The organism is Treponema sp. SP13, from assembly GCF_050938355.1.
GTDB lineage: Bacteria > Spirochaetota > Spirochaetia > Treponematales > Treponemataceae > Treponema_D > Treponema_D socranskii.
Genome location: NZ_JADOVM010000001.1, coordinates 57672 through 115342 on the forward strand (window position 1 = coordinate 57672; position 57671 = coordinate 115342).

Annotated in this window: 45 protein-coding genes, 1 pseudogene and 1 CRISPR repeat array (2 of these 47 cut by a window edge); of the genes and pseudogenes, 20 read left to right on the forward strand and 26 right to left on the reverse strand. The window is 46.8% G+C overall.

Annotation, left to right across the window (positions count from 1 at the left end):
* The 6 genes from fliN to IZU26_RS00295 form a co-directional block, all read right to left on the reverse strand.
* Positions 1-324: the start of a flagellar motor switch protein FliN gene (gene fliN, locus IZU26_RS00270; RefSeq protein ID WP_433275873.1), read on the reverse strand. Its footprint begins 792 nt before the window's first position; the window shows 324 of its 1116 coding nt (coding positions 1-324); its start codon is at positions 322-324; the stop codon falls past the left edge of the window.
* Positions 317-1354: a flagellar motor switch protein FliM gene (gene fliM, locus IZU26_RS00275; protein WP_021330986.1), complete on the reverse strand. Its 1038-nt coding sequence runs from the start codon at positions 1352-1354 to the stop codon at positions 317-319. The genes fliN and fliM overlap by 8 nt, the downstream gene beginning before the upstream one ends.
* A 23-nt stretch (positions 1355-1377) precedes the next feature.
* Complete coding sequence (locus IZU26_RS00280) at positions 1378-1923, reverse strand: flagellar basal body-associated FliL family protein (RefSeq protein WP_433275875.1); 546 nt, start codon at positions 1921-1923, stop codon at positions 1378-1380.
* A 63-nt stretch (positions 1924-1986) separates the two neighbouring features.
* The gene (gene motB / locus IZU26_RS00285; protein ID WP_021331026.1) at positions 1987-2715 is read right to left on the reverse strand and encodes a flagellar motor protein MotB; all 729 of its coding nucleotides are present in this window, start codon (positions 2713-2715) and stop codon (positions 1987-1989) included.
* A 2-nt stretch (positions 2716-2717) separates the two neighbouring features.
* Complete coding sequence (locus IZU26_RS00290; RefSeq protein WP_021331024.1) at positions 2718-3500, reverse strand: motility protein A; 783 nt, start codon at positions 3498-3500, stop codon at positions 2718-2720.
* Between the two features lie 6 nt (positions 3501-3506).
* Positions 3507-3704, reverse strand: coding sequence for a flagellar FlbD family protein (locus tag IZU26_RS00295; protein ID WP_021331023.1), 198 nt, complete (start codon positions 3702-3704; stop codon positions 3507-3509).
* 277 nt (positions 3705-3981) lie between these two features.
* On the opposite strand from IZU26_RS00295, the gene IZU26_RS00300 reads away from it, so the two are divergent.
* From IZU26_RS00300 to cas2, 5 genes are all read left to right on the forward strand, one after another.
* The gene (locus IZU26_RS00300) at positions 3982-4710 is read left to right on the forward strand and encodes a response regulator transcription factor (RefSeq protein ID WP_038081544.1); all 729 of its coding nucleotides are present in this window, start codon (positions 3982-3984) and stop codon (positions 4708-4710) included.
* Complete coding sequence (locus IZU26_RS00305) at positions 4707-6104, forward strand: HAMP domain-containing sensor histidine kinase (RefSeq protein WP_433275879.1); 1398 nt, start codon at positions 4707-4709, stop codon at positions 6102-6104. The genes IZU26_RS00300 and IZU26_RS00305 overlap by 4 nt, the downstream gene beginning before the upstream one ends.
* A gap of 436 nt (positions 6105-6540) precedes the next feature.
* Positions 6541-10326, forward strand: coding sequence for a type II CRISPR RNA-guided endonuclease Cas9 (cas9, locus tag IZU26_RS00310; RefSeq protein WP_433275881.1), 3786 nt, complete (start codon positions 6541-6543; stop codon positions 10324-10326).
* Between the two features lie 76 nt (positions 10327-10402).
* Positions 10403-11293: a type II CRISPR-associated endonuclease Cas1 gene (cas1, locus tag IZU26_RS00315; RefSeq protein ID WP_433275882.1), complete on the forward strand. Its 891-nt coding sequence runs from the start codon at positions 10403-10405 to the stop codon at positions 11291-11293.
* Between the two features lie 34 nt (positions 11294-11327).
* On the forward strand, positions 11328-11633 hold the full coding sequence (cas2, locus tag IZU26_RS00320) for a CRISPR-associated endonuclease Cas2 (protein WP_433276977.1): 306 nt from the start codon (positions 11328-11330) through the stop codon (positions 11631-11633).
* 146 nt (positions 11634-11779) lie between these two features.
* A CRISPR array of direct repeats spans positions 11780-12669; the repeat unit is 36 nt; unit sequence ATTATTTTACATCAAAAATAGAAATCAAACCACAAC.
* 374 nt (positions 12670-13043) lie between these two features.
* Here the strand turns inward: cas2 and hemW are convergent.
* Positions 13044-14279: a radical SAM family heme chaperone HemW gene (gene hemW / locus IZU26_RS00325; protein WP_433275884.1), complete on the reverse strand. Its 1236-nt coding sequence runs from the start codon at positions 14277-14279 to the stop codon at positions 13044-13046.
* Positions 14280-14289: 10 nt separating this feature from the next.
* Positions 14290-14985, reverse strand: a complete 696-nt coding sequence (lepB, locus tag IZU26_RS00330; protein WP_021330996.1) for a signal peptidase I — start codon at positions 14983-14985, stop codon at positions 14290-14292.
* A gap of 336 nt (positions 14986-15321) precedes the next feature.
* Here lepB and smpB point away from each other — a divergent pair, with 336 nt between their 5' ends.
* Genes smpB through IZU26_RS00345 form a run of 3 tightly spaced genes read left to right on the forward strand, consistent with a single transcriptional unit; the run spans position 15322 to position 16935 of the window.
* Complete coding sequence (gene smpB / locus IZU26_RS00335) at positions 15322-15786, forward strand: SsrA-binding protein SmpB (RefSeq protein ID WP_310823126.1); 465 nt, start codon at positions 15322-15324, stop codon at positions 15784-15786.
* Positions 15786-16655, forward strand: a complete 870-nt coding sequence (locus IZU26_RS00340; RefSeq protein WP_433275886.1) for a TP0183 family DNA metabolism protein — start codon at positions 15786-15788, stop codon at positions 16653-16655. Before smpB ends, IZU26_RS00340 begins: the two co-directional genes overlap by 1 nt.
* 49 nt (positions 16656-16704) lie before the next feature.
* Complete coding sequence (locus IZU26_RS00345) at positions 16705-16935, forward strand: hypothetical protein (RefSeq protein WP_433275888.1); 231 nt, start codon at positions 16705-16707, stop codon at positions 16933-16935.
* A 44-nt stretch (positions 16936-16979) separates the two neighbouring features.
* On the opposite strand, the gene IZU26_RS00350 is transcribed toward IZU26_RS00345, so the two are convergent.
* Both IZU26_RS00350 and IZU26_RS00355 read right to left on the reverse strand, forming a co-directional pair.
* Entirely contained in the window at positions 16980-17192 is a 213-nt protein-coding gene (locus tag IZU26_RS00350; protein ID WP_310823124.1) for a helix-turn-helix domain-containing protein, read from the reverse strand.
* On the reverse strand, positions 17150-21601 hold the full coding sequence (locus tag IZU26_RS00355; protein ID WP_433275889.1) for an NACHT domain-containing protein: 4452 nt from the start codon (positions 21599-21601) through the stop codon (positions 17150-17152). The genes IZU26_RS00350 and IZU26_RS00355 overlap by 43 nt, the downstream gene beginning before the upstream one ends.
* Before the next feature lie 374 nt (positions 21602-21975).
* Here IZU26_RS00355 and IZU26_RS00360 point away from each other — a divergent pair.
* Positions 21976-22194 (forward strand): annotated as a pseudogene (locus IZU26_RS00360) (MptD family putative ECF transporter S component); the annotation flags it as partial.
* Positions 22195-22226: 32 nt separating this feature from the next.
* Here the strand turns inward: IZU26_RS00360 and IZU26_RS00365 are convergent.
* Complete coding sequence (locus tag IZU26_RS00365) at positions 22227-23030, reverse strand: Rpn family recombination-promoting nuclease/putative transposase (RefSeq protein WP_433275891.1); 804 nt, start codon at positions 23028-23030, stop codon at positions 22227-22229.
* A gap of 239 nt (positions 23031-23269) precedes the next feature.
* The gene (locus IZU26_RS00370; protein ID WP_433275893.1) at positions 23270-25246 is read right to left on the reverse strand and encodes an InlB B-repeat-containing protein; all 1977 of its coding nucleotides are present in this window, start codon (positions 25244-25246) and stop codon (positions 23270-23272) included.
* Positions 25247-25642: 396 nt separating this feature from the next.
* On the opposite strand from IZU26_RS00370, the gene IZU26_RS00375 reads away from it, so the two are divergent.
* Both IZU26_RS00375 and IZU26_RS00380 read left to right on the forward strand, forming a co-directional pair.
* On the forward strand, positions 25643-26221 hold the full coding sequence (locus IZU26_RS00375) for a TetR/AcrR family transcriptional regulator (RefSeq protein WP_433275895.1): 579 nt from the start codon (positions 25643-25645) through the stop codon (positions 26219-26221).
* A 15-nt stretch (positions 26222-26236) separates the two neighbouring features.
* Complete coding sequence (locus IZU26_RS00380; protein WP_433275897.1) at positions 26237-27607, forward strand: alpha-amylase family glycosyl hydrolase; 1371 nt, start codon at positions 26237-26239, stop codon at positions 27605-27607.
* 45 nt (positions 27608-27652) lie between these two features.
* Here the strand turns inward: IZU26_RS00380 and IZU26_RS00385 are convergent, their stop codons facing one another.
* Both IZU26_RS00385 and IZU26_RS00390 read right to left on the reverse strand, forming a co-directional pair.
* Positions 27653-28216 (reverse strand): L-threonylcarbamoyladenylate synthase, encoded by a 564-nt coding sequence (locus IZU26_RS00385; protein ID WP_433275899.1) that lies wholly within the window; start codon positions 28214-28216, stop codon positions 27653-27655.
* Positions 28213-28776 (reverse strand): FtsB family cell division protein, encoded by a 564-nt coding sequence (locus tag IZU26_RS00390; protein WP_433275901.1) that lies wholly within the window; start codon positions 28774-28776, stop codon positions 28213-28215. Before IZU26_RS00390 ends, IZU26_RS00385 begins: the two co-directional genes overlap by 4 nt.
* Before the next feature lie 165 nt (positions 28777-28941).
* On the opposite strand from IZU26_RS00390, the gene IZU26_RS00395 reads away from it, so the two are divergent.
* Genes IZU26_RS00395 through IZU26_RS00415 form a run of 5 tightly spaced genes read left to right on the forward strand, consistent with a single transcriptional unit; the run spans position 28942 to position 35900 of the window.
* Positions 28942-30567, forward strand: coding sequence for a hypothetical protein (locus IZU26_RS00395; RefSeq protein ID WP_433275903.1), 1626 nt, complete (start codon positions 28942-28944; stop codon positions 30565-30567).
* A gap of 1 nt (position 30568) precedes the next feature.
* Positions 30569-31447, forward strand: a complete 879-nt coding sequence (locus IZU26_RS00400) for a hypothetical protein (protein WP_433275905.1) — start codon at positions 30569-30571, stop codon at positions 31445-31447.
* Positions 31448-31451: 4 nt separating this feature from the next.
* On the forward strand, positions 31452-32933 hold the full coding sequence (locus IZU26_RS00405; protein ID WP_433275906.1) for a 6-hydroxymethylpterin diphosphokinase MptE-like protein: 1482 nt from the start codon (positions 31452-31454) through the stop codon (positions 32931-32933).
* Complete coding sequence (locus tag IZU26_RS00410; RefSeq protein ID WP_433275908.1) at positions 32930-34504, forward strand: motility associated factor glycosyltransferase family protein; 1575 nt, start codon at positions 32930-32932, stop codon at positions 34502-34504. Before IZU26_RS00405 ends, IZU26_RS00410 begins: the two co-directional genes overlap by 4 nt.
* A complete protein-coding gene (locus tag IZU26_RS00415; RefSeq protein WP_433275910.1) occupies positions 34494-35900 on the forward strand; it encodes a hypothetical protein in 1407 nt (468 codons plus the stop codon). Before IZU26_RS00410 ends, IZU26_RS00415 begins: the two co-directional genes overlap by 11 nt.
* Before the next feature lie 25 nt (positions 35901-35925).
* Here the strand turns inward: IZU26_RS00415 and IZU26_RS00420 are convergent, their stop codons facing one another.
* From IZU26_RS00420 to IZU26_RS00440, 5 genes are all read right to left on the reverse strand, one after another.
* A complete protein-coding gene (locus IZU26_RS00420) occupies positions 35926-36714 on the reverse strand; it encodes a tetratricopeptide repeat protein (RefSeq protein WP_433275911.1) in 789 nt (262 codons plus the stop codon).
* On the reverse strand, positions 36714-37748 hold the full coding sequence (locus IZU26_RS00425; RefSeq protein ID WP_038081520.1) for a uracil phosphoribosyltransferase: 1035 nt from the start codon (positions 37746-37748) through the stop codon (positions 36714-36716). Before IZU26_RS00425 ends, IZU26_RS00420 begins: the two co-directional genes overlap by 1 nt.
* 68 nt (positions 37749-37816) lie before the next feature.
* A complete protein-coding gene (locus tag IZU26_RS00430; protein ID WP_433275912.1) occupies positions 37817-38695 on the reverse strand; it encodes a lipoprotein in 879 nt (292 codons plus the stop codon).
* Positions 38682-41864 carry an isoleucine--tRNA ligase gene (gene ileS / locus IZU26_RS00435; protein ID WP_433275914.1) on the reverse strand — a complete coding sequence of 1061 codons (3183 nt, stop codon included), beginning with the start codon at positions 41862-41864 and terminating at the stop codon, positions 38682-38684. Before ileS ends, IZU26_RS00430 begins: the two co-directional genes overlap by 14 nt.
* Before the next feature lie 476 nt (positions 41865-42340).
* Positions 42341-43159, reverse strand: coding sequence for an Rpn family recombination-promoting nuclease/putative transposase (locus IZU26_RS00440; protein ID WP_433275916.1), 819 nt, complete (start codon positions 43157-43159; stop codon positions 42341-42343).
* A gap of 362 nt (positions 43160-43521) precedes the next feature.
* Between IZU26_RS00440 and IZU26_RS00445 the strand changes: the two genes are divergently transcribed.
* The gene (locus IZU26_RS00445) at positions 43522-44553 is read left to right on the forward strand and encodes a hypothetical protein (protein WP_310822886.1); all 1032 of its coding nucleotides are present in this window, start codon (positions 43522-43524) and stop codon (positions 44551-44553) included.
* A gap of 278 nt (positions 44554-44831) precedes the next feature.
* Positions 44832-46589 (forward strand): threonine--tRNA ligase, encoded by a 1758-nt coding sequence (gene thrS / locus IZU26_RS00450; RefSeq protein WP_433275918.1) that lies wholly within the window; start codon positions 44832-44834, stop codon positions 46587-46589.
* A 61-nt stretch (positions 46590-46650) separates the two neighbouring features.
* Here the strand turns inward: thrS and IZU26_RS00455 are convergent, their stop codons facing one another.
* Positions 46651-47730: a tetratricopeptide repeat protein gene (locus tag IZU26_RS00455; RefSeq protein WP_433275920.1), complete on the reverse strand. Its 1080-nt coding sequence runs from the start codon at positions 47728-47730 to the stop codon at positions 46651-46653.
* Positions 47727-50369 carry a hypothetical protein gene (locus IZU26_RS00460; RefSeq protein WP_433275922.1) on the reverse strand — a complete coding sequence of 881 codons (2643 nt, stop codon included), beginning with the start codon at positions 50367-50369 and terminating at the stop codon, positions 47727-47729. The genes IZU26_RS00455 and IZU26_RS00460 overlap by 4 nt, the downstream gene beginning before the upstream one ends.
* Positions 50370-50666: 297 nt before the next feature.
* Here IZU26_RS00460 and IZU26_RS00465 point away from each other — a divergent pair, with 297 nt between their 5' ends.
* Positions 50667-51152 (forward strand): hypothetical protein, encoded by a 486-nt coding sequence (locus tag IZU26_RS00465; RefSeq protein WP_433275924.1) that lies wholly within the window; start codon positions 50667-50669, stop codon positions 51150-51152.
* 125 nt (positions 51153-51277) lie between these two features.
* On the opposite strand, the gene gap is transcribed toward IZU26_RS00465, so the two are convergent.
* The 5 genes from gap to IZU26_RS00490 form a co-directional block, all read right to left on the reverse strand.
* The gene (gene gap, locus IZU26_RS00470; protein ID WP_433275926.1) at positions 51278-52327 is read right to left on the reverse strand and encodes a type I glyceraldehyde-3-phosphate dehydrogenase; all 1050 of its coding nucleotides are present in this window, start codon (positions 52325-52327) and stop codon (positions 51278-51280) included.
* 85 nt (positions 52328-52412) lie between these two features.
* Positions 52413-53018, reverse strand: a complete 606-nt coding sequence (locus tag IZU26_RS00475) for a hypothetical protein (protein WP_433276979.1) — start codon at positions 53016-53018, stop codon at positions 52413-52415.
* Positions 53019-53051: 33 nt separating this feature from the next.
* On the reverse strand, positions 53052-55817 hold the full coding sequence (locus IZU26_RS00480; RefSeq protein ID WP_433275928.1) for a valine--tRNA ligase: 2766 nt from the start codon (positions 55815-55817) through the stop codon (positions 53052-53054).
* A gap of 182 nt (positions 55818-55999) precedes the next feature.
* A complete protein-coding gene (locus IZU26_RS00485; protein WP_239446894.1) occupies positions 56000-56314 on the reverse strand; it encodes a BrnA antitoxin family protein in 315 nt (104 codons plus the stop codon).
* 274 nt (positions 56315-56588) lie between these two features.
* Positions 56589-57236: a glucosaminidase domain-containing protein gene (locus tag IZU26_RS00490; protein ID WP_433275931.1), complete on the reverse strand. Its 648-nt coding sequence runs from the start codon at positions 57234-57236 to the stop codon at positions 56589-56591.
* Positions 57237-57445: 209 nt separating this feature from the next.
* Between IZU26_RS00490 and radC the strand changes: the two genes are divergently transcribed.
* Positions 57446-57671 carry the beginning of a RadC family protein gene (radC, locus tag IZU26_RS00495; protein ID WP_433275933.1) on the forward strand. The gene runs 443 nt beyond the window's last position, so only the first 226 of its 669 coding nucleotides appear in the window; its start codon is at positions 57446-57448; its stop codon lies beyond the right edge, outside the window.

The window sequence follows — 57671 nt, forward strand, 5'->3', positions numbered from 1 at the left end:
TGCGAGTATGTAAAGGTGATCGCCTGAAAGACCGCTCGAAAAGTCGGCGAGGATATTGACGACGACTTCCGGCAGCTTCGCCAAAAGACGATCGCGGTCGAGCTGCTCGACGACGGGAGTATCGGCGGAAAAATTCGCGCCGGTCATTTTGTTGAGATTTTCGGCGAGCGGCGTTTTGAGTTCATCCGCAAATTTCTGCAGAACGGCGATATCCAGCTGTACGGAAGGAACGCCTCCGACTCTGCCGGATGAATTGAGGCCGTCTACGGATACGCCCGAAAGCAACGCATCAATCTCATCCTGCGATATTGCACCATCACTCATACGAATCATCTCCTTCTACAGAAAGTTCTTCAAAATCATCCGCCGAAATATCTTCCAACTTACCGGTTACCTGCACCGCCATCTTTTTGCCGACGACGCCCGGCTGGCAATAAAATTTCTTTTTGCTTCCTACGCTGAGCGTCAGCGGATCTCCGACGCGGATATTCGACAAGCGCACGACGTCACCGACGCGGAGAGAGAGCACTTCGCGTATCGGCAAATCGATGGAACCGACTTCGGCGACGACATCCATCTCCACCGATGAAAGTTTTTCTTTGAGCGTTCCGAGGTACTGTGTCGTCGAACTTCTGCGCACCGAACTGAACCAAAACTGCGACGACAGCTTTGAAATGATCGGCTCAATCGTCAAATACGGAATGCAGAAATTCATCATACCTTCTTCTTCGCCGACTTTCATTTCAAGGGTAACGAGAACGACCATTTCCGAAGGAGGCACGATCTGCGCAAACTGCGGATTCGTTTCGATCTGTCCGAGCCTCGGGCGCAAATCGATAACCTGCGTCCACGCTTCCCGCATATTCGCGAGAATGCGCACGATGATACCTTCCATAACCGACTGCTCGATATCGGTTAAATCGCGATTTTTATTTCCGGTCGTCGAACCGCGTCCGCCGAACAGACGGTCGATCATGCAAAACGTAATCGTCGGATCGATTTCAAGCACCGCGTTTCCTTTCAGCGGATCCATATTGACGACGGCAAGCGTCGTCGGTGTCGGAATGGATCGGATAAACTCTTCGTACGTGAGCTGATCGACGGAAGCGACGTGAACGTGTACGAGACTCCGCAGCTGAGCGGAAAGACTCGTCGTCGTCAAACGCGCAAAGGTTTCGTGCATGTTCGACACGGTGCGCAGCTGTTCTTTCGAAAATTTATCGGGACGCTTAAAATCGTAAATCTTGATTTTACGCGTATCGCTGACCGGCTTAAAATCGTCGGTATCGGAATCGCCCGAGCTTATCGCGGTGAGCAGCTGATCTATTTCATCCTGTGACAGAACTTCGTTCATGGCCTTTCCCGATACAAACCGTCTTATTGCTCGATGACATCGAGCTGCTGAAACGAAACGTCGCGGATCTTCGAACCGCTTAAAATTTCATCGTTGATCGCGTTGCGCAATTCGATTTTCAATTTCTGTTCGTTTTGCGGCTTCAATTCGTCGATCGTCTTCTGTGTAAAATACCGGCGCAGATAATCGGTGAGCTCGACTCGCCGTTCGGTTATTTCCGTCGCCGCAACCCTGTCGTCTTTTTTATAGCCGAGGAACACGTTGACGACGACGCTTGCGGGAATGTCGTCGCTCGTTCTCGTCCTGATAGCTCCGAGCGATGAGTACCAATCGAGCACTTCCCTCTGCGCATGGTATTCGTCGCTCATCGGGATCGCCGTCTGCGCCGACGTATTGCTCGAAACGATGCGTACCGTAACAAACACGACGACGACGATGAGGATGACGGCGCCGAGCGCGATGAGTATCCATTTTAATAATCCGGGAACAAGCCCGCCGATTCCTTTTCCTTTCGCACCGCTTCCGCCGTCGGATGCGCTTTCATCGAAATTAATATCGTTGTCTGCCATGATCCCCACCTATACAAACGCACGGTCTACATTTTAAGGAATATTTAACGGTATATTGTACCATCAAAAATGTCCTTCGTCTAGGATAATTATGTCAACCCGCCGGTTATACGCCCGGCCTTCCGCCGTATCGTTAGAAAACATCGGACGCGTATCGGCGTAGCCCGCTATCGAAAACCGACTCTCGTTTACACCGAAGTCGGCAAGGTAGTGAAGCACGTTCATGGCGCGGGCGGCCGAAAGCTCCCAGTTGCTTGCATACGGAGAAGACGAAGAAACGGGCGTATCGTCGGTGTGGCCTTCTATGCGGAATCTCCTCGATCGCAGTTCGGGATCCCTGAAAAACTCGGAAAGGCGCAGCAGCGTTTCGCGCGTTTCGTCGATGTCGAGGGCGGCGCTTCCTTCGGCAAAAAAGCTGTCGGATGCAAGCGTTATGACGAGTCCTCGCTCGTCGCTCGTTATAGTTATCCTGTTCGATTTGACATCGGGCGCAAAGAGGCTTACCGCTTTTTTTCGCGCGTTTGCAAGCGAGCGTCCCTTTTCCATAGCCGGAAGCGCATTGATATTGTTTCCCAAATCCGCAAGCCGTCCCGTCGCAAGCGAAAGACCGCCCGCCGTCGTTTCCGTTTCACGCATCTGCAGCGCCTGCGTAATCGTCGCAAGCTGCGTTATATCGACTTCCGTCGGATTGTACAGCATGACGAAAAAACAGAGCATGAGCGTAATCATATCGCCGTACGTGGTTTGCCATGCCGTTGACGGCTTTTCGGGCTGTTTGCTTTTCCGCGCCATACTCAATCCTTCAAAACGTCGGCTTCGATCGCGTGCCGCGCAACGGGGTCGAGATACGTGAGCAGCTTTTGCGCCATGATGCGCGGATTTTCTCCCGCTTGAATCGCAAGCACGCCTTCGATAACCATCTCCTTCGTCCGCATTTCAGCGGCGTTATGGCCGATGAGTTTTTGTGCGATAGGACCGATAATCCAGTTTGCGAGCAAAGAACCGTAGAGCGTCGTGATAAGAGCGACTGCCATGTTCGGACCGATAGCCGATTTGTCTTCCATATTGCGCAACATACCGATAAGACCGACGACGGTTCCCATCATGCCGAAACCCGGCGCAAGACCCGCCCACTGGTTTACAAGTCCTATCCACGTCATGTGGCGCGCTTCACACTGATTCATTTCGTTTTCCATAATCGCGCGGATAACCTGCCCGTCCGTACCGTCGACGACAAGCCGGAGTCCGCTTCTCATAAACGCGTCTTCGATATCGTCAAGTCCGTCTTCAAGTGCGAGGATGCCTTCGCGACGGGCTTTTTCGGAAAGAGCGACCATATTTTGGATGATCTGCTTTTCGCCGAAATCATAAATTCTAAAGGCACGCCCCATAATGCGGAAGAGACCGATACAGCGCGAAATCGGAGCGCAGAGCCACAACGAAAAATACGAACCGCCTATCGTCATAAAAATAGAGGGCACATCGAAAATCCCTCCCAGAGAACCGCCGGAAAAGATAACCGACACCATGATACACGCGCCGCCGCCTACGATTCCGATTATTGTCGCTATATCCATACTTCCTCACACCTCTTGCGTATTGATGCCGATCTTTTTCCGATAGGCTATGATCTTTTCGATGATATCTTCGGGTTTGTCTTTTACGACGATTTTTCTGCCGGACAGCATCGCAAGCGTCAAATCGGGATTTTCTTCCATGCTTTCGATCATGTGCGGATTAATCCAATACTTTTTTCCGTTTAAACGCATCACTTCGATCATCGTTATATAATGCTCCGATTGCTTCGAGCCGTCAAGTATTTCAACGCATCGGCAGACTGCCCCTTCGTCGAATGAAAAAATCGCGTCATTTCATTATCGGTTAAGCCGATATACTTGTTTACGGATAATTTTCCGTTTTTTGAATATAAAAAAACTGTTATTACCGCGCGAGGTCATACGTTTCCGTTGCGCGTTTTTCCGTTTTACATTAAATTATTAAAAGGTCGAATGCCGAGTTGCATCAAACTTGAAATCGAAACCGGAATAAGGAAAGCTTATGGGCGCCCGTATTTTTATTATAGAAGATGTTTCCGAAATTGCCAATCTCATCGCAATGTACCTGTCAAAAGCGGGCATGGATGCGCTTTCTTTCGGGACGGCGGAAGCGGCGCTCGAAAAGCTGCGGTCGGATCCCCCGCCAGATCTCGTCATCCTCGACTTAAACCTTCCGGGCATGAGCGGCTTCGAATTCCTCGAAAAATTCCGCTCCGAATACAAAACGACGATACCCGTAGTCATCGTCTCCGCGCGCGACGCCGATGAAGACATCATCAAAACACTCGGATTCGGAGCCGACGAGTTCGTTACAAAGCCGTTTTCGCCGCGCGTCCTCGTCGCCCGCGTTCAGGCAAACTTGCGGAGACAGGCAGCGACCGAAGCCGCTGCAGAAGAGACGATTTCGTTCGGAACGTACACGCTGCTTTTAAACAGCTGTGTGCTCAAAGAAGGCGCCCAAAAAATCGCCCTGTCGGCAAAAGAGTACGCCGTCCTCGAATACCTCGTCAAACATGCAGGCGAATCTCTTTCACCGGAAAAAATCTACGCGGACGTGTGGAAAGCGCAGTACGGAGACATAACCGCCGTCGCAGTGTACATCCAGCGGCTTCGCAAAAAAATCGAAAAAGATCCGTCGAATCCGGAATTTATTAAAACGGTGTTCGGGCTCGGCTATTGCTTTTCAAAAGAATCGATCGCCTCGCGGCAAGGAGCGAAAAAAGACGCATGACGATCAGGCGCCAATTTCATATCCTTCTCGCAGCGATCATCGTCATTCCGATATGCTGCGCGCTTTTTATTCCGTCGTATCACTATTTTACGTCGCCGGGACGCGCGCTCATCCACGATTATAAAGAGCTGCGCAAAAACGATACGTTTAAACTTTCGGTGCGTGAATGGAATAAGCTCCACGATTATATCCGCCGCCTGCCGCCGGATGTGGAAGTCGCCGTCTTTTCGCTTTCCACTTCGGCCGATATTTTAATTTCATCGATCGCCGAACTCAAAGCGGGCACTTCTCTCTCTCCGCTCGTGCTGTGGGGATTCGCATCTTCGACGAGCGATACGTATTTTTATCAATTTACGAGTTTCCGCTTTGCCGGACGAAACGATACGATCATTATTTTAACGCGCGTCGATAAATTCACCAAGCACGAAAGGCGCGGCATGGACTACGTCAACTATTTGGTCGGCATTTTGCTGTGCTTTGCAGCCCTCGTACTCATCATCATCGCAAAAATTTCGCGTGACATATTTACGTCGATCACGATTCTCGAACAGAGAACGCAAAAGATCGCAGACGGAGATTTGAGCGTTCCGCTCACCGACGATACGAAACAGTCGAAAACAAAGAGCAACGAAATCATTTCGCTGACCGAAAACCTTGAAAAAATGCGGAGCGCCCTCCTCGACGCGCACGAGCGGCGCACGCGATTTATCATGGGAATCAGCCACGACCTCCGCACGCCCGTCGCCGTCATCAAAGGCTACACGGAAGCGATTTCGGACGACGTCATCACCGACAAAAACGAAATCAAAAAATCGCTCGAAATCATTTCGACGAAGACGAATCAGCTCGAAGGCATGATCGACACGCTCATCAACTTTGTAAAGCTCGACAGCGCGGATTGGCGGCAAAAGCTCGTCCCTGAAAGCGTCCTTTCCGTCGTTTCCGAATTCGCAAAAAGCGCCGAAATGACGGGTGCGGTTTTTAAACGCAAAATCACGTCGTCGATCGCCCTCTCTCCCGAATGCAAAGTGCCGATGGACAGACAGCTTTTTTCCCGCGCGCTCGAAAATCTTTTGAGCAACGCGATACGCTATTCGAAAGAAGGAGACGAAATCGCGATTTCGGCCGCGGAAACGGATGACGCATGTATCGTGAGTGTCAGCGACACCGGAATCGGCATAGCGCAAAAAGACCTCAATCATATATTCGATATGTTTTACCGAGCGACCGATTCGCGTCGGGAAGAAGGCATGGGCATCGGACTCTCCGTCGTAAAGAGCATCGTCGATACGCACGGCTGGACAATCGGCGTAAGGTCGAAAGCGGGCAAAGGCTCGACGTTTACGATAACGATTCCGAAAAAAGCGGAGCGGCGCACTCACTGTTTTTCGTAGAGAGAGTCGACTTTGCAGCTCATCAGCAAGCCGGGGACTCATTCGCCGCTTTCGCTCGCGGCGGGAACGCTGCGCGAGGAGGCAATCCGGCGTAAGCGGATAGATGAGCGATACGCACGTGTCGTCGTATTTGTCGCTTTTATACACCGATCTGATTTCAAAGCGCAGCGTTACCGGACACGAAAGCTCTTGGGAGAGGACGATTTCCTGCAGATCAGGCGTGTTTTCGAGTTCTCCTTATTTTGCAAATTAGAGCAAAGTCTTTTAAATAAATATCCCCGAAAATAAATTCCTGTGATATAATAAAAAAGTCCCACAAGATGCGGGACTGTAGTCAAATGACTTCGGCATTTAGCCTTATTGTGATTTGATTTCTGCGTTCAGTATAACATTGCCTGCGATTTTTTGCAAGCACAATTTTTTTATTGAGGATTTTATGAAAACTCTTGGACTTGATATAGGGACAAATTCTATTGGCTGGGGAATTGTTGACGAAGCCGCAGGCAAAATAGAAGACTGCGGAGTGTACATTTTCCCTGAAGGCGTAAAAAAAGAAAAAGGAAACGAAAGTTCCAAAGCGGCGGAGCGGGCACGCTTCCGCCTTGCCCGAAGATTAAAATTCAGAAGAAAGCTTAGGAAATACGAGACATTAAAAGTCCTTATCCAAAACAAAATGTGTCCGCTTACTATAGAAGAACTTGAAAAATGGCGAAAACAAAAAATATATCCGACTTCAAAGGATTTTTTAAACTGGTATCGGACAGACGAACTTAAAAACTGGGAACCTTATTTCCTCAGAAAAAAATGCGTGGAGCAAAAAGCGGAACCGTATGAAATCGGGCGTTCATTGTACCACCTCGCCCAACGACGTGGATTTTTAAGCAACAGAAAAGAGACTACAAAAGCGTCGGAAGGAGAAGTCTCAAAAAGTATAGACGAACTTTCTTCACTTATAGGCAACAGGACACTCGGTCAATATTTTTACGAATTAAAGCAATCCGGCAAAAAAGTACGTGGAAAATACACATCAAGAAAAGAGCACTACGAGAAAGAATTCAATAAAATCTGTGAAGTTCAAGGTTTTTCACCGGAATTAAAAAACGATTTGTACAGGGCAATTTTCTTCCAGAGAAAACTCAAGTCCCAAAAATTTCTTGTAGGGAAATGTACCTTTGAACGAAACAAGCCCCGCGCTCCTATTTCTCATTTCGAGTTTGAAGAATTCAGGATGCTCTCGTTCATAAATTCTATAAAACTTGCAAAAAATTCTTGTGAAGATGAAAAAAACGATTTTGAATTTCTTACAAACGAAGAAAAAGAAATTATAAAACCGCTCTTTTTTAGAATTTCAAAACCTGCATTTCAGTTTGCGGACATTGAAAAAAAATTAAAAGGCAAAAACGAGTTCTGGAAATTCAACTACAGAAAAGACATGAACGTTTCCGGATGCCCGGTTTGCGCAGGATTAAAAAATATTTTTGGCGATGAAACTTCCAGTGAAAACTGGAAGGACAAAAAAATCGGACAATACGATATGTGCAACATCCGGCATGTCCTTTTTGATTTTGACGACGAAGAAAAACTGCTTGAATTTGCAAAAGAAAAACTTTTTTTGAGCGATGAAGTGGCAAAAAAATTCTGTGTAATCCGAATCCAGCAGGGGTACGCAAATTTGAGTCTCAAGGCAATCCGCAAGATAAATCCGTTTTTACGGAAAGGCTACATCTATTCGACCGCGGTTTTTCTTGCAAACATACCGACAATGATTGGGCAAAACGCGTTTTTGCAAAACGAAGAAGAAATCGAAAATTCGGTAAAAGATATAATCGGAACGCTAAAAGACAAAAACAATATAATCGTTCTTGCAAACCGCTGTATTGAATCGGTGTTCAAAGATAAAAACAATGATTTTAGATTTGAAGAATGGGATAAATCAGTTGTGGAAAATTCCGCGCAGGATCTGTTTGGAAAGAAAAAGTGGAATGAATATGACGAAAAAAAACGTAAAAATATAATTTCGCAAGTTTCTGAAAAAGTAGAGGACAATCTGAAAATCGCCGTAGGGAAAAATCCAAACGACTATAAATATCCGCTTTTACGCACTGACGACTTGATTTTGTACTATCTCAATCAAAAAGGATTTACTGTAAAAGGAAAACTTTATCATCCGAGCGATACGGATTACAATTTTGAATCGCCGGTTCAAGCCGACGATGGAAAAATATATCTTGCCTCTCCTCGCTCGCAAAGCGTCAAAAATCCTGTTGTGATGAGGGCATTGCACCAACTCCGTAGACTTGTAAATTATCTTATAAAAACAGGAAAGATAGACAGTTCAACAAAAATAAATGTGGAACTTGCAAACGAAGTAAATGACAAGAACCGGCGGAAAGCTATCGCAGAGTTTGCAAAAGACAACGAAAAAAATAATGCGGATACCAGAAAGAAAATAGAAGGGCTTTGCAACGAGGCCGGCTTTAAAGTCGTTCCAACGGAATCGGATGTCAGAAAATTCAGACTCTGGAAAGAACAAAATGAAACATGTCCTTACACGGGAAAGCATATCAGTTTTACAGACTTATTCGGTCCGCTTCCTAAATTCGACTTTGAGCATACAATCCCAAGAAGCCTGTCTTATGACGATTCCCTTGAAAATCTTACACTTTGCGACAGCGAGTTCAATCGAAACGTAAAAAGGCAAAAACTTCCTTCGGAATTGCCAAATTTTGAAGAAATAAACAGGCGATTCCAAAAATTTTATGAAGACAAAATAGACAACTGCCTGAAAATAATTGAACTCAACACCACAAGTGGAGGCTCATACATAGACCCTGCCGCCAAAGATTCAAGAATCGTAAAAAAGCACAAGGCAGAGTACGAACTTGACTATTACAAAGGAAAATTAAGACGTTTTTCCGCGACAGAAGTTACATCAGGTTTTAAGCACAGCCAGCTCAACGACACCCGCATCATCACAAAATTTTCACTTTCGTATTTGAGAGGAGTTTTTAACTATGTTCAACCTGTAAAAGGTTCTATGACGGACACTTTTAAAAGGCAGTGGGGTTTGATGGAGCGAAATGAAGCTAAAGACCGCTCAAACTACATGCACCATACGGTAGACGCTTTGACAATCGCCTGCATAAATCGCGGAAAATTCAATCTGCTGTCCGAGGTAATCAAAAACAGTCCTGACGGGAAGCATCTGAAATTTCCAAAACCGTGGGAAACATTTGACACCGATGTTCTGAACGCCGTTCAATATATAATCCCGAAATATTTTTCAGACGAAAACTCCTTGAGGCAGTCAAAAAGAATTATGAGAAATCGGGATGGAAAACCTGTCTTGAAAAATGGAAAAAAAGTCTTTGTCCAGGGAGCAACCGCGCGAGGTTCTTTGCACAAGGACACTTTCTATGGCCGCATAAAAACCGTTCCCGAAAAGGGCGGAAAATCCGAGATGATATTTGTGCAGCGTGTCCCGGTTTCAACATTGGATGAAAAGAGCGCTGAAAAAATCATCGACAAGGGAATAAGAAAGACTTTTGAAAAAAATCTTTTGAACGGAATACAAACGCTCCAAGAAATTCAAACAAACGGAATCCTGTTGCCGTTTAAAAAAGACGGAAGAGATGTTTTTGTAAAACGGGTTAGGATAAAGGCACAGCCTACTTTGCCAATCACTTTGAAAAAGCACCACAATGTGATTGAAAAAAATCCGAAAGACTACAAACAAAATTATTATGTCGTAAATGACGAAAACTATCTGCTTGCCATTTACAGAGGAAAAGACGCAAAGGGAAAGGACATTTCAGATTATAAAATTTGCAATTTGCTTGACGCTGTAAAAAGCAGACAGAACAAGACGGGACTCTACCCTGATTTTAAAGAGAAAAAAGGCATTAACCTGAAATTGTACAAGGTCCTAAAGCCCGGAAAAATCGTGATCCTGCAAAACGATATTCATGAAGACGTGTTCGCTTTGCCTAAAGAAAAACTTTGGAAGCGTCTGTACAGGATTGCAGGGCTTGCAACTTCAGGAAATGATATTCAAATAAAACTAGTGCACATTATAAGTGCAAGACCTTGGAAATATATGAAAGGTGAAAAAGATTTGAATGCAGGGACTGAATGTCTTATGTATTTAACATCCAATTTCAAGGGTCTTGTTGAAGGGCAGGACTTTGCCGTTTCGCCCATAGGAGAAATCATACGAAAGTAAGAGTTTGGTAAAAGATGTAACTTTTCGCACAAGAATAAAACTGAACATATCGATTTTTTTGTCCGATAGTTAAAGTATGGTTAAACGAACACTGTTTTTCTCGCATGCTGTTTGTTTAAGCGTAAGGCACAAGCAGCTTGTCATTTTCAGTAAAGAAACTCAAGAAGAAACACTTGTTCCCATCGAGGACATAGGTTTTGTGATTGTGGAAAACGCACTCGTTTCACTGACAATTCCTTTGATAAATGAGCTTACTGACAATAATTGCGCGCTTATTTTTTGCAATGAAAAACACCTGCCCTTTTCGATGACTATGCCGCTTGATTGCAATGAAACCCAGTCGCAACTTTTTTCCGCCCAGATAAACACGAAACTTCCTGTTAAAAAGAAATGCTGGAAACAGATTGTAGAATTTAAGATAAAAAATCAGGGACTTGTTCTAAAAAAATACGATTTGGATTTTACAAGGCTTGTTGATTTTTCAAAATGTGTAAAAAGCGGCGACCCGACGAACATGGAAAGCCAGGCTGCGAAATTTTATTGGGACAATCTTTTTGGAAAGAAATGGTGCCGAAATCGTTTTGGAGATTTTCCAAACAATTATTTAAATTACGGATATGCAATTTTGAGAGCCGCAACGGCACGCGCGTTGATCGGTTCAGGCCTTCTTCCTACTTTGGGAATTCATCATCACAACAAATATAATGCATATTGCCTTGCGGATGATTTGATGGAGCCTTACAGACCTTTTATCGACGATGCAGTCATAGAATACATCTCGACAAATCCAGATGAGAAAGAACTTGGGCTGGAATTCAAAAAGAGGATTTTACAAGTCCTTACGCGCGACGTAAAAATAGAAAACTTGACAAGACCAATGATGGTCGCCCTCTCAATGACAAGCGCATCACTCGCGGACGCCCTTTCAAACGAATCTGAAAAGTTGAAACTCCCGAATTTTGTATGATATGAGTTTTGACCGGATAAATGCCTATAAGATAATGTGGATTTTCTGTATGTTTGATTTACCGACAAACACAAAGCCTCAACGCAAACGAGCGAGCGAATTCAGAAAAAACCTGTTGGAAGACGGTTTTGAAATGATGCAGTTCAGCGTTTACAAAAGATGTTGCGGGAGTAGAGAATCGTGCGAAGTCCATGAAAATAGAATAAAAAAATGGCTCCCGAGAGAAGGAACTGTAAGCATTTTGAAATTTACTGACAAACAGTTCGGTGAAATTTTGACATTTATAGGCGAAAGCCCCAAAAAGAAAGAAAAAGCACCGCAACAACTCCAATTGTTTTAATACTTAAACTTGAAAAAGTTACAGATAAAAAGAATGGGCAGCAAGTAAAAAACAAAGAAAGATATAAAAAAAAGATAACTTTTCTCTATTTTTTTACACTGCAAACCAATCTAAATCTTTGCATAATATGGTCTTATACAACTCATATTATTTTACATCAAAAATAGAAATCAAACCACAACCAATTGTCTTCATACCTTTTTCCTCCGTTAATTATTTTACATCAAAAATAGAAATCAAACCACAACTTCCATTTGTTTCGTCTGTTTCTTCTTTTAATTATTTTACATCAAAAATAGAAATCAAACCACAACCATCTCAATCCTCACGTAAAATTATTCCCAATTATTTTACATCAAAAATAGAAATCAAACCACAACTAATTCTTTTCATACTGTTATGTCTCCTGTATTATTTTACATCAAAAATAGAAATCAAACCACAACCGAATCGGCATACAGAAGCGAGCTGCCAGAATTATTTTACATCAAAAATAGAAATCAAACCACAACTGTCGCTTACGGTGATAAATATGCGGAGCGATTATTTTACATCAAAAATAGAAATCAAACCACAACTCGTAAATCGGCACAAAAGTTTGTACCAAAATTATTTTACATCAAAAATAGAAATCAAACCACAACCCATCTGCAAGGGTTTTCGCCAAATTTGGCATTATTTTACATCAAAAATAGAAATCAAACCACAACGGTTTACGTCCTTGCCGTTTTCTGCCATGATTATTTTACATCAAAAATAGAAATCAAACCACAACACTCATGGAGCCGCTTGACGGTGTAATTATATTATTTTACATCAAAAATAGAAATCAAACCACAACGTTTTCCTTGAGTTGAGTAAGGATACATTATTATTTTACATCAAAAATAGAAATCAAACCACAACTCGCGTCTTTTGCTTCAAAATCATTATCTATTATTTTACATCAAAAATAGAAATCAAACCACAACCGTTTACACTTGCGAACAATCAGGACAGGATTATTTTACATCAAAAATAGAAATCAAACCACAACTAATGCATTTCCATCAATTGAAGACTTCACATAATATAAATTCCCGTAGTCATTATTTTTTATTTTTTGAAGAAAAAAATTTAATTCTATATAATTACTATAGACAACAATATTTGTTTATTATTAATTTTTCCACTTTATTTTTTACCATTAAACAAGTTAACCTGATTCACTGCGATACCGAAATCATCATTGCATAAATCAAAAAAAACATCGCCGTCTTCCCTTACTTTTATATACAGGGTACAGAAAAATTTGTTTTTATATTTTCTTGTATAGTGGCGATAAAAGTTTCATTATTTAAATTTTTTATTTTTTTTATAATCACCTAAAAAGCTCCCCGTATGATACTCAAAATCCTCCGTTCAGCCGTCTTACAAAAGCGCTTCCAAAAATTCGTTGAGAAACAAAAGCCCTTCTTTTGTGAGCGCATAAAAACGCGCACCGTTTTTTTCCCGCCGTAAAGCCAAGCCCCGCCTTTCCCACGCTGTAAAGAGCGCTTCAGCCTTTTCGGGAAAAGCACCGAATCGCGCTTCGTACGTTTCACGGCAGATGCCGCGCGTCATCCGAAGTCCCATCATAAAAAATTCAAAAGCTTCCGTTTTTTTATCTATATACTCGACGGAAAAAGGGAGTTCAGCGAATTTACGTTCCCGCTCCGCACGCACTTGCACCGTGCGGAAATCGTCCGAAAAAAAGATGCGTGAACGGAAATCGTCCGCATCGATTTTTTCGCTTTTCCAAAAGCGCGTATACGAATCGATATCGCGCGTATTCGTAAATCTCGCGGACACATTCTTTCGGTAAAAAGTTCCCGTCGCGCCCGCGCCGATGCCGGCATAGCTTTCGAGATTCCAATAGGCGAGATTGTGCAGGCATTCGCCTCCCCTGCGGCAAAAATTCGACACTTCGTACTGTTCATACCCCGCACCGCATAAAAGATCGCGCCCCGAAATCCAAAGCGCATCGGACGTATCGATGTCGTGCAGGATGTTTCCCTTTTCGATTTCCGAACAAAGAGGCGTGCCTTCTTCGACAGTGAGCGAATAAAGTGAAATGTGATCGGGCGCATGCGCGATGAGCGTCTGTAAGCCCGAAGCGAACGATGCATCCGTCTCTTCGGGAAGACGGGCAATCATATCGACCGACAGCGAGTGCGGCCGGTTTTTTTCAAAAAGCGAAAGTGCGCGGTACACATCGCTCGCTCGGCTCCGTCTCCGCACACGGGAAAGAGAAGTGTCGCTGAACGATTGAATGCCGCACGAGATACGCGTTACGCCCGAAGCGGACGCCGCATCGAGGAGGCTTTCCGTTACGTCGGAAGGGTTCACTTCCATCGTCACTTCAAGCGGCGCCTTGCGGGACATTTTTAACAATCCCGAAAAGAGACGGTCGATCTGTTTTTCGGAAAGCAGGCTCGGCGTCCCGCCTCCGACGTAGATCGTCTTCCACGAATCGATATCCCAAAGCGAAGCCGTACATGCCGCTTCGGTCAAAACAGCGGCGATATATTCGTCGGCGATTTTTTCGTTGCAGGGTACGCTGAAAAAATCGCAGTAGGAACATTTCGAAGTGCAAAACGGAATGTGCACGTACAACGGAAAAGACACGCCCACGGTTCTACAAAAGACGGAATTTCGCAAACGGAAAATACACGGCAAGCCCTTTCGCTTTTATATCTTCAATATGTACCGCACCCCACAGACGGGAATCGACGGCGCTCGTACGGTTGTCGCCGAGCACAAAATATTCGCCGCTTCCGAGCGTACGCGCTTCGAAGCTGCCGCTCACGCCGATCGCGCTGTCCCAATCGGAGGGCACGGAAACGATGTGTACGTTATAGGGCTTTTCGGATCGTTCGAATTCGGTAAGAAAATGGCTGTCCCCCGCAGGCCGCACAAAGACGACGTAGCCGCGCATGTAGATCGTATCGCCGGGCAAAGCGACGACGCGGCGGATTTCAGGCTGTTCGCTTGCCGTATCGCTTCCGAAAAGCGAATACTGCTGTGCGGTAAAAAACCGCGATACTGCGTCGGCGGCCGCCATAAAAACGGACGGAGAAGATGCGCGGCGGGGTTTAAGCATAACGACGTCACCGCGCAAAAGATTTTTCACGATCGGCGTAAATACGGTACACGAATCGGAAGGGATATCGGGCTGCATGGAAACCGAGCGGGAACGGACGGTAAAGAGCGCAAAAGTGCGCACGAGCGAAATGCCCGCGAAGATGATCAGCAAAAAAAGAATCACCGAAACAATCGTACGTTGGCGCTGTTTTTTTACGTCGAAAGAATAGTCGTACAGTTTTTGTTTCATGCGTGTAACATAACACAAACGCCGCGAGTTTACAATATATAGGACAAATGCACCGGAAATATATTTTATAAAAACAGACAGCAGTAGTAAAAAGGCTGCACTCCCGGCAGCGGCTCTGCCGTTCACCGCGGCAGACCGTGATCGGAATCGGACTGCGCAAACTTTTTTATCAAAATAGTTTGCTTGCCATCGGTCTGAGCGGCTCGGCGGCAGTTCCGCTGCCTCGCGTTCCGCCTTTTTTATTTATCTGTATACAATTTTTGTATATATTTCCGGTGCCCTTGTCCCGGCTGCAGAATTGAAACCTTTACGACGATTTCATATAATGGAAAAGGTATGGCTGACGGAAAAAAGATCATCGCGGAAAACAGAAAAGCCCGTTTCAATTATTTTATCGAAGACTCGATCGAATGCGGAATAGAACTGCGCGGTTCGGAAGTCAAATCGATAAAAGCGGGCAATCTTTCGTTTCCCGACGGCTTTGCGGAAATCAAAGGAGGCGAAGTGTGGGTGCAAAATCTGCACATTTCCGAATATTCCTATTCGTCGGCGTTTACCCCTTCTCCCGACCGGCCGAAGCGGCTTTTGCTGCACAAAGACGAGATAAAGCGGCTTACGCGGAAAACCGAAGAAAAAGGCTACACGCTCGTTCCGCTCGAATTTTATTTGAAAAACGGCCGCGTCAAAGTGAAGCTCGGCGTCTGCAAAGGCAAAAAACAGTACGATAAACGCGATACGATCCGCGCTCGGGACATGGACCGGGAAGCCGCGCGAGAGTTCCGCAGGGAGATAAACGGCTGATGAAGAGAGCCTTACGCCGTGCGGCGGCGGTCTTTGTCCTGTCGCTCGCCGCATTCGGAGCTCAAAGCCAACCTTCCCGCTCTGTCGATTTTTTCGGCGTCATATCTTCCGATGCCGACGGCAATATGATTCAAATGACGGAAACCCTCTACCTCACGCAGCTCGGCGAAGTGCCGGGTATTTCGGTTACCGACAGACGACAAAGCGGTTTTGCCGAATCATACAAAGCGCAGGGCGCTCCCGATTTTTCAAAGGCCGCTGCTCCCCTTGCGTTTTATGCGCTCATCGGCAAAAAAGATCCGACCGGCGGAAAATGGAACTGCACGATCTGCGTCGCCGACATAGGGACAAAGGATATCCATTCGTATACCCAAACCTACGATTCGTATTATAAAATCCTCATGGAATCGAAAGCCTCTCTGCAGTCGATATTCGAAAATCTTTTGAATAACCGAAGCCCGAAAGAAGCCGATCGGACGAACGACACAAACATACCCGATAATCGGAGCCCTGCTCTCTCGACCGATTCGATCGCGGGAACGTGGAGCGGCGAAGATTCTATCGATAAAATCGTCATTCTCCGGGGCGGGCGCGGATTCATCATCTACAAAAACGGGGCGACGATGAACATTTCCGTTACGGTTACGGGAAAAGAAGTAACCGTAACGCAGGCGGGAAAATCGAACGCATCGTTTTTTCCCGAACTGCCGCGCGAAGCCGCCCTCCTCGCAGCGACGGACGCCCCGCCCCTCACGTGGAAACTCACCGTACAAAACAGTTCGACGCTGTCGGGCATAAAAACGACGCTCGTAGAAACGAAGGGCGGCATCGTCTCGGGCGACGTGCGCGTCGAGTGGAAACGAAAGTGATTGCGCGAATGTACGACAGGGGCGCGAGAACGGCAAATTGGATGCGGCCATGATGCCGGAAGGCTGGCGCTTTGCCGCCGATGATGAGGTGCCCTCGTGCCGATTGAACAACAGCATATACGAAAGCGCCCTGCGCGACGAAACCGTGCGCAAAAACTGGCAGTACTACATCATCGACGGTTTTATTTTATCGCCGAACGTCGAACTGCAATCGGTGTGCACCTTCGATGAATCCTTTTATACTCCGATCACAATCTCGTGGAATTGTCCGTGTACTTAAAGCCGTGATAAGGAGTAATTTAAACGCAGTTATAGCTGTATGTTTTACCAATCGATTTCCAAGATGCGGTAATCCGATGGCAGTACGCCTGTGTATTCTTTGAATTGAACGGAAAAACTTTCTGCATTTTTATAGCCGAGTCGATAAGCAATTTCCGCAACATAGAGATTACTTTGTGTTAAAAGCTCACAGGCTTTTTCTATCTTTTTTTGCCTTATGTAGTCGGAAAACGTTTGCCCTGTAACCGCTTTGAACACATATTTGAAAAAAGATATTGCATCATCTCTTTTTGAAAATTTTCTATAAATTGATAATGTTTATTCTCCTCTTGTAATTTTTTTATTAGGTTATCTGTCCTTATTTTAAATACAAAAAAATTCCATTTTGTCAAGTGAAATTGAATATTTTTACATGAAATACGGTACAAACATTGCCTTCTATCATTGTTTTCAGTAATAGAATAAGCAAATAGTGATATAAAAGCATTGAGTAATACAGTATTTTTCTTCATAAATCCAAAAGGCGAAACAAAATCTGACCAGATATCTTGAGAAATGGTTTTTCCTTTAAGATAATTGTTAATTTCAATGCATACGGCTTTTTTATATCCTAATTTTGCTAAAAAAATGATATTATTTTCATTAGAAAGCTTCTTTTTTAGCTTTTTAATAAGAATTTTCTTTTGTTCAGGAGAAGCATATCTGATAATATAGTTTTCTATTTCTTCTTGACAATGGTTATTTTTTTCACTTATTTGTGCAATATCAAATATCTGCATTTCAAGAATTGCTTTTACATATTGATTACTTTTACAGTTTTTCCAAAAGATTGATAATACCGTATTTACAGTAGAATTAGAGTTTGTTTTTTTGTAATCAAGAATTTCATGTTTAGTTTTTGATAACAACAGACTTTCTATTTTATTCTTAAATCTATCGTTATCTATATTTTCTAATATAAAATCAATGCATTGGGCTGATATATGATCACTTTGTATTATATCTAAATTTTCTAAACAGTATTCTAACATATCATCATTAGTACATCTAAATACATTCGAAAGCCAATCATATACACTCAAAAACTCACCACAGCTAAAATCTGTGGTAATTCTTACTCCGGGCGTAACCGAAAAATACCAGCATGGCATAAAACAAAAGACGAGGATATTTTCCGTATCAAACCAAATGGGGTTGGTATTATTATAAATGTATTGCAGATAATAAATAAAAGGTGTCAGTATCGGATGTTCTACTTCTCTATTAGTGAAATCAGAAACACTGCACGTTTTCATAAATTCACTCATTTCTTGTTTCATGCTCTTCTCTATTTTTTCGTATAAGAGCTTATGATTACGGATAAAGTTATTAGTCTCTTCATGTTTGTTGTTTTTTATATAAAGATAAAACATAAAACGCCAATAGTATTTATCTGCTTCAAACCATCTGTATATATATTTTTTCAAAGCTTCTCTATCTATCTTTTTATCATTATGCGATACATCGAATAAAAAATTTATTACAAATGATGAAAAGACAGGAGGTGTTTTGTAAGTATTTTTATTATCAAGTTCAATTTCATCATGTATATACTCAAGACGTAAATATAAAAGTCTCCCTCTTTCTGTTTCATTAGGATGGAAAGCATTGTTCGTATCCAGAAATTCAAATACGCTATCTATTTCTGACAGTAATTTATCCTTATTGAGCATGATCTCTTCTTCTTGAGCTGTCATTTTTTCTATATTTAAGGTAAGTTGTTTTTGTTTTTCTTCTTTTTCCTTTCTAATAAACCGTTCTTGTTCAAACACATCAGATGTTTCATATATATTCTGTATATATGATGTTAATATATGAGGTTGGATTTTATCGTACATTATGGAATACACTATATCTTTGTAAATGCCGATAAAGTCTGGACAATTTAATGTTTCAAATAAAGTTATAGCTTGCTTTTGATCATTTATATCCAACAGTATGCTAAAAAGTTTTGGCATTAAGAATACATAATTTATTTTTCTTCCTACTATATCTTTACATAAGCGTTTGATATACCTTTTTTTTAAGGTATCGTTAATAGTATGTATGTTGTTTATATCAAAGGCATGAAATCTTGTGTCTAAAAGATATAGAAGTATTTTGTATGTTATATCAAAATCATATTCTTCTAGAATATTAGCAACTTCCTTAAAATTCTGATATAAAATTTTTATGACATCACTATATTCAAGATTAGTTGTTGTATAAGTTTCTATTTTATTTTCAGCCATAAAAGAAAATATGTCTATGATTATTTTGGGAGTTAATTTTGTATTTTCTAAATTATGTTTTAAATAAAATAAATCATAATTGTTTGACAGCATCGGAGTGTTATAAGTATCATCTAGTTCAGCAGGCACGGGAGATGCAATCGGTGTATCCATAGATTCCATTTTTAATAGATACGTTATAACAGGATATAATAATACATTTATATTTGGATTTTCTTGAAATTCATTATATATTTTCAACTTAAATGAAAATTCTTTTTCGTCGGTTATCGGAGATTCTAAACTATTAAACTCGGTGCTGACAGTCTTAAAAAAATCATCCCACTGTTCCAAATTCCAGTTTTTTGTCCAGTCATAAATCGAATACCAATATAAAATAGAGTCTACCGATAACAAGCCTGATAATTTTTTAGCGAGAGGATTATTTAAAAAGAATTGAAATAATGGTATGGTAATATCTTTTATTTTCTTTTGCTGCGAAGCATTCCATATTTTTTGATCATAAACTCCTAACAGAATAATTGCATTTGAAAAACTCATTAAGGTATCTTCATCAGGTTTTTTCAAGAAATTTTGAATTTTTTCAACATGTAATAAGCAAGCTGTTTCATAATGACTTTCAGGTAAAAGCATCATCATCTTGCTCGACAAAGATGATATGTTTGCAAGTAAATCGGCACTTTGATAAAATCTTGTATAATATATGTGTTTTTTATTTTTATTATAATAATTGAGTATTGAAATATAATGTTTATACCGTTCTATAGACGGCAAAAGTTCAAAATCCGTGAGTAATATATAACAAGGATTGAGCTTCCCTAAATCAATAAGAATCTTTTGATATACTTTTGATGTTCTATCAAAAATATGTAAAAGCAGCATAAATATATTTAAATGACGCACATTGATTTGTTTACCGCCATTAATAAAAAACGCCCTTTTAAGCTCTGAATATGATTTCTTTTCAAAAAAGCATGCCGTAAAATATTCAAAATAAAATGCAGAAATGAATGTTATAGTGTCATCATCAGTATAGTGAAATAAGGATGATTGAATAAGATAGAGATATTCATCTTCATTAAAATATTCCATCATATTTTGTTTTGACAAAATTAATTTTGATTTACAAAATAATTGGTAACATAATTTTTGTAGATTTTTTGCTAGATGCTTAATATTTATTTTTGATTTTGTATTTATTCGTTTGGGTATCTTTTCAGCTTCATCAAATTTTTCTTTATCGCTTTCCAGTTGAAAAAAAACAAATGATTTATAGAATTCAGTCAAGGAATTAAATTTTTGATCGTTGTGTTCTACAAAATAGTTTCTATATAATGGGATAGTTAATAAATCTCTTACAGGGGAATCCTTATGCTTTTTTATTAAATATGATAATTTGCCATCGGAACTGTCATTATATGGAGTTAATATCAAACTATGATTATTTTTCACAGCATTTGAAATCTCGGCATTGAAAGCTCCATCTCTACCGGCAATGATGAAACGTATATTCTGATATTCGTTGAGAGCAGCATGTATTTTATGAGTGAGAGTTATTTTATTTTCTTCCGATATTTCATCTAATCCATCTAGAAAAATCAGAAAAAGATTCTTTTTATTTGGGATTTCAAAACTTACATCAGGGAAATTTTTAAGCTCATAGAAAATAGGTAATACTTTAAAGTGTAAATCCTTTTCTGTGCAGTTTAAGATTGTATTATGAGTTTGCTTCATCAAAAAAGTTTTTCCGATTCCGCATTGTCCTTTTAGAAAAAAATGAGGTAAATCTTTAAATTCTTTAGTTCTAAACTGTGAAATTAAATACTCTCCGATTGGGCATTTTGATGTTAACATGAAGTCTTCATTCTCTATGATAAGTTTTGAAGTATAAATTTCATTATTAACGGTTTGTATGTGTTTTTCATGTAAACATAGCTTATCTTTTGCAAAATCGAAACTTTCAACGGAAAGTCTTAATAAACAATCAACTTTTCTCTCATCATCTTGAGAAGTAATATTTTTAATTGATATAACCAAATCTTCTAGTGAAAAAATATGTAATTTTATATTGCTTGTTTTCTCATATTTTATCTTATCAGGTTCACTTATTACTTGATTTGAGAAGAAAAATAGTTCTTTTTCATTTAAAGTTTTCTTTAACTCATCTTTGATTTTGCTGCTATATTCTTCTTGAATAGAACACGACATTCTTGCATTCTTATTGGCATCAAATCCATCCCGTCCTCCATCGCTTGTACCTTTTCCACCGGCAGGTGCTGAAAAATGATAATCGGGTAAGATTATTCTTGCGATAATATGGCAAAATTCCTCAAAAATAGTTGATCCATCATGTCTTGTGTTTAAATCTTCTAGAGCCTTTCTATAAAATGTTTCCATTGTATTTTCTACTTAAACTCGTTTATTATAGCATATTTAAAAAAATATAGTAATCTCCCATATAAGATTCAGAAAACCTTAAATAAAAAGGATAAAATTGCTAAGTGCGTAAACGTCAAACACTCACAAGAATAACTGATGTAATAATTTATTCCACTCTATCGCTCCTAGCCAAAATATATCGCTAACAGGTAAACTTTTACCGGTTTTGCAGACAGCTTATTCAAAAAGATATATAAACAAACCATGCGATTTAAAGATTTTATTCGTGCGGAGGCTTTTATACCCCGGCGCTTTGCGCCGTAATAAAGGGTATAAAAACCGACTGCAACCACCTTATGAGAACAACAAGCCGATGCTCTGCATCGGGCTTGTTGATTATTACAAAAACAGGGTTCAAAACGCTTTCGGTCGGTATCGGTCACGGACTTACGCAGGCTGCATATTTTACCGGAGGCGTGTTCCCTTTCCTTTTCTTTTTGGAACGGGAATTGGCAAAGTGGCAGGAAATGGGAATGAGCCGGGAAGAGATAAATGAATATGTGAAATATTTTACCGGAACCTTCGCCGTCATCGGCATAGTATCTGCTATCACACGGAAGCCGGGAATAAACCGAATTATAAATTAGCTAATCGATTCCACTTCTTCTTGAGTTAGGCCGGTCACTTGCATTATCTTTTTTACGGAATCCCCAAGCTGTTTTAAAATCCGTGCCGTTTCAAGAGCTTTTTGACGGGAGCCTTCAGCAATACCGAGCGATTTACCTTGTTGTATGCCTTCTTCCCGTGCGTCCATTTCAAAGCCCGACATAAAGCGGTATTCCTTGCGTGCCTGTTCGTTGTGTTTTACTGCCTGTATCATCGTTTCTATCCTCCCTGTAAAGTCAGTATGCGCCGCACCTGTTTTTAAGTATTCCAAAAAGCCTTTGAGTTCCGCATCTTCGGCTTTGCCGAATGCTTCCGCATTGATTATAACCTTTTTTGTTCCGTCTTGTAAGGGTGTTTGCCGGTCTTCAAGGCACATATTTTCAAATGTGTAGAGCGGCTTGCCTTTCCCGATAGCGTCGAAAAGACAAACGAAAATAATATAGCTGTCGTTCAAGGCTTTGTAGTGAGTACCCTTGTCTAAGAATGCGATGTCGATTGCTGCCTGATAATAACGCATACGCTTGGGGATATTATGTTCGTTCGCCACTTGCATTTCGATGTCGTAAGATTTGCCGGTTTCGTCCTTTACAAGCAGATCGAGGCGTACTGATTTGGATTCCGAGCCGGTAAAGACGGCATCTTGGGACGACAGATAGGTGATTTTCCCGATTTTATCTGCCAAGACCATTTCGAGAAACTCTTTACAAATACCTTCGTCCTGCATGACCTTGCAAAACATAAAATCATCGGCAATGGTCAGTTCGTCAAAGCTTTTTTTCATCGGTACTCCCTCCTGTTCTTTATTATATCACAGATTAAACGACTTTAAAAGGGAGCGATGGAAGTATTTAAGAGTAGAAATCGCTTCCTCCCACACACAAAAAAACCGCCCCCGAAGCCGGAGTTTCCTCCAACTTGAGAGCGGTCGATTCAATTGTTAATTTGTGATGTGTAACTCAATTGGTAATTGGTAATGTGTAATTAAATTACACATTATCCATTAGCGCATTACCCATTAAATTACGGCAGCGTCAAAAACGGCTTTTTGAAGTCCTTCCATACCGCTGCACCTTCGTAGGCGCTGACCGAGGCGGAGGGCACCTTTAATGTTACGCCGGACAAGGTTACGCCGCTAAAAGGTCCGGCTCCCAGTGCGGGAGGAGTTGTTGCCATACAGGTAACGCTTTGCAATGCCGTACAGTTTTTACAGAAATCACCGCGCAAATGCTCTGTAAAGGTAGAGGGCAGTTCGAGCGTTTTAAGCTCTTCACAGTTGTTAAGGAACAGATTGTCCAATTCGGTAACGCCTTCGGGAATCTTAACATCTTCCACCTTGCTGTAACCGAGGAAGGCACTCCCTATGGAAGTAAGCGTCGAAGGAATATTGACCGTTTTTAACTCATAGCAGCAGTACAAAGCCCCGTCTTCTATCGTCGTAAGACCTGTCGTCGGCAACATAATGGCAGTAAGCGTGTCATTACCCTCAAAAGAGCTGTCTCCCAGTACCGTAACGGAAGCAGGTACCGTATAAGATGTGCCGGCTTTACCGTTCGGATAGCGGATCAGCTTTGTTTTAGCTTTATCGAACAAAACGCCGTCATCTACGCTTAAAAAGGCGCTTTCGCCGCTTAAAGCAAAAGCCGTCAACGAGGTTAAATAACCGAAGTCGCTTATACATTGTTTGCTGAAACCGGTGAGGGTGTAGGTAATGCCCGAGTATTCGACCGTTACGGCAACGGTATAAACGCTGCCGACAGAACCGTTTCCACGCTTTGTCATTATTACATGCTTTTGTTCCTTGTCGACTACCTTGTACTCTGCACCGTTTGAAAGCGTAAAATTATCGGGAATGGTTATGGAAGACACAAAGGATACCCGTATATCCGCCGCCTTTGTTACGGTATGCTCGTAGGTGTTTGTGATATTGCCTTCAATGGTCGTGCCGTTTTCCGTCCATTTTTCCACCTTGTAGCCCGTTGCAGGAGACGCCGTAAAGACGAGTACGGTGTTTTCGGCAACCGCAGTGCCGGAAGTAAAGGCTGCTCCGCCCGCCTTGTACTTTGCGCTTATGCTTCCGTTAGTGCCTGCAACGCCGAAGCTGACGGTATATGTGGTAGGAGGCTTTAACTTAAAGCTCACGGCAACCGTTACCGGCTCGGTTATTTTTACCATAGCCGTACTGCTTCCCGCCTGTCCGCCTGCAAGGAGCTGCCCGCCCGTAATCGTCCACGCGTCCACCGTGTAGCCTTCGTTAGGTTTCGCGGTAAAGGTGATAATCGTATTCTCATTTACCATCCCGTCTGCAGGAAGGGCAGGTTCGGCAGTTATGCCGCCGTTTGTACCGGCACTCATCGTTACCAAGTGCTTCGGAGTAAGCGTTTGCACTTTAAAGCTCACCTTTACGGTAAGATTGCCTTTAAGATTTACCTTCGCCGTGTTGTTTCCCGCAGTTCCCGTACCCGCTTCAAACACCATTCCCGTGCCGAATATCTGCCACTCTTTTACCTCGTAGCCCGCAGCCGGGAAGGCCGTAAAGGTTACCGTTTTGCCTTTTTCGACATTTATGGGGCTTGTCTCCGTTTCGGGTACGCCGTCCGCCTTTGCTTTAAGCGTACCGTTTGCGCCGTCTACACTGAAATTCACGGCGTACTGCGGAAGCGGCGTGCTGTTGCTTTCAAAGCTCACCTTAACCTCGGCCGCCTTGGTAACAGGAAATGAATAGGAACTGTTTGTGCCGTTTACGGCGTTGCCGTCAAGCGTCCAGCCTTTCACATGAAAGCCCGAATCAGGTGTTGCCGTAAAGACAATCGTTTTACCCTGTTCCACCTTATCGCCCGAACTGATTTCCGCCCCGCCAACTTTTGCCGTAAGCGTGCCGTGCGTGCCGTCTACGCTGAATGTTACGGCGTGCTTAGGCGGCGGTGTGGGCGGGGTTCCGCCTCCCGAATCGCTGCCGTTGGAGCAGCCTGTAAAAACGAGCGCTGCGGCAAAAAGCAAAACGCCGGCCGCTGCAATCGGTACTTTTTTTAAAAGGGTTTTACCGAGTCCCCCCCCCCCTATACAAATGTACAGGGTTTGATTTTACTTTGTTCATCATAAACCTCCTCTGAAAACTTTTACAGGATGCACGTCTTCCGATGTCGAACACTTCCACTATCTTATGATTATTATAACATATTCCGCTGATTTTCACAACTTTTATTAATTATTGTTTTCAGGGCAGGTGCGCCGAATCGGAGATATGACAAATTGTTGCCGCGCGAGACGGCTCTGTTTACAACTGTTCGATTTCCGCTTCGGTGAGACCGGTCGCTTGTACGATAACACGCGACAGTCCGCCTCTTGACAAATAATATACCGTTCGGTACATTATATACCGAACGGTATATAAATATGACAATAAACGACAACAGCAGAGATACAATTCTCAACACGGCAATACGCCTTTTTTCACAAAAGGGATACGAAGGAGTCAGCGTGCAGGAAATTTGCGAAAACGCAAACATCACAAAACCGACCTTATATTATTTTTTCAAAAGCAAGCAGGGGCTTTTGCAGGCGATAGCGGATTCAAAGGGAGCGGAGCTTTTGCAAAAGCTCGAGCGTGCCGCAGCGTACGAGCACGATTTTTTGAAAAGCCTGACAAAAATCCTCACCGCCGCGATCGATTTTGCGCTTGAAAATCCCGATTTTTTTAATCTGCACAGCGTGCTTTTAAATGCGCCGGGCAATGCGGAAACCGAAGCGGTCTACGCGCCGTTAAAAAAACGCTTCGATTCGGTGTTTTCGGAATTTTTTATTAAATCCGCGCACGAGTTCGGCAATATGCGCGGAAAAGAAAAACTGTATTCCATACTGTACCACAACAACGTTATTTCGGTTTCGCTTTTATGCGTACATCAAAAATTGTCCGGAGACGATCAAACGATTTACCGCATCGTACACGGCTTTGTCTACGGCGTAGCAAACTGATGCCGGGAGATGTATATGTCAAATTTATTTTCGGATAAAATTTTTTATCATATCTATGCACTGGGTATGGGGAATTGCCCGAAGCGGAATGATTTTGCGTGTCCTGCCGGGGATTTTTTTGAAAAACTTTCGGAGCAGTTGGACAGGATTCGATCCTTAGGCTGTAATGCGCTCCTCATCGGGCCGATTTTTGAGTCGAGCGCGCACGGATACGATACGGTCGATTATTATCACGTGGATCGCCGGTTGGGGAACAACGAGCGCTTCAAACGCTTTTGCCGTCTGTGCCGTGAAAAGGGATTCGCGATCGTGCTGGATGCGGTATTCAATCATACGGGACGGGATTTTTTTGCGTTTAAGGATATTCGGCAAAAAGGGCAATACAGCGCTTACAAAGATTGGTATGTCAATATTGATTTTTCCCGGCGGAGTGCCGAGGGGGACTGCTTTGAATATGAAGGCTGGGCGGGCTGCAAGGATTTGGTAAAACTGAATGTCGATAACGGCGCCGTACGGGAACATCTTTTCGGCGCGGTAAAAATGTGGATCGAAGAATTCGCAATAGACGGACTGCGCCTCGATGCGGCGGATGTGCTGAGTAAAACGTTCCTCGATGCGCTGGGATCTTTTTGTCGAAGTATAAAGAGCGATTTTTGGCTGATGGGCGAAGTAGTTCACGGCGACTATTCCGAATGGGCGCGGAACGGCAGGCTCGATTCGGTAACGAACTATCAGATATACAAATCGCTTTGGTCGTGTTTGAACGATCGGAATATGTATGAGCTTTCGTATAATTTGAACAGAGAATATAACGGCGAAAGCGGTATGTATAAAGACATCGCATTATACAATTTTGCGGACAACCACGATGTAAATCGAGCGGTCAGTGCGCTCACCTCTCCGGCGCGGCACCTGCATCTGCTATACGGGCTGCTCTTTACGATTCCCGGCATCCCGTCCGTTTACTACGGCAGCGAATACGGTATACGGGGAGTGCGGAAAGTCGACGGCGATTACGAACTGCGCCCTCCGCTTCCGCCTTTCGCTCAGCTTCCGGATTTTACGCAGCCGGGTTTTGACGCGGGCTTTATCCGTACGTCCATTGAAACATTTTCGAAAATACGACGAAGCCGTCCCGCTTTGCAGCGCGGTTCGTACCGGCAGGAGTTTATTGCAAACCGGCAATTCGGCTTTTGGCGCGAATGTTCCGAAGAAAAAATCCTGATCATCGTAAATTCGGATTTTGTGCAGGCCTGTGTTTTTTTACCTACTATCCCTGAGGGTGAATATGAAAATCTGACGGACGGAAGGGTCTGTCATTCCGATGATTTGAAAGAACTGCAAACGGCTCCGTGTTCAATACTGATATTGCGCAAAAACGAATGATCGGAAAATCATTTTGTTAAATTTATCCGAAAATCATTCCGTGCATTACACCTGCACGGCTCCTTGACGCAGCACGCGGAGGGTACCCGAACTTATATCGACGATGGTCGACGGAAGGGCGCCCGACGTATCGCCCGATGAAATTATTAAATCGACATCGTCTTCAAACGTTTCGATAATGTCGCCTATTTTTTCGAGTACGGGTTTTCCGCTTTTATTGACGCTCGTCGAATAGACGGGACCGCTTTGTGCGATGACAGCTCTCAGCCACGCATCTCCCGGGCAGCGATACGCGGCAGTACCCCCCGTTCCGTCGTTTACGATGATCGTGAGCGCACCCGGCCACTTTGCAAGGAGAGAATCCGGTACGGCGTCCTTTGCATAACGGCGGATTTCATCGGGATGCGCGATGAGGCGGATAAAAGGCTTTCCTTCGTCCCTGCCCTTTATCGCCCGTATTTTTTCTTCGGTTCGGAATATTTTTTCGCCGCTTTCGACGATGCCCGAAAAACCGTACACGGTGTCCGTCGGAAGGATAACGATTTTTCCGCACTTTAAAAAATCGATACAGAGGGAAGCCGCTTTTTCGTCGGTTTTATGCAAAATCACCGTACACCGCCGAAAGACGCATGTCGTATTTTATCGCGCGATTCGGAACGCGGTCTGTGCATGCGGTCGGCCGAAGCATTTTTCAGTCCGTCTTCTCCTGCAAAACTTTGCTTCTTTTTTCTTCGCGCCATAGTTTCTCCGCTTTCTCCGGCAAGCGTCAAAAGCACAAAGATAAGCGCAAAAAACGCGATGCCGCACGCTTTGCACGTCCGCTCGCTCATAAAGGCTATGGGTGCGCGCCGGATGACGGTTCCCGTATCGTAGAGCGGCGCTTCGTAGGGCTTAAGTCCGGTGATTTTCACGAGTTTTTCTCCCTCGCTCACGTAATCGAGCTTGCGCGCATAGGCTGCGATAACGTCTTTATCTTTTTCGAGCGCCGTGCATTCGAGGGAAAGTTCGTCGTGTATCTTTTGGATGATCGCCGTTTGCCTGCTTATCACGCGTTTTTGTTTTTGCAGCTGATTGTATACGATGATGCCGTCTCTGCCGGCGAAAAACGAAAGAAGTACGTATACGAGGGTACCGGCAAAGAAAGCCGAAAGCGTTTTTGTCAGCGTCATATTGTCTTTATCGGTGTAATCACCTATTTTCTGAAACGGAAATATATGTTATACTGTACCGATAATATTGTCGGAATTTTCCCGACAGCATACTGTTTTTTTGCAGCTTTTATGCCGATAGTATAACGGATAGACTATGCATCTCTGCACATAGAGGGGAATGATATGGCTCATAGTATTGATAACAAAAACGAACTCGACAGTTACGGCGTCTGGGTAAAGCGGGCTCCCGAATCCGAACCCCGGAAATCCGAAAGCGGTGATAATTTTAATTTCGACGTCGATCTGCCCGATTTTTCAGACATAGACTCACCTGCATCCGAAAAAACGCAAAACGATACGCTTGCCGTCGAAGATGTCTCGATCGAAGATTTTCTCGACAACGGCTTTTCGGAACCTCCCGTTCCCGACGATACGCTTGAAACGCTCGCTCCGACCGAAGAAGCCATACCCGATTTTTTCGGTGCAGAAGAAGCGAAAATCGATTCCGCACAGGATTTCATGCCGGCAGAAAACGAAGAAAATACCGTCCTCCCCGAACTTCCCGAATCGCTCGATACGGCTTTTGTACAAGACGATGCGACGGCATCTCCCGAAGCGACAGTTACGGAAGATGTCGACCTGTCCGATTTCGGAGTCGATTTCAGCGCCGATGAAGCGCCTTCGGATACGCCGTCGCCCGGAAGCGCGGCACCCGTTCGAGTGCAAGCGCCGCGTGCCGATTACGATCTTACCGTTTCGGCCGACGACGGCGCCCTTCCCGCCGCACAGCCAAACGCCGTCCCCGACAGCTTCGACGAAGAAGCAAAATCGCTTATGGACAGTGTTTCCGCACCGCGGACGGAAAGCAACGATCTTTTGCGGCAAATCGTCGAAGATCTTTCGGGATTAAAAAACGAAATCTCCGCACTGAAAACGGAATTCGCCGAATTAAAATCGCGCGGAGGAACTCCGGCAACGGAAGCGCAGGCCGGAGGATTTTTCAGCGATTTGGACGAAGACGAAACGATTTCACTTTCCGGCGACGAACTCGACAATATCATGAGCAGCGCCGATTTCCTGAATAACGAAAGCAAAGTCGATGCGCTCGCAGAAGAAACAAAAGCCGCCGAAAAAAGTGCGGAGGCGGTCGACCTCTCCGTCGTTCCCGAAACTCCCGTCGCGGAAAAACCCGCGGAAGAATTTTCAGCGGATAATTTTTTTACACCGGAATCCGATGCGATTCCCGAACTTTCGCCGGAACCCGATACCGTTTCCGAAGCGGATCTCGAAGAACTCCCCGAAGAAGCCGAGCTTGAAGAGCTTCCCGATGCGGAACTCGATCTTCCCGAAGAACTGTCGATTCCGAAAGTCGACGACATCTTAGCCGGAACCGTACCGAGCGAGCCTGTCGCAGATGTGCAGAATTCGCCCTCACAGACGGAGTTCCCCGACGCCGCAACGGACGACTTTTTCCAAGCGGATACGACAGCGACGGATGATTTTTTCAAAACCGAATCGGAGCAGCCTGCGACGCCGGACGATTTTTTTACGGCGGATTCCGTTGCTGCGGAAACTTCTCCGGCCGAAGTCGCCTTTACCGACGCCGAAGAACCTGCGGCAAAAGCGGATTCTGCGTCCGCTTCAAAAGCTTCCGGTCTGCCTGCAAATTTGACCGAAGAAATCAAATCGGTTCTCCTGTATATGGATCAGCTGCTCGAAGATTTGCCCGAAGAAAAGATCGTCGAATTCGCGCGTTCGGAACAATTCGCGACGTATAAAAAACTTTTTGCGGATTTGGGATTGGCATAATATGGGCTTGCTCGGTCTCGCTTCGGGCGGACAGGCAAAAAAATCTCCCGGTCTTTTAGCCGCGGCCGCTCCGCTTGTACAAAAAACGTCGTACGCTTCGTTTTCAAAGCTGTGCAAAGATTTTCATATCCGACACGGTGCCGTCTTTCAAATGACCGACGGCAGCTTTACGATGAGCGGCTGTACGGGACTTGACGCTGCAAGCGCAGTTCTTTCCGTTTCATCTTCCGATTTTTGGGACGGCACGATCGGCAAAGATCCGTCCGTAAAAAGCTTTTCAAAGCCGGCCGGCAATCTCACCGCGTTTTACCAGCTTTTTTCACCGCGCATAAAAGAAAAACTTTCATGTCTTCATTTTTTGCGCCTCTCATCCGATGCGATCTTTGTAAAAGCGGATTTTATAGGGGAAGATTCCGTTCCGCCCGTCGAAGCGATAAAAATCCCCCTTGCAGCATTTATTAAAAACGGCGATAGTCGAAAGAACAACAAATCGCTTTTTTCCGTCGACTCCTCTCTTTTACAGGAAAAAGATGCAACGCTCTTTTTGCTGTCGACAAAAATTGCGATAAACAGAATACTCGTTTCCGATGCGCCAAAAAGCGCGCCGATCAAAGATCGGATTTTCACTGCGATCTACGCAGATGCGGCCGACATACTCGAACGCTCCTTTGCCGCTCCGAACATCTGCTGCAGGGGCAAAAACGGTGAACTGCATATCGTCCTCTTTTGCCGTGCGGATTTCGACGAAGCCGTTTTGCAATTACACGTAAACCGAGCGCTCACTCCCCTGCTCGACGCGGCGGCGGAATCGCTCATGCTCATCAAAGCGGGCACGGCGCACACAACCGAAGATATCGAACGATTTACCGCCGAAGGTTGATGCCTTGGGCATACGCTTTTTTACCGCAAAAAGCGGTCTTCCGTCCTGCGCCGTAAACGGCACGAATCTCCATTCATCCTACGATCCCGAACGCGAAGCCGAACGCTTTGTCGACACAATGTCGCCTTCTTTTTATCCGCAGTACATCGTCGTCACCGAACCCGCCCTATCGTATTGCGCGCAGTTTTTTCGAAAGCGCTTTCCCGCTGCCGTCCTCGTCGCCGTGCGTTATGCGCCGGATTTTGCCGAAGCGGACAAAGGGTGGGATATCGTTTTCGATGCGGCGCAAAGTGCGCTCCGGCTTTCGGATACGCTCTTCGACAAACTCGGCGAAGAAGGTTTGTGCTCCGCTCTTTTCGCTTCGTGGCAGCCGTCCGCACGTGCATTTCCCGAAAAAAATGCGGCGGTCTGGCAGGAGATAAAATACGCGGTCGATAAGGGACGCGACGTCCTCTTTACGCGAAGCTGTTTTGCCTCTCGCTGGATAGCGAATGCGTTTTTTATCTGCAAGCACATAGAACGCGCACGGCGCATCGTCAAAGGTTCATCTCCCGTCGTCGTCGCAGCTTCAGGGCCGAGCCTCAAAAGCGCACTCCCCTATCTCGCGGAGTTTCGACCGTCGTACTTTCTCATCGCCGCATCATCCGCTCTTTCGGTTTTAACTGCATACGGCATCATCCCCGATGTCTGCGTCGCAACCGACGGCGGCTTTTACGCAAAAGCGCACTTGTCGCCGCTGCTGCGTTTTCCGCACATACCGCTTGCGCTTGCGGAAGAAGCTTCGTGCAGCGGAGATATTTTATCGACGAGCGGCATCATCCCGCTGTCATACGGCGACGGATTTGCCGCAAGCCTTTTTGCAGCGTGCGGCATCCCTTCGATGAAAATCGAACGAAACGGTACGGTCAGCGGCAGCGCGCTCGACTTTGCGCAGAGCATAACGGACGGGAGCGTTTTTTTGTGCGGACTCGATATGGCGTCCGCTTCCGGCTTGCAGCACGCCCGGCCGAATGCGCTCGAAGAAAAAGCCACAGCGTCCTGCATGAAAACATATCCGAACGAAACGAAAAGCAGCGCTTCCCGCTTTGCTTCCGGTTCACTTGAACTCTACCGGCAATGGTTTCAATCGCTTCCGAAAGCGCGGGTAAAAAACGTATACCGCTTCGCGCACGATTACCGCTTTTTAAATACGCTCGGCGCGATCGCCGATGTCGATACCGCTTTTTTTGAACAATCGCTTTCGCAGCAACGAATCTTGCCGCGCATCGAAGATGAAGCGCTTCCGAAAAAAGAAGCCGTACAAAAAGCCGCGCTCGATTTTTTAAAGCTGCACGCAGGAAGCGACGCATGGCTTCACGAAATTTTTCCCGCGGAATACGTTTCGCGGCAGCGTGAAATCGATGCGGAAAAAAAAGGGAGCAAAACGGAAACGCTCGCAAAAAAAAGCGACGCGCTGTCGAAAAAGATTGCGAGGATAATAGGATGAAGGTGCTTTTTTCATCGATCGTCACCGCGAAAAACGGAAGCCCCGTCCCCCTTTTTTACAACGGCAAAAGCATGCACTCGCGCTACGACCCGGAAAAAGAAGCGGAACAGGCGGCTTTACGGGTAAACGAATCGAAGTTTTTTATCGTCGCGGGAGCGGGCGGCGGCTACTTTATCCGCGCGCTCAAAAAACGCTTTCCCGGCTCTATCATCCTCGCTGCGGAAAACTCGCAGGAAGACATCGATTTTTTAAATCGGATCCCCGTCTTTAGAGATCTGCTTTCGGACAAGCACATCCGCATCTTTCCCCTTGAAAAGACCTTCGACACGATGCTCGGCTTTTACGTACCCGCGTTTTACGGTTCGTTTTCGATCATCGAAACGCCTTCGTGGGCGAAAGAAAACAAAAGCGGCATCGAAGTCTTTCGAGCCGAGACGACGAGCGCGGCGAAAGCGATTGCAGCCGATTATTCCGCCCAAACACACTTCGGAAAAATCTGGCAGCGCAATATCATCGCAAACCTCACTCAAATCGGCGCCCAATCCCGCACGACCGGCGATGCGCAATCTGCAGGGACGGACGGCACGCAAAACAAAGCGGCGTTCACCGCTCCCGCCGGAAAAACGGCGCTCATCGCAGCGGCAGGTCCTTCGCTCGACAAAGCGATTTTATACATCAAAAAAAAGCGAAACGATTTTTATATCGTTGCAACCGATACCGCATACCGAAGTTTTTCAAAGCGCGGCATAGGATGCGACGCCGTCGTGTCGATCGACGGTCAAATTCTGTCGGCGGAACATTTTTTCTCCGAAACGGAACGGCATCGAACGCTCTTCATTTTCGACTTGTGCGCTCATCCGAGCGCAGTGCGTTTTATTAAAAAATCCGGCGGCAAAATCGCCTTCGTTCAAACAGGTCATCCGCTTGCCGAGTACGCATCGCGGTTTTCGGAACGCAAAAGGGGTACACCTTTTCCGCACGTTGCGACGGGAGCGGGAACGGTGACGATCGCCGCGCTCGACTTTGCGCTCAAAGCGGGCTTTTCCGATATCGCCGTCTGCGGAGCGGATTTTTCGTATTCGGAAAAACCGTACATGAAAGGCACCTACCTCGACTCGCTCTACAACGCCGAAAGCGGACGTACCCGTTCGGCGGAGACGGCATTCGACGCGCTTATGTTCCGCACCGAACTTTTTCAAAACGCAGGTTCCCGCACGACGGAGATGCTCGACGCATACCGCAAAACATTCGAATCGCACCTCGCAGAATACTGTACGCATATCGACCGTGACGGCGTTTTCTACCGCGCAAGCGCAAAAAAAACACCCTCTCCGCTCCGCTTTTGCACTTCATTCGATATGGCGTCGTTCGCCGCATTTTTTAAAACCGATTTTTCGCATTCCGTACGGGAGCTTTCATATCCCGATTTTGATCCCGCAATCGCATCGTTATTTCCCGCCGTCGCTTCTCTTCGGAAATCAAAAAACGAAAACGCAGGCAAAACTTTTTCCGAACTCTTGAAACTTGCATACGCCGAGATTCTGAGATATACTCGACAATATGAAACGTAAAAGCATTACCGTGTATTCGATCGTCATATCCGCAATCTTTGCGGCGGCAATCATATTTTTGTGCTATAAACTCGGCTGCGAATACGCCGCCGGAAGAGAGCGCACCGGCCGTACATTCGACAGCCTCGCTGCCGCAACCCGAGACGCGCTTTCACGCTACGGCGATTCGTCTTCCGATTTCCGAGACGCTTTCGTAAAAGCGTGCGGCACGTACGACGACTACGCTTTTATCACTTTAAAAAACACATCGGGTATTCTCTTCGCCTATCCGCAAAACGAAGACATTTCATCGATACGCACGTCGCAGTTTTGCGAAATGCATTCGAGCAGCTTTCAAGCGGGAGACGACACGTACATTCTCTCGGCATCGATGTATCTCATCCGGCCTGTTTTCGTCTTTTACTATGCGCGCTTTTCGTTTATCGTCATACTCGTCATTACCGTATTTACGCTCATTTTAATACTGTATCTGCATTTTGCGAATTCCGAAAACACCGCAGCGGACCGTACCGACATTATCTCCGAAGCGGCATACGATGATGCTCCTCTCGCGCCGGCGGAAAACGGCTCCTACCCCTTCGACGACGATTTTCCGATTGACGACGGATTTTCGACGGCCGATATGCCGATTGCAGCGGACAACAAAGACAAGTACGGCGCTTTATCCGTACCGGATGCCGCATTGCCCGATACGGACGATGTATTTGAGGAAGAAGAAATTATGCGGCGGGATGCAGCCGCGCACCTAAAAATGTCCGGCGGCACAGCCGGGAACGATGCGGAAAAAATATCCTACGGCCGATTCGAAAACGATACGAGCGGCAGTGAAACGACCTACGTTCCGCCTGAAACGCCGTTTGTGGAAGAAGCGGACGAAGCGCAAAACGATTCGGCAGACCGCTTTTCGCCCCTCACGGGTTTCGGCCATGCGTACAATCTTGAAGGGCGGCTCGACGGTGAATTGATACGAGCGGCATCTTCGGAACGGGATCTGTCGCTGTTTATGATACGTATTCCGAACCTCTCGTTCACTTCAAGCGCATCAAAACGAATATGCGCATACCTTTTCGAACGCTTTCAATCGAACGATCTGCTTTTCGAATATATGACCGACGGATTTTCGATAATTAAACTCGATACGACCGTCGACGGCGCCCTCGAAATCGCCGCCGGGGTTCGAGAAGATATCGTCAAAATAATAAAAGGCGAAAATATGGAACCGAAATGTGCAATCGGCATTTCGTCCCGCTCCGTGCGGATGCTGCCGGGAAAGCGCCTCATACAGGAAGCGAGCGAAGCGCTTGAAAACGCATTGCACGATGAAACTTCCCCGATCGTCGCATTCCGCGCAGACGCCGACAAATACCGCAGGTTTATCGAGGAAAGGCAAAGCTGAGCGGGCGTTATTCCCTGCACGGACTTCAGAGCTTCCGTTTTACCGCCGCGTTTTTATCCGCAGAAGCCTCACCTTTTACCGCGTCCGCACTTTTATCCGCAGCGGTTTTGTCCGCTCCGCTTTTGTCCGCTCCGCTTTTGTCGGCAGCTCCGCTTTTATCCGCAGGATCTGAGGTCTTATCCGCTGCGTTTCCTTCCGAAGTTTCATCTTTTGTATCCGCAGAGCCGCCTTTCGAAGCTTTTTCCTCGGCCGGCTTTTTCAAATCGGACAAACGCTTTTCGTAATCGGCAAGGGATGCGCTTTCGGGAAACCGTTCTTTTAAGAGCGCGATAGATTCTTCCGCACCGGCCGTATCTTTTTGAGAGAGCAAAACGGCGATGAAGTTCACGAGCACCGTTTCGTTTTGCGGATTTTCATCGACGAGCGTTTTATACGCCGCCTTTGCGCCTGCAAGATCGCCCGACATCGCTTGTATATACGCAAGCGACATCCGCACGCTCACGTTTTGAGCATCGCGCTCGAGCAGCCGTTTGTAGATTTTTTCGGCTTCCGGCCAATTTTTCGACAGCGCGTACATCCTGCCTAATTTGTATATCGCAGTCCAATAGAGGCTTTCGTCCTGCATTGCACGCTTATAGTAAGGAGCGGCTTTATCGTATTTTTCAAGTTCGGCGTATGCATCGGCGATTGCCATGTATTCGGCGGCAAGGGATGAGCGAGTGACGGCAGCTTCTCCGGGGATCGGAAAATGCGCGCCCGTTTTACACGAAACGATCAACAACGCCGCTAAAAGGACAGCCGCTTTCCGCATCATCAACCCAACACTGTCTGTTCGATTTTGTACAGCTGCGATCGGTACAAACCTGCGATATTGCTTCCGTAATCGGCGATGAGCTGCATGATATTGCGCGGCGAATCTTTGGCGTCCGTGCCGTTCAAGCGGTCACCCGCATCCCCCAAGCCGGGCATGATGTATGCGGACGTGTTGAGCGCGGGATCGAGCCACAGCGTATAGCACGTGCAGTTTTCGAGGGCGCGCGTAACGCGGATACTGCCTTTGAGCGCGGAAATCGTGTTAAAAAATTGAATCGATTTCGGACGGACACCCTGCCCCTGCAGATATTTTACGACGGTGACGAGAGAGCCGCCTGTCGCATTCATCGGGTCTGCGAAAATCAAATCCTTTCCGTCGAGTTCTTCGAGATTGAAAAACGACTTTTTCAAATTCAAAACGTATTCCATATCCGCTTCCGATTTTTGATCGTTGCGGCTGATCTTAAAAAGCGCAAAGGGCGTCACGTAATCGTGTGACGAATACTCTTCGATCTCTTTCGATATGATCATACTCGGAAGCAGCGCACCGCGGAGCATGACGCACATCACGGCGTTTTCGATTTTCGAGTCGATATCGGGTATTTTGTGGACGGCGTAATTTTGCACCGGATAGGTTACCGGCGTTTTGACGATCATATAATTTTTTTTCGACGAATGCGCATCGGTGTACGCCATACGAAACAGCATTTCATACGCGCGTTGGCTGTAATAGATAAATTCCTGATGACTCGTATTTATATCGCGCAGCTTCGAGATGACGCGGGACGCTTCGGCGTGCGCGCCCTCTTCGGTGACAAAGGAATAGACGCGTATGTGCGGGTGTCCCGCACAGATCTCCTGCATTTTGTGTCCCATCGCATTGAACGCATCGATGATCTTTTGTTTGTTTACAGGATCGAACGACTTCATCGTTTCTTTGTACATTTTATCGAGCTCATCCAAATCGATTTGATCCTGCCGCGTCAAGTACCCGTCGAGGTCTTCCGCTTTCAAGATAACTTCATCGCCTGCCATAGTTCCTCCGCGATCGCCTAAAATTTCAAAGCCGCGCCGATTTTTCACTCGGCTTCTGCGGCATATTTTTACAATACGAACAATTTATACAGCTGCCGCTTATTGATTCGAATACCCGATACCGTAATATTCGTCGGCGAATTTCTCGTCGTTTGCGCGTTTGTCAAACCGAATGCGAGAGCGAGCATCGCCTCTCCCGCGCGCACGATATTTTTATTATTAAAATCGAATTCGATCGACATGAGATACTGATCTTCATGCGCGCTGTCGCTTATCATTGCACCTTTGACGTAATTGAGCTGCAGATTTAAATTCGTGCCCGTGAGGATCGTCAAAAACGAAAGCGGGTTCGGCGCGTAAAAACGTATTTCGCTCCCCGACACATCGAGCCAGTCATAGACGGCATCGCTCACATTGTGCGAGATGCTCCCCCCGTATGTGTGAGCATCGAACGAGGAAAGCATGGGCCTCACATCGTTTGCGACGCAGACGATACTCGGCGACGGAAAAGCGAGAGAAACGCCGTTCGACGCGTAATAAAAATACGGACGAATGCTTCTTTCGGGTATATGGGTTTCGGTTTTCCACTGCGCGCTTTTTAAAAGAAGCGCATGAGCCGTGCGCCTCGGAATATTTCCGGAAACGGCGGCTTCGACCGAAAAGCTCGTTTTCGTGCGCGAGATCGCCGCGTAAATCGTATCGATGCGGCCTGAGATAAGCTTTGCATCGCTTTCGGAAATATGCTGCGCGCTCGCCCTCAAAATCCGTTCGACGAGTTCGCCGTCCGTTTTTTTCGGGATCCGCATATAAAAAGAGGCATTCCCCGAAAGCAAATCGATCGGATTGACTTCCGCTCCTTTCGGAAGCGACGCACACGATCCCAGAATAACAAGGGTAAGAGAAGCAAAAACGGCCGCATATACGGACGGCAAATTACGCCTTTTCAATTTGTACCTTCCACAGTTTATCTTCGGCTTCGACGTTCTTTCCCGAAAGGGAGGCGAGCCAAAAAGACGAAACGGCGAGCGTTTCGTTTTCGATAAAGGGTGCAAAGAGTTCGTACGCGGATTTGAGTTCCGCATCGCCTGAAAGCGAAAGACGGATCCGATCGGTAACGGCAAAACCGCTTTCCTTTCTGAGGTTTTGTATGCCGCGCACCAAATCGCGCACCCAGCCTTCTTTTTTAAGCTCGTCGGTGATCTTCGTGTCCAAGCCCACCGTCAGCGTGCCGTCGTTGAGCACTTTCAAATCGTCTTTTTCGATGCGCTCGACGTTCACTTTCGTACCGTCGAGGTCGATGCTCTTCCCTTCGACTTCGATCGTCAATTTCGAACCGTCGAGGATCGTTTGAATGGCTTCGTGGTCGAGAGAAGCGATCTTTGCGGATGCCTCTTTCATGAGCGGACCGATTTCTTTTCCGAGTACGCGGAAATTCGCCTTCGCCCGGTATTCGACCAGTTCGTCTTCCCGTTCGTGAAAGATGATGCGCTTGACGTTGAGTTCTTCGCGTATGGAATCTTCCATTTCGGCAAGCACTTTTTTTTCTTCGGGATCCCGCGTTACGAGAGCCGCGCTTTCAAGCGGCTGGCGGTTTTTTATATTGAATTGATTTCTGAGCGCGTGTCCCATCGAAACGGCTTTTTGCACCGCTTCCATTTTAAACTCGAGCGCTTCGTTCCGCAGCTTTTTGCCGTATACGGGATAGTCTTCGAGGTGTACCGATTCTTTATCGCTTTTCGTGCGGAGATTTTGCCAAATCGTTTCGGTGATAAAGGGGATAAAGGGACATGCGGCGAGCGCAAAAGTTTTGAGCGCAATGTACAGCGCCGCGTACGCTTCCTTTTTATCGCGGTCGTTTTCGCTTTTCCAAAAACGGCGGCGGTTTCGTCGGATATACCAGTTGTTGAGTTCGTCGATAAAATGCACGATGGGATCGATCGCGCCGGAAAGGTCGTAGGAGTCGAGAGAAGCGCTCACGCTTTTGACGAGCTTTTGCGTGATCGAAAGGAGCCACGCATCGAGCGGATTTTGCGGAAGCGCTTCATCGAATTCATGTCCGTCGGGCGAGATGCCGTCGATATTCGCATACTGCACAAAAAAGCTGTAACTGTTCCACAACGGTATGACGATGCCTTTTAAAATATCGCGCACGCCGTCGTCCGAATAGCGAAGGTCGTCCGCTTTGACGACCGGAGAGTGCATGAGAAAGAGGCGTATCGCGTCGGCGCCGAATTTTGAAATCGCTTCTTCGGGATCCGTGTAATTGCGGAGACTCTTCGACATTTTGCGCCCGTCCGAAGCGAGCACGAGACCGCTTACGATACAGTTTTTAAATGCGGGGCGATCGAAGAGTTCGGCTGCGAGCACGGTGAGCGTATAAAACCAGCCGCGCGTTTGGTCGAGACCCTCCGAAATAAAATCCGCCGGAAAATGCTTTTCGAAATACTCTTTATTTTCAAAAGGATAATGATTTTGCGCATAAGGCATGGAACCCGATTCGAACCAGCAGTCGAGCACTTCGGGAATGCGCTTCATTGTACCGCCGCAGTTTTTGCACGGAATCGTAATCTTGTCTACGAACTGTTTGTGCAGATCTTCGGGATAGACGCCCGAAAGCGCTTTGAGTTCTTCCCTGCTTCCGACACAGATCGATTCTTTGCACGAATCGCACTTCCAAATCGGAATCGGATTGCCCCAAAAGCGGTTTCGACTGATCGCCCAATCGCGCGCGCCCGAAAGCCATTTTCCGAACCGCCCGTCTTTGATATGCGGAGGCCGCCAATTGATTTCGGCATTCGCTTTGAGCAATACGTCGTGCTCTTCGGAAACTTTTACGAACCAGCTTCCGATGCTGCGGTAGATGAGCGGTGAAGAACACCTCCAGCAATGAGGATAGGAGTGCACGATCGTATCCCGTTTGACGAGTTTTCCTTCGGCTTTCAAACGCGACATGATGTCTTTGTCGCAGTCTTTTACGAAGCGGCCTTCGTAGTCGGACACTTCATGCGTAAAGCGGCATTCGGCGTCGATCGGTTCGGCACAGGGAATACCCGTACCCTGAAAAAGCTTGTTGTCGTCTTCGCCGAAAGCCGGCGCCGTATGGACGATGCCCGTACCGTCTTCAGTCGAAACGAAATCTCCGTTGAATATCCTGAACGCGCCGGCCGATCCGTCGTCCATTACCGCCAGATGTTTAAAATACGGAAAAAGCGGTTCGTAGGTCGCGCCTAAAAAATCGCTTCCCTTTCGGGTATAGACGATCGAATACTCTTTTTCGTCTTTATAATATGCACCGAGGCGCGCCGCCGCGAGAATATAATAATCGCCTGAAGCCGTATCGCGCACTTTAACGTAATCGATATCCGCCCCCATCGCAAGACCTTCGTTCGAAGGAAGCGTCCACGGAGTCGTCGTCCACGCAAGGAAATACGTGTTTCCGTTTGCAAAATCCGCATCGTCTATGGCATCGGGAGCTTTTGTCGCCTTAAACCGCACCGTAATCGCAGGGTCCTGCACGTCTTTATAGCCGAGGGCGAGTTCGTGATTCGAAAGAACCGTCGCACAGCGCGGGCAATACGGCAGGATATAGCTTCCTTCGTAGATGAGATTTTTATCCCACAGCGCTTTTACGACCCACCAAATCGATTCCATGTAATCGGGCATCATCGTTTTATAATCGTTGTCGAAATCGACCCAGCGCCCCATGCGCGTGATGATCCTCCGCCACTCATCCGTATAGCGCAGCACGCTCGCACGGCACGCATCGTTGAATTTTTCGACGCCGTAAGCTTCGATTTCGTGCTTGGAATTGATGCCGAGTTCTTTTTCGATCAAATTTTCGACGGGAAGCCCGTGACAGTCCCATCCGAAACGGCGTTCGACTTTTTTCCCCTTCATCGTCTGATAGCGCGGGATAATATCTTTGATAGTCGAAGGAATAAAATGCCCGAAATGCGGCAGCCCCGTCGCAAACGGAGGCCCGTCGTAAAACACGTATTCTTCAGCACCTTCGCGCTGTGCGAGGGACTTTTTAAACGTATCGTTGTCCCGCCAAAACTTCAGAATCTCTTCTTCCTGCTTGGGAAAGTCCGCTTTCGGATTTACCGGTGTATACACAAAACGCCTCTATAGTTAAAGTGGAAAACAGTATACAGGAAAAAGGGAAAAAATACTAGAGCGCGAGATTTCGAGCAGTGCGGAGAAATCGCGAGCGTCTTCTATGAGAGAAAAACGGCTTGGCCGTTTTTCAACTCCAGACTTTCAAAAATAAATCCGAGCAGTGGTCGTTCGCGGTACATCCGTATACCGCTCACTACCGTATTTTTGCTGCGCAAAAATACGCGACCATTTCGTAAAGATACGACACGGCATCCCTGCCGTGCGTTGAAGGACGTTCCCCGCGCAGGATTTTTTCGCGTCTCCTATAAAAGAAAAACGCACCAAGCGTTTTTCAACTCTCGACTTAAAAAATAATTCCGAGCAGTGCGCAGGATTTTTTCGCGTCTCCTATGAGAGAAAAACGGCTTGGCCGTCACGGAAATCAATTTTTACCTAAAAGGCCGGATGTCGAGCTTTTTGAAAAGCAAATACCATTACAATTTTTCGATTTCCGCTTCCGAGAGGCCGGTCGCTTTTGCTATTGCTTCAAGACTCATCTGCATACCCGATAAAATTTTCGCCGTTTCTCGTGCTTTTTGATACGATCCCGCGGCAATACCGTCGCGTCTCCCCCGTTCAAAGCCGATCTTTTCACCTGCCATGCGTAAGTCATCTTCTCTGATATTCAACGACATATACCGGCTCCTGAACTTTTCGTTCCGTTTCGCTTTTTCGACAAGCTCATCAATCCGCTGTGTAAAACCGCTCGTCGCCCGCCTCTCGCAAAGATACTGCAACAATGCGCTCAATTCAGGCTCTCCCTCTTTACCGTAGGCACCCACATTATAAAACACCTTAGCGCTTTTGTCATCAAGAAAAAGAGTGCCGTCTTCACTGCATACGTTGCGAAACGTATACACAGGTAAGCCTTTACCGAAGGGATCCTGCGTACAGATAAAGATGACGTAGCTCTCTTTTAATTCCGCATAATTCTGGCCCCGCAAGAGGTTATCGACATCCATAAGGCTTTGGTAATAACGCGTGCGCTTGGGAAGAGAAGGCGGAATCGACGTTTGTATTTCGATATCGAAGACACGCTCCGAGTCGGAAACATAAACGTCGAGGCGTATACCTTTGCTTTCGTAAAACGGTGCTATCGTTTTTTGCAGGGAGGGATATTCGATTTTGCCGACTTTGATGTGCAGGAGCCGTTCGATGACGCCTTTGCAAATTATTTTGTTTTTCATGACCGTGCCGAACATAAAGTCGTCGGTAAAGGTGAGTTCTTCGACGGGTTTATGGGTATATTCCATAGCTGCACCTTCGATTATTGAGATAGTGCGGCAAGGAAGCCGCTGAACTATATATCGTTTACAAAGCTATAAATTACGCGCTTTTTTATAAAAATAAACGGGAACATCGTTTCCTGCGCTCGAAACTTCGCGCTTACGCGCTCGTTGCAAGTTGCGCGGGGAACTTCGCTCAATGTACGGTACGGTGGTATCGCGTCTCCGTATGAAATGGAAAACTCAATACAGCCTCATTACCCATTAGAAAATACCCATTGAAAATTGATTTCCGTGATTTCTAGCGATTTCGAGCAAATTTCTTCCGCACTCTTGTATTTTGCCTATATACCAGATATACTGAATACAATCTTATATAGGAGGGCTTTATGACAATACGCAATCTCTTTAAATCGCTTTTCGTATTCGCGGCGGCATCTCTTTTATCGACCGCTTCCGTTTTCGGAGCAAACGCGGATATCGACAAAGCGTTCGAATCTTTTACGGACAAAGTGACGGAAGTGCTTCCCGAAACGACGACGCAGCTCGGCGTTTGGTCGGACGCATATATCGGAAAACTGTTCCCGTCCGCACCGCCGCATTTCGGTATCGGCCTTACGGTTTCCGGCACGTTTATGAATACGAAAGAATTTTCATCGACTGCCGAAGCAATCGTCAACGAAATCAACGGCAAGACTCCGGGAGCATCGAAAGACTTCAATTTTTCGATCCCGAACACTATCCCCTTTCCCGCTTATTCGATAAACGCGCGTTTGGGCGGCATCATCCTTCCCTTTGATGTCGGCTTGTACGGTTCATACTTAAAAATCAATTCGTTAAAGTTCGAAGATTTTACGGGAACGATCACGTACTATTCGTTCGGCGGCGATATTCGCTATGCCGTTATGAAAGGAAGCACACTGCTTCCGAAAATATCCGTCGGTGCGGGTTACATATACACGCACATGGCGCTCGGTGCGGAAGGTTCGTCGACGTATACATCCGACTTAACCGCACACGGCATTCCCGGCATTACCACTGCAACGGTTACGGCAAATACGGATATGAATACGAACTTCGACCTGCACACGCTTTTCGTACAGGCGCAGGTTTCGAAAAAATTCTTTATCCTGACGCCCTACGCCGGTATGCGCGCCTACGTTACGGCGTCGAAAAACCATTACGATTATGCATATTCGTCGACATATAAAGCAGGTGCCCTCTCGGGTAACGTTCCCAACGGAAGTGGAAGCGAAGCGCACGATTACAATTCGAACGGTTTTGCATGGGGAAAAATCCAGCCGCAGCTCTATACCGGTCTCGGCTTAAACATCCTCTTTTTCGACTGCACCGTCGGCGGCTGCTGGAACCCGAGGAATAACCTGTGGAGCGCAAACGTAAGCGCGCGCTTTAAGCTATAACACGGTTTTATTCGTGCGGAGGCTTTAATATATCCGACGCTCTCTCTGCGCCGTAATAAAGGGTATTAAAGCCGACTGCAACCGCCTTATAGAAAACATACAGTGCGAAACGTTGAACACTGTACCCGATGCCGCTTGAAGCTTCGCTGCAAGGCTGCGTCGGGGTTATTGATTAAACATTCGATTTCGAGTTTGACAAAATTCGAAATACTGCGGGAAGCTTCTAAAGATATCACCTCTTAGAAGCTTCCTTAGATTTAACTTACGATGGTACGTATATGGCACTCGACGAACGATTACAGACGATCAGGCACAGCTGTTCACATGTTATGGCGGAAGCGATTAAACATCTCTATCCGGGTACAAAAATCGCTATAGGCCCCGCGATCGATACGGGCTTTTATTACGATTTCGATTTTCCGAAAGACGTCAAATTTTCGGAAAGCGATTTTCCTGCGGTCGAAAAAGAGATGCGGAAAATTCTTTCGGGCAATCACGAATTCGTGCGCAAAGAGATTTCAAAAGACGAAGCGCTTTCCCTTTTCAAAGACGAGCCGTATAAAATCGATTTGATACAAACCCTTCCCGCAGACGAAGCGATCTCCACTTACGAACAGGACGATTTTCGCGATCTCTGCCGCGGACCGCACGTTTCGAGCACGAAAGAGATAAACGCGCAGGCTTTTAAATTGATGAAAATTGCGGGCGCATATTGGCACGGAGACGCAAGTCAGCCGATGCTCACGCGCATATACGCAGCCTGCTTTGCAAAGCCGGACGATTTGAAAAATTATCTCAAAATGCTCGAAGAAGCCGACAAGCGCGATCATCGAAAACTCGGCGTAAAGATGGATCTCTTCCACATAGACGACGAAGATCCCGGTCAAATTTTTTGGCATCCGAACGGCTGGTCTGTGTATATAACGCTGCAGGAATACATGCGAAAAAAGCTCGAAGCCGACGGCTATATGGAAGTCAATACGCCTGCAATCATGCCGCGTACGCTGTGGGAACGGAGCGGACACTGGGGACATTATCAAAAAAATATGTTTATCACCGAAAGCGAAAAGCGCATGTTCGCGATCAAGCCGATGAACTGCCCCGGCGCGATCGAAATATTTAAAACGCGGACGAGAAGCTATAAAGACCTGCCGATGCGCCTTGCCGAGTTCGGTCACTGCGTACGCAACGAGCCGAGCGGCACTCTTCACGGCATCATGCGCGTGAGAGGCTTCGTGCAGGACGATGCGCACATTTTGTGTACCGAAGAGCAAATCGAAAGCGAAGTCGCAAAGTTCTGCAAGCTCCTCGTCGGTGTATACGGTGATTTCGGTTTTAATAAAAATCTCATCGTCAAACTGAGCACGATGCCCGACGATCACGTCGGAGACGAAGCGACGTGGCATCACGCCGAAAGCGCTCTCGGAAACGCGTGCAAAGAAGCGGGTCTCGACTACGACGTGCAGCCGAAAGAAGGCGCATTTTACGGGCCGAAACTCGAATTTACCCTCGTCGATGCGCTCGGCCGCGAATGGCAGTGCGGTACGATTCAGCTCGATTACCAGCTGCCGTCAAGCGAACGGCTCAACGCGGAATACATCGGAAAGGACAATCAAAAGCACCATCCGGTTATGCTGCACCGCGCCGTGCTCGGATCGCTCGAACGCTTTATCGGCATCCTCATCGAAAACTACGCCGGCGCTTTTCCCGCGTGGCTCCACTTCGAACAGGCGGCCGTCGTTCCCGTCGGACCCGACTTTTACGAGTATGCCGAAGCTGTGCGAAGCGCGCTCGCCGAAGCAGGCATACGCGCAAACGCATACGTCGACGAAAGCAATATGAAAAGCAAAATCAAATCGATAAGCTCGGAGCGCAAAACGCCGTACATCCTCATCGTCGGACAAAAAGAAAAAGACGAAGGTGCGGTAACCGTCCGCTTCCGCGCCGACAGCGGTCTCGAACAAAAAACGTTTTCGCTCAAAGACTTTGTCGCCTATGTGCGGGAAAAAACAAAAACGCACTACAACGGCATTTGATCGATTTTTAAAACCGGCGTTTCGACACTTCGTTTTAAGCGACGTGCCGGATCACGGTATGCTATCGTATCTTTGTAAGGCCCGCGTTGAATTCGGCACCCGACACCTTTCCTTCGGGATAAAAATTGACGCCGTCGCGGAGCGTCATCAGTTCGTTTTCAACGCTGCCGAGCACCGCATCGAAATCGGGAGAAGCGAGCGGCACATCGGGAATCGGACTCGAAAGCATTCTGCTGCGGTAACGCTCGGAATATCGTGCGGGGTTCGGATTTTTTCCCGCAGCCGTCCGCAAGTTCCATAAAAAGCGTGCACAAAGAATACGGCTCGCTTCCGCTGTCGATCGGAGTTGACCGTCATCCGAAATACCGGAAACGCTTTTCAACAAACCAGCACCCCGCACAACGGCGAACAATCTTTCGCCCCCGTACTTTTTTCCTCCGGTGTAGATATCCAAAAGCTGCGTCGACGCTTGCGTAATTTCGATCATCTGCAAAAGCGAGATCGATTCAAGCGGCAAAAATTTCGCAAGCGCTTTGTCGTCTGAAACGGCATCTTTAAGACGCCATGCTTTTTCTCGAAGCGGCGAATACGCGCTTTTATAAAACGGAGCGAGAAGCAAAAAAGCAGTATCGAAGAGGCCTGCCGCTTCATCGTACCTTCCCGCCTTGTATGCGTCGAGGGCGGATTCGAGCACGAGAACTCCGTCTCCGCTTCGAAGCGAAAGCGCTTCTTTTAAATTAATAATTCCCAAGCGATGACCGAGCACGATCGCTTCGCTGTCGTCGGCATAGCGGCGGGCAGCCTGCTCGTAGCATTTTTTCGCTTCGTTCGAATTGCCGCCGATAAAATATGCGCGGCCCAAAAGCGCATAGAGACGGGAAGCCGCTCGTTTTTCAAGTTCGGGAAATGCGAGACGTTTTTGTATCTCCGAAATGATATGTGCTCTTTCGGATGCATAATTTGCCGCATTGTCCCCGCTGAAAAAAGCGGCGTCGAGAGATGCAAGGCGCGCCTGCATCGAAAGCGAAAAACCGCCGTCAACCGTTTCATCAGAAGAGACGAGTACGTCTTTTTGAAACGTCATACAAGAAACAAGCGCAAACGAGAGCGCCGCAAAAACAATAATTATTAATTTTTTCATCGTATATCCCACGCATATAAATTTTTATCGAACGAAAGCACGATACACTCGTCTTTTTTATCGCCGTTGACATCCGCGATGACGGGTACGCCCCTGCCCGCGACGGGAAACCCGGATACGAGTTCGAGTGACTGCATAAAACCGTAGAGCACGTTTTCGTCGGCGCACGCGTACACGGCATCTCCCGAAGCGGAACGTACGGAAGCGATGTGCCCTTGCCGCGCGGAAGACGCGCCGGGAATCTTTACCGTCGTAAAGGTACCGTCAAGTGCAAAGCGATACACTTCCGCATCCTCCGAAAGCGCAAAGAAAAAAGAGCCGCACGAAACGACATTCGTATAAAACACGCCGTTCGTCTCTATCGGAAATCCGTCTTCGAGTTTACCGTCTTTGAAAAGGTAAAATCTGCCCGATTGCGTTATAAACGCCGTATAGACAAAGCCACCGCTCTCCAGCAGTGCGGGCGAATCGAAGCCTATGCCGTCTATTTCCATCGGCTCGGAAGCATTAATAATTTTTTGATTTTTCATGAGATAGATCGAACCTGCAAACGACTTTTCGTATACCGCAGCCGTATCGCCCGAAAAAGAAGGCGCGGATAAAATTTCGCCGTCGTCCGGAAGCTGCACTTCGTCGTAGGTGCCGTCGTCTTTTACGACGAGGATGACCGATCCCCGAGACGGAATCAAAAGCGTTTTACCGAATACCGCAGGTCGCGCGGACGGGACGGCACCGGTGAGAATCGGAAAGTTTCCGACGTTTTCAAGAGCACGGTTCAGCAGATGTACCGCACCGTTCGCACCGACTGCCCAAAGCACGCCCCCATCCCTGCACTTTTCGGCAGCGGAAACGATCGAAGCGTTTTCGGCCAAGCTGAGTTCGGTCCGCTTCATCGACGAAAGTTCGAGAGAACGTATCTTTTTTCCGCTTTCAAGCCAAAACACCGCGCCGGGATTTTTGCCCGCTTCCGCATGCAGTAAAAAGTCGGTCGTACCTTCGAGCGCGATCGGAAAACCCGGAACGAGGCGCATATCCGATGCCGAAGAAGCGACCGCATGGAGCTGACAAGTGAGCACCGAATTTTTTAAGCGGAAATCGCAGCGGCCGACAGTGTACAGCTTTAAGACGTCGGCAAGCAGCGTACCGTTTCGGATAAAAAACGGAACGCTGCGTTTCAGATCGTAATACACGCTCACCGTCGCTTCCGCCGAAAGATTGCCCGAAACAGTTTTCCAATTTTCGTTTCGCGGGAGCATTTTTCGTTCTTTCAGATCGTTATATACACCGGCTAAATTTTGCGGCGACTCCGAAAAATAGATGTAATTCCCCTGCACAAAATAATACGGACGCGGCAAATCAACGCCGAACGACGAAAGCAGTTCGCGAAGCAGCGGCGGCATATCGATGCGGGGAAGCCGCACGCCGCCGATTATTAAATTCGTATTGTTTTCGATCGCAAACGACGAAAATATGGAGTCGAATATTTTTTCACGTTGACGTGCGTCTCGTATTTCGATCGCAAAAACGGGATCGGTGTTGCCTTCGATGCCCAGTACGGCGCATTCGCTTCCCGTCCATGAAAAAACGATATCGTCGAGCGAAACCGAAAAGAGCCGCCTGCACCACGCATTCGCTCGCTGCCATGTACGCTCGATATCCGTCGTCCTTTGTAAAAGCGGAAAAAGCGCGTCTTTCAACTCGCTGAACTGCCCCGCATTGAGCAGCGTATAATACTGCACGTTCTCTCCGAGCTGCGAAAGGAGTGCGGGCATTTTCGAATTTTTTATTAAAAGAGGCGCAAGCGGAGATGCGTTCGTATCGGAAATCGCAAACGGGAATTCCGCTTTGACCGTGATATCGGCATCTGATATACCGAACGAAACGACACTGAGGGCCGTTTCATCGAGCAGAGAAGAAACTGCCCCGGCGACATCGTTTCCGGCGGTAACCTGTTCGACGAGCCGCTTTCCGTTTGCCACGATGCGGATCGGCTCGCCGCTTTTTTGCAGCAAAAGCGCTTTTTCTTCTTTTTTGTACGCACGGACATTGTCATCCAAAATCGCACGGGAAAGCGTAGCGAGCGAATCGGATGCAACGAGTAGATTGCGCTTTTGAGCAATATAATACGCCGCATTTTTTCCTGCAGTGTATTTGAAATACGGAAAATCGTAATCTTTGACATAGTCCAAATTATTAATATTCAAATGCGGTGCGACAAGAGGCGCGAAGCGCGTCAACGCGGAAAGAAAGCTCATATCGATAAGTGTGATATACGACGAAGCTCCCTTTGCCGCATAAAAAGCGGCATACACGCTTCGAGATGCGGCAAAGCGCACGTATTTGTTGCTGCGCAGAGCCGACGAGCGGAACTCCATAAACGGAGCGCGGTAATTCGAAAGCAGCGGATCGGCAAGCAGCACGTCGGCGGCTTTCAAATCGACTATCGGAGAGACGGCATCCCACAGAGAATCGGTGTGCACGAAAACCGAATAATCGGACGGAATCACGTCAAGAGGCGACATTCTGTCGAGAGCGGAAAAACCGATCCATCCGAACAGAGAGACGAGAATGACGCACAGAAAAATCAAAATCCCTTTGAAAAGCCGCACAATGAACGGCGATTTTTTCTTTTCATTCATAGCGTATAGTATAGCAGATATGTAGGTCGAAAGTCGAGTTTCGAAAGTATTTCTAAATAAAGCTATGCTTTCGGCGAGAACCCGTCCGCTTAGCCGCGGTCGAGCTTTTAGGGTAGGCTTCCGCAAGCCTAACGCTCGAAACGGCACGCAGCCGGAACCTCGCCTCCGCATCACTTTATTCACTTTCGAAACTCGCCGTTCAGTCGGTGAACGAAACAGTTGGTAAATTTCGAGTTTTAGAAAACTCGAAATTGAACCATGTAATTTTTTTTCAGTATCTGCTATACTTGTTTCTATATGAATGACGAACGAAAACAATTTTTTATCGAACTTGAAGGAAAAACGGGCGATGCCGTCGAAGAACTGGAATTCGTGTGCATCAATGCGGATAAAAAAACATACGCCGCGCTCTCGCTCACTTCTTCGCGTACCGAGCTTTGGGGACTCCTCGTCTTTTGTGCGCACGGACTGTATTTTTACGTTTCCCCGTCCGAAAATTTTATGTCTCTGATGTTTCGGCAGATGACACACGGAAGCAAACCCTCCGAACAGCTCATCGACCTCGGCCGAATCGAAGCGCTCGAAACCGAACTGCCTCAGAAAAAATGGTATTCCGTACTTTTTACCGATGTAAAACACCGTATCGACGCGTCGTTCGCCTTTGAAAAAAAACAATATTATTTTTCGATGACGACGCTCTCTTCTGCGGCAGACGTACAAGAGCGGATTCAAAAAAAGCTGCACGGAAAATCGGCGGTATCGACATACATAAGCTCGCCGTAGAGCAGAAGTTAAATTGAACGGCGCTATTTCAGACGTTCAATTTAACCGGCCGACGCGCATCACGCACCGACCGGTTTTATCTATTAATAATTATTAAAAATAATCCGAGCGACGAGGCAAAAGCCTTACTTGCTGATCACGCGGATCATTTCGCAGAGCTTATTCGAGTAACCCCATTCGTTATCGTACCATGCAATCAATTTTACAAAATCGTTTTCAAGCGCGAGACCCGCGTTCGCATCAAAGATGGACGTGTGGCTGTCACCGGTAAAGTCGGTCGAAACAACCTGATCTTCGGTATACGCGACGATGCCTTTGAGTGCGCCGTCAGCGGCTTTTTTCATCGTTTCACAGATGTTTTTGTACGCTTCTTCTTTGCTGCTTCCCGCGGCCTTTTCAAGCTGGCAAGTCAAATCCACAACCGATACATCGGGAGCAGGGATGCGCATCGAAATACCGGTGAGTTTACCGTTGAGCGCCGGGATAACTTTTCCGACCGCTTTCGCAGCTCCCGTCGTCGACGGGATGATGTTGTTGTATACGGAACGTCCGCCTCTCCAGTCCTTTCCGCCCTTTGACGGACCGTCGACCGTAAGCTGCGTACCCGTCGATGCGTGCACCGTTGTCATAAGACCGCGTTTAATGCCGTATGCATCGTGAATCGCTTTTGCAAGAGGCGCGAGACAGTTTGTCGTGCAGGACGCGTTCGAAATGATCGTCTGTCCCGCATAGGTCGAATCGTTGACGCCGTAAACGAACATCGGCGTGTCGTCTTTTGAAGGAGCCGACATGACGACTTTTTTTGCGCCGCCTTTGATGTGCGCTTCGCACGCTTCCTTTGTCAGGAAAAAGCCCGTTGATTCGACGACGACATCGGCGCCGCATTCGCCCCATTTGATATTCGCAGGATCTTTTTCCGCGAAAACGCGGATTTTGTTGCCGTTTACGATGAGGTGCTGATCGTCGAATTCGACTTTGCCTTCAAAACGGCCGTGAACCGAATCGTATTTGAGCAAATATGCGAGATAATCGATCAGCATTTTCGAAGGATCGGCTTTATTGAAAGCGAGCAAATCGTTGATGCCGACAATCTGAATGTCGTTAAAGTTTGAAACCGCAGCGCGGAATACCATGCGCCCGATGCGACCAAAACCGTTGATACCGACTTTAATCATACTAATAACCCCTTATTAATAAAAATCATTTTACGGGAATAATTTTACGCTTTATAAAAGCCAGTGTCAAGTTGATTAAAAACCGTTAGCCTTGCCGCGTCTTTTTCTTTCGATCGATATAGCCGCTTTCTTCGAGGTAGCGGCGGCGGGAGATGATGAGTCCGATGAGTTCCTGATACATATTGTAGTCGACTTCAAGCGCAATCGGCAAAATAAAAAATTCGGTTTCGTCGCAGTACCGCTCGATAAACGCGGGATCGGTGACGAAGCCGAGGCTTATCATATTGCTGATCCTGTCGGCGCATTTTAATATTTTCGCTTTTTGGCTTCCGCTTTGGATGATGGTACGCAGGTAATCGCTTTTCAGCTCTCCTTCTTTTCGTGTCACTTCGAGAACGAGCTTGTACACTTTTTGCCCGTCTTCGTCGATATCGATTATCAAATTCGGATCGAAGCCGGGCACGTCTTCGATAACGTCGTGAATACACGACGCTTTCAAAAGCACCGCGTCGATATAGCCGTAGTCGATGAGTATGCTCATCGTGTCGAGCTGATGGCGGAACATATTGCCGCCGGCGTGGCGGGCTTTGCCGATGAGTACCGTCGCAAGCTGCATGTACGGCGCAAGGTAAATGTTTTTCAGCTGGAGCAAGGATTTGTTGTCCATCCTGCCCGAACGGTCGACATGCATTTTGTACTTCAATCGTTTCATCGGCCCCGCCTCTTACAAGCTTTGCATATACGACGCAAGTTTTTCTATGCGGCGCCTGTTTTCTTCGAGCTTCGCCTTTTCCGCTTCGACGAGTTCTTTCGCAGCGTGCTCTGCGAATTTGCCCGAAAGCTTCGCTTCCGAACGGGCGACGATCGCTTCGGCTTCGGCTTTTTCTTTTTGAAAGCGAGAGGCGAGCTGCGTTTTGTCGATGCTTTCGTCTATGAGCAAAAAGGCTTCGGCGCCCGGTACGACGGTACCGATCGAAGAGGCGGGCTTTTCATCGACAAAATCGATGTGCGAGATTCCCGCAAGCAGCATGATGATATCGGATTTTTCAGCACAGACTTCCGCGGCGCTGCCCTTTTCGATCATAAGCGCAAGGCGTATCTTCGAAGCGGGATCGATGCCGCACTCGGCGCGGAGCGCGCGAACGCCTTTTATGAGTTCGCGAAGCACGTTAAAACGCCGCGTCACACTTTCATCGACGCGAGCATCGCTTGCTTCGGGAAAAGGAGATGCAATGAGCATACCGCTATAGTCGCTCGTCGAAAGGATTTTATTCATACCTGCGAGTTTTCTGTTTTTAACAATTTCGGCAAGCGGAAGTTTTGCGTAGATCTCTTCGGTCACAAAGGGGAGGAAGGGATGGAGGAGGCGGATATTTTCTTCGAGCACGTTGAGCAAAACCGAAACCGCTCTGTCTTTTTCCGCATCGCTTCCGTTTTTAAATGAAAGCTTTGTCGCTTCCACGTACCAGTCGCAGTATTCGTTCCAAAAATATTCGTAGAGCGAAGAAGCCGCATCGTTGTAGCGGTAGCTTTCAAGCGCTTCGCGCTCAGCTCGCACGCACTTGTCGAGCTCCGTGTAAATCCACCTGTCGAGTTCGGTTAAATCTTCGTCGCGCACCGAAACGAGATTCCGCCCTTCGAGATTTCCGAGTATATAACGGCTCGCGTTCCACACTTTGTTCGCAAAACGGCTTCCGAGCTTAAACGATTCCCTGTCGATTAAAACGTCCTGCCCCTGCGCGCACATAAAGCCGAGCGTAAATTTGAACGCGTCGCTTCCGTACATATCGACGATCTCAAGCGGGTCGATTCCGTTGCCGAGCGACTTGCTCATCTTTCTGCCCTGCTTGTCGCGCACGAGCCCGTGAATGTAGATGTCGTGAAACGGCGCTTTGCCCGTAAATTCGATGCCCGCCATAATCATGCGGCTCACCCAAAAGAAGATGATGTCGTAGGCGGTGACGAGCGCGCTCGTCGGATAAAACTTTGCCGAATCGTCGGTCTCCTCCGGCCAGCCGAGCGTGCTGAACGGCCACAGCCATGAAGAAAACCACGTGTCGAGTACGTCGGGATCCTGTTCGAGTTCGGTCGACGAACACTTCGGACAGGCGTGCACGTCTTCGCGCGAAACGATCGTCTCCCCGCATTTTTTGCAGTACCACACCGGAATGCGGTGACCCCACCACAGCTGACGGCTGATGCACCAGTCGCGGATATTTTCGAGCCATACTTTATACGTGTTTTCCCATTTGCGCGGGAAAAATTCGATATCGCCGTTTTTCCACGCACGAAGCGCTTTTTGTGCAAGCGGCTGCATTTTGACAAACCACTGATCGCTTAAATACGGTTCGACGACGGTATTGCAGCGATAGCAATGTCCGACCGCGTGCGTAATCTTTTCTTCACCCTTGAATAAATTTTGCGCTTTCAAATCTTCGATGATCAGAGCCCGCGCTTTTGCACAGGAAAGCCCGCGGTATCGTTCGGGGCAGTTATCGTTCAGCGTACCGTCGGGATTCAATATATTGATAACGTCGAGATCGTTTCGCTTTCCGACCAGCCAGTCGTTCGGATCGTGCGCCGGCGTAATCTTTACCATACCGGTGCCGAAGTCTTTATCGACGTACGCATCGGCGATGAGCGGAATGACGCGGTCGGTACACGGCAGTTTTAATTTTTTTCCGACGATACCTTTATAGCGCTCGTCGGCGGGATTTACGGCGACGGCCGTATCGCCGAGCAGCGTTTCAGGCCGCGTCGTCGCTATTTCGATTTTCGTCGAACCGTCGGGCGCGGGGCCGTCGGCGTATTCGTAATAGATGTGATACATTGCACCGGCCGTATCCGTGTGTTCGACTTCGTCGTCCGCAAGCGCAGTACCGCAGCGGGGACACCAGTTGACAAGATAATGTCCGCGATAGATGAGTCCGCGTTCATAGAGCGTTACGAACACGTCGCGCACCGCACGCGAAAGTCCTTCGTCCATCGTAAAGCGCTCGCGATCCCAATCGGTACTGTTGCCGAGCTTCCGCTGCTGTTTGACGATCGTCGCATGGTGGTCGTCTTTTACCGCCCACGTGCGCTCGAGAAATTTTTCGCGGCCTATGTCGCCCCGCGATTTGCCTTCTTTTTTAAGCGCGCGCTCGACGACGTTTTGCGTCGCGATACCCGCGTGATCGGTACCCGTCACCCACAGCGTGTTGTCGCCTTTCATACGGTGATAGCGCACGACGATGTCCTGCAGCGTATTGTTCAGCCCGTGCCCGACGTGCAAAACACCCGTCACGTTCGGAGGCGGAATGACGACTGAAAACGTCGCAGCTTTAATCTCTTCGGGAGATTTGCCCGCCATACGTTTTTCGTATTCGGCATGAACGGGAGAGGCGGGATCGGACGCGGGTTTAAACCAATTGCCCTCTTCCCACGCTTTGTATATGCGGTCTTCAAAATCTTTCGGGTTATACGCTTTTTCAAGCTCTATCGCTTTCATAAAAAAGCATTATGGCACATAATGTAAAAATAATCAAACAAAATAAAACTCCAATCACCGAATCATTGTACATAATATAATACTGAATAAGTCGATAATACTTGCAAGTCCGCCGATCGACTTCGGCATTGCGGATAATAATCGCTAAAGGTGAGTTTTTAGAAATATCCTCATGTAGTTTTCTACATCTGAGAAATAGGGCAATTATTGAGCCTTGCCCAGCGTATTACATTATTCAGTCTCGCCTGATAGCCTTTTCCCGCTTGTTTTAGCCATGCAAGATTATCATTGTCAATCTTTGTGTGAATGTCCGTCTTAGGCATTTTCAAAGATTGAATATAATAAAAGCCGCCGTTTGCAGTCGGTTTGCTATCGGGAATGTCATCGCAGTTTATCTCACTTGCAGGGCGGCTTGCCATTTCTTCAAGCGTTGCTTTTTCCTCTGCTGTCAGCGGGGGAAAATCAATAACCTTGTATTCTCTTTGCATTTTCTTCATACAGTAAGTAACGGATCATTGAATATACGGCTTGCAAATTCAAAACTAAGCCCCTTATGCTTTATTTTATTGTATTCGTTTTTTGCCGTATCCCATACAAAAGTATCAAGATAGACAAAATCCGTATTCCGTTCCACATCTTTATAGTACATCATATATGTACATAAATCAATAGATCGAAAGTCGAGTTTCGAAAGTATTTCTAAATAAAGATATGCTTTCGGCGAGAACCCGTCCGACGCGCCGCTCGATGCGCATACAAACGGCCGATATCCTATTTCCGCTCCATACGGGAAAGGAGCGCGTCGAGTTTTTCACCGTATTTTTTATCGGACGCCCACGTCCCTGCAAGCTCGAAAACCGTCGGCGCTTTGCCGCGCGGAGAGACGAATTTGGCGCGTTTATCGACGACGGGATTGACGAGTTCGTCGGTATCTCCGTACGCATTCAAATGCTGGATATGTGCACGCACGCCGAGCAGCACCGTCGGAAAACGGTCGGGAGCCGCTCCGCTTCCGGTCGCACCGAGTCCGCAGTAATTGTGCATGTCTTCGGTAACCGCCCCGCCGAATTTCAAAAATCCCGTTTCGAGACACATCTGCGCGAAGGCGACATCGGAATTGATCCCTTCGTCGTGCGCTTCCGAAATATAACACTGCGCAATATAGAGGGCATCAGCTTTGCGTATCGCGGGGTTATGAGAGCGTAAAAACGATGCGAGTTCGGCTGCTGAAAAAACACCCTCGCCCGTAAGGCTTCGCGATGCTGCAGGCCTTTCAAACGAAAGCGTTGCACACGAAACGAACATCACCGCGCAGGCACACGGCAGTGCGATGCGGCGAAATAAAGCCGATTTCGACGGACGCCCTCCGTTTTTTTCGGCCTTTTTTATTTCCGATAGTATTTTCTCAAATCTTGTCATATCGATATTTTCGGCATCGCATCTCTTCTTCGTGAGCGCCCCGATACAAACGGCAGAGGACGGTCCGATGTGCGAATACCGCGCAAACGAGGGCGGTAAAACTCCGATGTGCGAATACCGCGCACGTGCATACAAACAAGCGCAAAATTTTATCGTAAAAACTTCGAGCAAAAACTCCGAAATCGCAACATTTTTTCGATTATTATGTGATGAACTATCACCGAAATGCAAAACCGGACATACGCGAACAGGTTTTAAAACACGGATTTTCATATCCGAGCGATGAAGAGCTTGTCATGCTCATACTCGGAAGCGGCACAAAAAAATCGCCCGTACGCCGCCTCGCGCGCAGCGTCGTCGAAGCGCTGTACGAATCGGACGACAAAAACATCGTGCCGAATCTTTTGGCGATCAAAGGCATGGGAACGGGAAAAA

What these genes read in the sequence shown, in the direction of transcription:
- cas1 (WP_433275882.1), top strand. Translation starts at nt 10,403, where the DNA reads ATGGTTAAACGAACACTGTTTTTCTCGCATGCTGTTTGTTTAAGCGTA.
- IZU26_RS00420 (WP_433275911.1), bottom strand. Translation starts at nt 36,714, where the DNA reads ATGATGCGGAAAGCGGCTGTCCTTTTAGCGGCGTTGTTGATCGTTTCG.
- IZU26_RS00390 (WP_433275901.1), bottom strand. Translation starts at nt 28,776, where the DNA reads ATGACGCTGACAAAAACGCTTTCGGCTTTCTTTGCCGGTACCCTCGTA.
- lepB (WP_021330996.1), bottom strand. Translation starts at nt 14,985, where the DNA reads ATGAAACAAAAACTGTACGACTATTCTTTCGACGTAAAAAAACAGCGC.
- cas2 (WP_433276977.1), top strand. Translation starts at nt 11,328, where the DNA reads ATGTGGATTTTCTGTATGTTTGATTTACCGACAAACACAAAGCCTCAA.
- IZU26_RS00490 (WP_433275931.1), bottom strand. Translation starts at nt 57,236, where the DNA reads ATGACAAGATTTGAGAAAATACTATCGGAAATAAAAAAGGCCGAAAAA.
- IZU26_RS00340 (WP_433275886.1), top strand. Translation starts at nt 15,786, where the DNA reads ATGAAGAGAGCCTTACGCCGTGCGGCGGCGGTCTTTGTCCTGTCGCTC.
- smpB (WP_310823126.1), top strand. Translation starts at nt 15,322, where the DNA reads ATGGCTGACGGAAAAAAGATCATCGCGGAAAACAGAAAAGCCCGTTTC.
- gap (WP_433275926.1), bottom strand. Translation starts at nt 52,327, where the DNA reads ATGATTAAAGTCGGTATCAACGGTTTTGGTCGCATCGGGCGCATGGTA.
- IZU26_RS00460 (WP_433275922.1), bottom strand. Translation starts at nt 50,369, where the DNA reads ATGAATGAAAAGAAAAAATCGCCGTTCATTGTGCGGCTTTTCAAAGGG.
- IZU26_RS00465 (WP_433275924.1), top strand. Translation starts at nt 50,667, where the DNA reads ATGAATGACGAACGAAAACAATTTTTTATCGAACTTGAAGGAAAAACG.
- fliM (WP_021330986.1), bottom strand. Translation starts at nt 1,354, where the DNA reads ATGAACGAAGTTCTGTCACAGGATGAAATAGATCAGCTGCTCACCGCG.
- IZU26_RS00475 (WP_433276979.1), bottom strand. Translation starts at nt 53,018, where the DNA reads ATGCATGTCGACCGTTCGGGCAGGATGGACAACAAATCCTTGCTCCAG.
- IZU26_RS00455 (WP_433275920.1), bottom strand. Translation starts at nt 47,730, where the DNA reads ATGAAAAAATTAATAATTATTGTTTTTGCGGCGCTCTCGTTTGCGCTT.
- IZU26_RS00400 (WP_433275905.1), top strand. Translation starts at nt 30,569, where the DNA reads ATGGGCTTGCTCGGTCTCGCTTCGGGCGGACAGGCAAAAAAATCTCCC.
- IZU26_RS00365 (WP_433275891.1), bottom strand. Translation starts at nt 23,030, where the DNA reads ATGAAAAAAAGCTTTGACGAACTGACCATTGCCGATGATTTTATGTTT.
- IZU26_RS00355 (WP_433275889.1), bottom strand. Translation starts at nt 21,601, where the DNA reads ATGGAAACATTTTATAGAAAGGCTCTAGAAGATTTAAACACAAGACAT.
- IZU26_RS00415 (WP_433275910.1), top strand. Translation starts at nt 34,494, where the DNA reads ATGAAACGTAAAAGCATTACCGTGTATTCGATCGTCATATCCGCAATC.
- IZU26_RS00440 (WP_433275916.1), bottom strand. Translation starts at nt 43,159, where the DNA reads ATGGAATATACCCATAAACCCGTCGAAGAACTCACCTTTACCGACGAC.
- cas9 (WP_433275881.1), top strand. Translation starts at nt 6,541, where the DNA reads ATGAAAACTCTTGGACTTGATATAGGGACAAATTCTATTGGCTGGGGA.
- IZU26_RS00395 (WP_433275903.1), top strand. Translation starts at nt 28,942, where the DNA reads ATGGCTCATAGTATTGATAACAAAAACGAACTCGACAGTTACGGCGTC.
- thrS (WP_433275918.1), top strand. Translation starts at nt 44,832, where the DNA reads ATGGCACTCGACGAACGATTACAGACGATCAGGCACAGCTGTTCACAT.
- motB (WP_021331026.1), bottom strand. Translation starts at nt 2,715, where the DNA reads ATGGCGCGGAAAAGCAAACAGCCCGAAAAGCCGTCAACGGCATGGCAA.
- IZU26_RS00375 (WP_433275895.1), top strand. Translation starts at nt 25,643, where the DNA reads ATGACAATAAACGACAACAGCAGAGATACAATTCTCAACACGGCAATA.
- IZU26_RS00295 (WP_021331023.1), bottom strand. Translation starts at nt 3,704, where the DNA reads ATGATCGAAGTGATGCGTTTAAACGGAAAAAAGTATTGGATTAATCCG.
- IZU26_RS00300 (WP_038081544.1), top strand. Translation starts at nt 3,982, where the DNA reads ATGGGCGCCCGTATTTTTATTATAGAAGATGTTTCCGAAATTGCCAAT.
- IZU26_RS00305 (WP_433275879.1), top strand. Translation starts at nt 4,707, where the DNA reads ATGACGATCAGGCGCCAATTTCATATCCTTCTCGCAGCGATCATCGTC.
- IZU26_RS00380 (WP_433275897.1), top strand. Translation starts at nt 26,237, where the DNA reads ATGTCAAATTTATTTTCGGATAAAATTTTTTATCATATCTATGCACTG.
- IZU26_RS00290 (WP_021331024.1), bottom strand. Translation starts at nt 3,500, where the DNA reads ATGGATATAGCGACAATAATCGGAATCGTAGGCGGCGGCGCGTGTATC.
- IZU26_RS00445 (WP_310822886.1), top strand. Translation starts at nt 43,522, where the DNA reads ATGACAATACGCAATCTCTTTAAATCGCTTTTCGTATTCGCGGCGGCA.
- IZU26_RS00410 (WP_433275908.1), top strand. Translation starts at nt 32,930, where the DNA reads ATGAAGGTGCTTTTTTCATCGATCGTCACCGCGAAAAACGGAAGCCCC.
- IZU26_RS00425 (WP_038081520.1), bottom strand. Translation starts at nt 37,748, where the DNA reads ATGGCAGGCGATGAAGTTATCTTGAAAGCGGAAGACCTCGACGGGTAC.
- IZU26_RS00345 (WP_433275888.1), top strand. Translation starts at nt 16,705, where the DNA reads ATGATGCCGGAAGGCTGGCGCTTTGCCGCCGATGATGAGGTGCCCTCG.
- IZU26_RS00280 (WP_433275875.1), bottom strand. Translation starts at nt 1,923, where the DNA reads ATGGCAGACAACGATATTAATTTCGATGAAAGCGCATCCGACGGCGGA.
- IZU26_RS00485 (WP_239446894.1), bottom strand. Translation starts at nt 56,314, where the DNA reads ATGAAGAAAATGCAAAGAGAATACAAGGTTATTGATTTTCCCCCGCTG.
- IZU26_RS00480 (WP_433275928.1), bottom strand. Translation starts at nt 55,817, where the DNA reads ATGAAAGCGATAGAGCTTGAAAAAGCGTATAACCCGAAAGATTTTGAA.